The sequence below is a fragment of the Dermacoccus sp. GAS27A genome, assembly GCF_044909235.1.
Classification (GTDB): domain Bacteria; phylum Actinomycetota; class Actinomycetes; order Actinomycetales; family Dermatophilaceae; genus Dermacoccus; species Dermacoccus nishinomiyaensis.
The window spans coordinates 115,344-173,014 of the sequence record NZ_JBIYDW010000001.1; the positions used below are offsets into that span (position 1 = coordinate 115,344).

The following is a 57,671-nucleotide window of genomic DNA, read 5'->3' on the forward strand; positions in this document are numbered from 1 at the left end:
TTCGACGAGGCGCCGGACGCCCTTGTCGACGAGCTCGAGGACGCGCTGAAGGTCGGTCTCGACGACGCCAACCTCATCGTGCTGCACAAGGGCGGCAACCGCGCCAAGCGCGTGCTGGATGCACTCAAGAAGGCGAAGGCGCGCGTCATCGAGGCGCCGGCGATCAAGTCGGATCGCGACAAGTCGGCGTTCGTCATGAACGAGTTTCGTCGCGCACGCCGCCGCATCACACCCGAGGGCGTGCGGGCGCTGCTCGAGGCGGCCGGCAAGGACACCTCGGAGCTCGCCGCGGCGTGCCGTCAGCTCGTCGACGACACGAGCGGCATCGTCGACGAGAACACCGTCGGCACCTACCACGGCGGCAAGGTGGAGGCGACGGGCTTCCGCGTGGCCGACGCGACCGTCGCCGGCAACGCGCCCGAGGCCCTGCGGCTGCTGCGCCACGCGTTCGCCTCCGGGGTCGATCCCGTGCCAATCGTCGCCGTCCTCGCCTCGCAGCTGCGCCAGGTCGCCAAGGTCGCCTCGGCCGGCAGTGGACGCAGTGCGGATCTCGCGAAGCAGCTGGGGATGCCACCCTGGCAGGTCGACAAGGCGCGGACGGCGTCGCGCGGATGGGACGGCGTCCGTCTCGGACGCGCGATCCAGGCCGTCGCCGCGGCCGACTTCGCCGTGAAGGGTGGTGGACGCGATCCGCAGTACGCCGTCGAGCACGTGGTCCTCGAGATCTGTCGTCAGCGCCACGCGCCGAGCGAGCGTCACTGACGGCCTCGGGCCCGCCGCCCCGATTGCGCCGCGCGGTCGCTCGGCTGGTAGATTTGAGCGAGTGCGTGTGGGCTCAGGTCGTGCGCACACGCAACAGCAGTAACCAGCGGTCTCTCATCGCCAGGTGTCCCCACGCCATATCCGAGAGGCCGTCTGTCGCCCTCACGACAGAACACATTCGACCGAAGAAGTGAGATTTTCGTGGCAAACATCAAGTCGCAGATGAAGCGGATCAAGACGAACGAGATTCGTACCGAGCGCAACAAGGCCTACAAGTCCGAACTGCGCACGTGGATCCGCAAGTTCCGCGCCGAGGTCGAGGCCGGCAACAAGGACGCCGCGTCGACGGCCCTCGCTGCTGCCTCGCGCAAGCTGGACAAGGCTGTCTCCAAGGGAGTCATCCACAAGAACCAGGCCGCCAACAAGAAGTCGGCCATGGCGAAGCAGCTCAACCAGATCTGATCGTCGTGGTGCTTCGCGAGAAGCGCTTCGCATGACGTGGGCCGTCACCTTTCGAGGTGGCGGCCTTCGTCATGCCAGGGCCCGGGCGGGCCGAGGGCGAGGCGACGCGCTGCCCGAGCCGGCCAGCGCGGGAAAACGCCGACGACGTGCCCCCGGCCGCCCTGACATAATGAGCCGGAACTTTCGCGGGGCCTGCCCGCACCGACGCGATGTGAGGACGATCCCTTGAGCGAGACCGAACACAGCCAGCGCTACACCGCGGAACTGGCGGGGCAGATCGAGCGCCGCTGGCAGGACGCGTGGGAGGAGGCAGGCACCTTCGAGGCCCCCAACCCGAGCGGACCGTGGGCGGACGAGCAGGGCGTCGCCGGGCGTGAGAAGGTCATGATCCAGGACATGTTCCCCTACCCCTCGGGTGCGGGGCTGCACGTCGGTCACCCGCTCGGCTACATCGCGACGGACGTCTACGCGCGCTATCAGCGCACCCAGGGCAAGAACGTCCTCTACACCCTCGGCTACGACGCGTTCGGGCTGCCGGCCGAGCAGTACGCCGTTCAGACGGGCCAGCACCCGCGCAAGACGACCGAGGACAACATGGTCAACATGCGTCGTCAGCTGCGCCAGCTCGGGCTGTCGCACGACGCGCGCCGCACGTTCGCGACGATCGACCCGTCGTACTACAAGTGGACGCAGTGGATCTTCCTGCAGATCTTCGACGCCTGGTACGACCCGGACGCGAGCAAGGCCCGCCCGATCGACACCCTCGTCGAGGCGTACGAGAGCGGCCGCGTCGCGACGCCGTCGGGCGAGGCGTGGGGCGACCTCGACGCCGCTGGGCGCGCTGAGGCGATCAACGCGCGCCGCCTGGCGTACAAGTCGGACGCCCCCGTCAACTGGTCGCCGGGCCTCGGCACCGTCGTCGCGAACGAGGAGGTGACGGCGGACGGCCGCACCGAGCGCGGCAACTTCCCGGTGTTCAAGCGCAACCTGCCGCAGTGGATGATGCGCATCACCGACTACGCCGACCGTCTCGTCGACGATCTCGAGCGCCTCGACTGGCCCGAGTCGATCAAGCTGCAGCAGCGCAACTGGATCGGGCGCAGCAACGGCGCGTCGGTGCGTTTCGACGTCGCGACCCAGGCCGGTTCGCGCGAGCAGATCGAGGTCTTCACGACGCGTCCCGACACGATCTTCGGCGCGACGTTCATGGTGCTCGCACCGGAGCACCCGCTGCTCGAGACGATCGTCCCGGAAGCCTGGCCGGCAGGGACGAATGAGTCGTGGACGGCGGGTGCCGGGACGCCGCGCGACGCCGTCGCCGCCTACCGCCGTGAGGCCTCGCGCAAGAGCGACGTCGAGCGTCAGGCGGGGGAGAAGGGCAAGTCGGGTGTGTTCACCGGTGCCTTCGCGACGAATCCCGTGACGGGTCGGGCGGTGCCCGTGTTCGTCGCCGACTACGTCCTCATGGGCTACGGCACCGGCGCGATCATGGCCGTGCCCGCGCAGGACGAGCGTGACTGGGAGTTCGCGCAGGCCCACGGCCTCGACATCGTGCGCACCGTCCAGCCGAGCGAGGGCCACCCGGAGGATCAGCCGTACACGGGCCAGGGCGCCGCGATCAACTCGTCGACGGCCGGGCTGTCGCTCGACGGCCTCGACATCGAGACGGCGAAGACGAAGGTCATCGAGTGGCTCGAGGCCAACGAGCGCGGCACGGGCACGACCACGTACCGCCTGCGCGACTGGCTGTTCTCGCGTCAGCGCTACTGGGGTGAGCCGTTCCCGATCGTCTACGACGAAGACGGGACGGCCCACGCGCTGCCGGAGTCGATGCTGCCCGTCGAACTGCCCGAGGTAGCCGACTACTCGCCGAAGACGTACGACCCGGAGGACGCCGAGTCGATGCCCGAGTCGCCGCTGTCGCGCGCCGACGAGTGGGTCAGCGTCGAACTCGACCTCGGCGACGGTGTCAAGAGGTACACGCGTGAGACGAACACGATGCCCAACTGGGCCGGTTCGTGCTGGTACGAGCTGCGCTATGCCGACCCCGCGAACACCGAGCGCTTCGTCGACGCGGGGTGCGAGGAGTACTGGCTCGGCAAGGGCCGCGGCTTCGGCAAGGGTGTCGCGAACGACCCGGGCGGCGTCGACCTGTACGTCGGTGGCGCGGAGCACGCCGTCCTGCACCTGCTGTACGCGCGCTTCTGGCACAAGGTGCTGTTCGACCTCGGCCTCATCTCGAGTGAGGAGCCGTTCCGCAAGCTGTTCAACCAGGGCATGGTCCAGGCGTACGCCTTCCGCGACGGGCGCGGCCAACCCGTGCCGGCCGCGGAGGTGCGCGAGCGCGTCGAGGGCGACGAGACGATCTACGAGTGGCATGGCCAGCGAGTCACCCGCGAGTACGGGAAGATGGGCAAGTCGCTCAAGAACGTCGTGACGCCCGATGAGATGTGCGACACCTACGGTGCCGACACGTTCCGCGTCTACGAGATGTCGATGGGTCCGCTCGACGCCTCGCGACCGTGGGAGACGCGCGCCGTCGTCGGATCACAGCGCTTCCTGCAGCGCCTGTGGCGCAACGTCGTCGACGAGAACACCGGTGAGCTGCGGGTCGACGAGGAGGGGATGGACGAGGCCACGACACGCCTCGTGCACCGCACGATCGACGGCGTCACCGGCGACTACGAGAACCTGCGCTTCAACACGGCCGTCGCGAAGCTGATCGAACTCAACAACGCGCTGACGAAGCTCGACGCCGTGCCGCGCGAGGCCGCGGAGGCCATCGTCCTCATGACGGCGCCGCTCGCCCCGCACCTCGGCGAGGAGCTGTGGCGCCGCCTCGGACACGAGCAGAGCCTCGCGTTCGAGCCGTTCCCGACAGCCGACCCGGCGCACCTCGTGCAGGGCACCGTCGTCGCCGTCGTCCAGGTCGCGGGCAAGGTGCGTGACCGTCTCGACGTCGCCGCCGACATCAGCGAGGCCGACCTCGAGGCCGCGGCGCTCGCCAGCGAGAAGGTGCAGAACTTCCTCGAGGGCAAGCAGGTGCGCAAGGTCATCGTGCGCGCGCCGAAGCTCGTCAACATCGTCGCGGGCTGATGGCTCGAGCCGGTGGCAGGGCCGGTCGGGTCGGTGTCGTCACCGACTCGACCGCCTGCCTCCCCGCCGAGTTGGTCGCAGCCTGCGCGCCTGACGCGGCGAGCCTGCTGAGGGTCGCGCCGCTCAACGTCACGATCGGCGACGTCACGCGCCCCGAGGACGAGTTGGGGGCTGACGCGGTCGCCTCCGCACAGGCCGAGGGGATAGCGGTGACGACGTCGCGCCCGTCACCGGCGGCGTTCGTCGAGGCCTACCGGGCGCTCGCGGACGCCGGATGCACGAGCATCGTGTCGCTGCACGCATCGCAGGCGTTGTCGTCGACGGTGAGCTCGGCGCGGCTGGCGTCGCTCGAGGCGGGGTTGGACGTCGAGGTCGTCGACTCGCGCACGCTGGGCATGGCGCTCGGTTTCGGCGTGCTCGCGGCGCTGCGCTGGTCGCAGGCCGGGTATGACGTCGACGCCGTGGCCGAGGCGGCGCGCGCCACGTGCGCGTCGTCGCGCACGGCGTTCTACGTCGACTCGTTGGAACCGCTGCGCCGCGGCGGGCGGATCGGGCGAGCCGGGGCTCTGTTCGGCTCGGCGTTGTCGATCAAACCGCTGCTGCAGGTCGACGACGGCGTCATCGCGCCGCTCGCGCGCGTGCGATCGCGGGGCAAGGCCGTCGAGCGGCTCGGGACGTGGGCTCTGGCTCAGGCCGAGAACCTCGGCGAGGGCGAACGCGTCTGCGCCGTGCACTCGCTGCAGCACTCCGAGTTGGCGCAGGTGCTCGTCGACCGGTTGGGCGGTGGCGCGTCCCCTGGGGCGGGGCGGGACGGTGAAGCGCGTTCCGCTGAAGCGAGCTCGACCGGTTCGTCTGGGGGTTCCGGTGACGATGCGACGGGGCCGGCCGGGCCGGGCGGCCGGGCTGAGGGTCCGCGAGCGGGCGGTGACGCAGGCGCGGCGGGCCCCGATGCGGCCGACCAGGTTGGCGACGTGGCTGCGCTCGGAGCGCCCTCGCCGGACGGAACACGGGGCGACGGTGCCCGCGCTGCAGCGGAGGCCGACGCCGCGTCGTCGTCAGCCGTGCGGTGGGCGATGGCGCCGGTGCAGGCGCGCCTGGGAGCCGTCGTCACCGCGCACGTGGGCGCCGGAGCACTCGGCGCCGTCGTCGCGGTGATGCCGGAACCGCCGGGCTGACGACGGCTGCTGCGAGCCGCATCGGGCGCGCCTCTTCCACAGCTGTGACGGCCACGGGCCCATCCGGCACGCGCCTGCACTCGTTTCCACACCTTCGGCTCGCGTCAGCGAGCGTGGAGGGATGGGGCTTCTTACCGTCGAGGCATGACCCGCAGAACGCTGCCCGAGACCGACGACCGGCTCGACGAGGTGCTCGCCGAGATCGAACGCGCCCGCCACGAACCGACGTGGGTGCCCGAACCGGAACGCACCGCCCGCCGACTCGTCCGAGCACCGGACGGCCTCGAGGACGCCCGATGGCGTCCCTCGCGTCCGGCTGCCCTGCTCATCGGCGTGTGCGCGGTGCTCGCCGTCGCCGTGCTGGGGCTGCGTCTGCTGCTCAGTTCCGGAGATGACGGTGCGGCACCGAAGGCGCTCATCGCGTCGTCATCGCCGCGTATCGCCGGGAGCGCCAGCGTGGCGACGACGGGGAGTAGGGGTGCTGCGGCGACGCCGTCTCACAGCACTGCCATGGCCTCGGTCGCCGGCGCGACGAGCGGCGCGCCTCTCAGCATTCACGTCGTCGGGGCGGTGCGGCGCCCGGGCGTCGTCCAGGTGCCGGCCGGAAGCCGCGTCGCGGATGCCGTGACGGCGGCCGGCGGGATGTCGGGTGCCGACGCGACGGCGATCAACCTGGCTCGGCCGCTCGTCGATGGGGAGCAGGTCCACGTCCCCCGCCCGGGCGAGAGCGTCCCCCCGCCGGTGCCCGTGGCGCCGGCTGCAGGGGCCACCGCACCGGGCGCTCCGGCGGCCGTGGCGGGCCCGACTGCTCCGGGAGCGCCCGGTGGCGGGGCCGCGGCCGGGGGCGTCGTCAACGTCAACACCGCGGACGCGACATCGCTCGACGCGTTGCCCGGGGTCGGGCCGGTTCTCGCGCAGCGCATCGTCGAGTGGCGTGAGAAGAACGGTCGGTTCTCGAGCGTCGACGAACTCGGTGAGGTCTCCGGTATCGGCGACAAGATGCTCGATCGCCTGCGCAGCAAGGTCACCGTGTGAGTCTCGGCGGCCACGACATGCGGCTGTTGTCGGCCGCGTGCGTCGCCTGGGCGGCCCTCGCCACCCTGCTCTCAGCTCGCCCCGACCCCGCGATCGTGGTCGTCGTCCTCGCCCTCGTGACGATCGTCGCCGGGGCCCTCGCGTTCGGGACGCGCTTGCCTGGTCTACGGGCGGACCAGTCAGCCCGAGCCCGGCACGAGGGCGAGGACGACGAGAATCCGGCGTCATCACACGGGTCGGGGTGGGCGCTCTGGGCGCTGCTGGTCATCGCGCTGACGACGATCGTCCTCGCTGCGGCGCAGGTGACGTTGGCGCACGAGGAAGCCGGGCCGGTGACGACGCTGGCCCGTGACCGCGCCGTCGCGACACTCGAGGCGAGAGTGACGGGCCAGCCGCACCGGGTCGTCGGTGCCCGAGGCGACGAGCGCTTCGTCGTCCCGGCCCAGATCGACCGCATCACGGCGCGCGGACGCACGCAGGAGGTCGCGACGCCCGTCATCCTCGTCGGCGATCGTCGGTGGACGAACCTCACCTGGCAGTCCCACCTGCGGGCGCGCGGGCGTCTGGCCCCATCGCAGCGTCTCGGCGCGGCGCGCGCCGTCGTGCAGGTCAACGGCGCCCCGGACGTCGTCGGCGCTCCGCCCTGGGTGGTGACGACACTCGAACCTGTTCGGGCCGGGCTCGTCGGCGCCTCGTCGCAGTTGCCGGACGACCCCGCCGGCCTGTTGCCCGCGCTCGTCGTGGGCGACACGGCCCATCTACCGGACGACCTGACGGACGCGATGAACGCCACCGGCATGTCGCACCTCAACGCCGTGAGCGGTTCGAACGTGACGGTCGTCCTCGTCGCGACGATGTGGTTGTTGGGGTGGTCGCGCACGTCACGTCGGGTGCGGGTGGCCCTGGCTCTCGTCGCGCTCGCCGCGTACGTCGTCCTGTGCCGACCCGAACCGAGCGTGGTGCGCGCGGCCGCGATGGGTGCCGTGGGAGTGCTCGGCACGTCGTGGGGACGCGAACGCGCCGCCTGCCCGGCGCTCGCGGCAGCCATCGTCGGATTGTTGGTGTGGGATCCGTGGCTGGCCGTCAGCGTCGGCTTCGCCTTGTCGGCGCTGGCGACGCTCGGGCTCGTTCTGTTCGCGCGACGCTGGTCGCAAGCCCTGCTCACGAAGCTCGGTTCGCGGCGCGGCCGGTTCGTCGACGGGATGGTCGAGATCACCTGCGTCCCGCTCGCCGCGCAGGCGCTGTGCCTGCCGGTGCTCGTCGCCCTCAATTCGTCGGTGTCGTGGGTCTCGATCCCCGCGAACGTCGCGGCCGAGCCGTTCGTCGCGCCGGCGACGCTCGGTGGCATGATTGTGTCGACCGTCGCCGTCATCGCTCCGACGCTCGCAGGGTGGCTCGTGTGGTTGCCGGGGCTGCCCACCTGGGTGATCTGCGCAGTGGCCCGCCTCGCTGACGCCGTCCCCGGCGGCTCGGTGCCCTGGCTGCAGGGGCTGGCCGGAGTCGTGCTCGCCATTGTCGTCGTGGTCGTGCTCCTGTGCGCGTGGCGGGCCATCGTCTTCACCGGTCGCTTCGGTCTCGTCGCGCTCGGGGTCGCGGGGGCGCTCCTGGCGGCTGTGCTCGCGCCGTTGCCGGGGGAGTCGGCCGCACCGCCCGCGTGGGTCTATGCGCAGTGCGCGGTGGGTCAGGGGGATGCCGCGCTCGTGCGCACCGGGGCGACGCGCGCCGTCATGATCGACGTGGGGCCTGCCGACGGCCATCCCGCGCAATGCCTCGAGCGTCACGGCATCACGACGCTCGACGCCGTCATCCTCACCCACTTCCACGCCGACCACGTGGGTGGACTGGCTGAGGTCTTGCGTGCTTCCGACGCTCCGGTGGCGGTCCTCGGAACGTGGGTCATGGAGGGCGCTCAGGAGAGCGAGGGACTCAAAGGCCGCGGTGCAGCGGCGTCGTCACGATCGCGCGGCGAGCAGGGCGCGTTGGGTTCGGTGCAAGCAGCGCTCGAACAGCCTCGGGCTTCGCTCGGGGCGCTCGCACCGGGACAACGCCTCGTCATCGGCGAGGTGACGATCGAGGTGCTGTGGCCGCGCCGCGTCATGACGGAGGGGTCGGTGCAGAACAACGCCTCACTCGTGCTCGACGTATCGGCGCCCGCGTATCACGCGCTCATGCTGGGCGATTGCGAACGTGAGGCGCAGGCCGCGGTGATCGAACAGGTGCGTCAGAGCGCCCGGCGACGCGCGTTCGACCTCGTCAAGGTGGCGCACCACGGTAGCTCCAACCAGAACGAGCGCCTCTACGAGGCGGCGGCCGCGCGTCAGGCCGTGATCGGGGTGGGCGCCGGCAACGACTACGGTCACCCGACGAAGAAGACGCTCGAACTGTTGGCCCGGCACGACGCGCGGGTGTGGCGTACCGACACGCAGGGTGACGTGGACGCCCTCGCGACGGGTGGCTCGATCAGCCTGCAGGCTCAGCGATGAGCGTGCTGCGCGCTCGGCACCCGTGCTGCCGCGTCGGCGAGGGCTTCGAGGGTGGCGGTGACGGCGGGGACCCGCTGCAGGTCGGGTGTCGTCACGGCGAACACGCAGCGCCGGCTCGACGGCAGCAGCGGCAACGTCACGACGTCCGGATGCGACGTGGAGCGCAGGATCAGCTCGGGAATGAGCGCGACGCCGAGGCCCTCCGCGACGAGGCCGAGAACGGTGACATAGTCCTCCGTCTCGAACGCGACGTCGGGCGCGTAACCGGCGCCCTGGGCGAGGCTGACGAGGTGGCCACGGCATCGGGGGCACCCCGCGATCCACGAGGCGTCGCTGAGCTCCTCCATGCGGACGCTCTCGGCTGCGGCGAGGGGGTGATCGCGCGGGACGGCGAGACGCACGTCGTCGTGCAGGAGCCCGCGGGTGAGGAACGGGTCCAGGTCCTCGCCTGCGGGGAGCGGGTCCGCGTCGTCGTACGTGAACGCCACGGCGACGTCGCAATCGCCGGCACGCAGGCTCGCCAGGGATTCCGGGGGTTCGGCCTCGGCGAAGCTGACCTTGACGTCTGGGAACCGCTCCTTGACGAGTGCGAGGGCGCGCGGGACGAGCGTTGACGATGCCGACGGGAACGCCATGAGGCGCACCCGCCCGGCGCGCAGCCCCGCGATGGCGGCGACCTCACCCTCGGCGGCCTCGAGGGCACTGAGGACGGGCGTCGCCGTGCGCGCCAGCACCTGCCCGGCCTCCGTCAGCCGCACCGAGCGGCCGAGGCGCTCCACTAGAGCCGTCCCGGTCTTCTCCTCGAGACGGCGCACCATCTGCGACACGGCCGGCTGAGAATAGCCGAGAGCGGCAGCGGCGGCGGTGAAGCTGCCCTCGTCGCTGATCGCCTTCATGACGCGGAGCCCGGCTGCATCGATCATGCACCAAGAATAACGTGCTCTTATCCATTGTTGAGACAATCGAACGCAGACCTATGGGAGGGGCAGGATGATGAGCGGCGTCGCGGAACTGACCGATTTCGTGCGCGCGGGAGGGCTGTTCGTCCTCACCGGCGCCGGCATCTCGACCGAATCCGGCATCCCCGACTACCGGCGCCCCGACGGCACGCGCCGCACGGTTCCCATGACATACCAACAGTTCCTCGCCACCCACGAGGCGCGTCAACGGTACTGGGCGCGCAGTGCCGTCGGCTGGGAGATCTTCGACGCGGCGGAACCGAACGTCGGGCACGTCGCGCTGGCGCGACTGCAGGGTGGCGGCCTCGTCGATCACCTCGTGACGCAGAACGTCGACGGCCTTCATGCGCGTGCCGGTGCCCGCGACGTCACCGAGCTGCATGGGTCGCTCGAGCACGTCGTCTGCGTCGCGTGCGGGACGCGGGAAGGGCGCCGTGGCTTCCAGGTGCGCCTGCGCGAACTCAACCCCCAGCTGCCGACGCAGGCGCGCCTGCTCGCCGACGGCGACGCGGACGTGGCGGTCGAGCTGGAGCGCGGTGTCATCGTGCCGGCGTGCCTGCGCTGCACGGCCACGACGGTGAAGCCGGACGTCGTCATGTTCGGTGAGTCCGTCGCTCCTGAGGTCGTGGAGGCGCAGATGCGGGCAGTGGAACGCTGCCGGGGCGTGCTCGTGCTCGGCAGTTCGCTCAAGGTGATGTCGGGTTACCGGTTCGTGCTCGCCGCCCTCAAGCAGCAGAAGCCGGTCGCCCTCGTCGGGCTCGGCGCGATGCGTGGCGAGGAGCGGGTCGACCTCGTCGTGCGCGAACCCCTCGGCCCGACCCTCACCGCCGTGTGCGACGCGCTGGGGCTCGACCTCGCGACGTCCTGACGTCTCGGCGTCGAACGTCGGGGCGCAGAAGGGGCTGAGAGTCGAGTTGCAACCACACGCTGGACCGATCCGCGCGGCGGGGCCAGCGCCTCAGATGCTGCGCAGGACGGCCGTGACCTTGCCCATGATGCTCGCGTGGTCGCCGTCGATCGGGGAGTAGGCCTCGTTCGCGGGCATGAGCCACGTCTTGCCCTCGCTGCGGCGCAGCGTCTTGACCGTGGCCTCCGAGTCGAGCAGTGCCGCGACGATCTCCCCGTTGGCGGCGTCGGCCTGGCGTCGCACGACGACCCAGTCGCCCTCGCAGATGGCCGCATCGATCATCGAGTCGCCCACGACGCGCAGCAGGAACAGCTCGCCGTCACCGACGATCTGACGCGGTAGCGGGAAGACGTCCTCGACGGCCTGCTCGGCGAGGATCGGGCCACCGGCCGCGATGCGGCCGACGACCGGCACGTATGACGGCGTGGGTCGCTCGTCGCCCGAGCCCGTCTCGTCGTGCTGCGACTCGGATAGCGCAGACACGGCGTTGCCGCGGTAGCCGCGGGTCGCCGCGCCCGAGTCGGGGGAGACGACCTCCATGGCGCGCGGGCGGTTCGGGTCGCGGCGCAGGTATCCCTTGCGCTCGAGTGCGGCGAGCTGATGGGCCACCGAACTCGGGCTCGTCAGACCGACGGCCTCGCCGATCTCACGCAGGCTCGGGGGGTAGCCGCGCTCGTCAACGGAACGTCGGATCACGGTGAGCACCTTGTGCTGGCGTGGCGTCAGCTTGCCCGGCGTGCGCTCCTGCATCGAATGAACGTCACCCATGGTGTGACCCCTCCTGGTCCTCGTCGCACATCGGTGGTCGCGGTGGCGACACGTGCACCCTCCGGCGGGGCGGAAATGCCCGCCATGACGGGGTTGTCGGTGCGCGGTGCTTGTGTATCTGACATCACCCACAGTACGCGGTGTCGCACACAGTTTTCAAAAATGTGTACGAAGAAATCCGTGCGCCCCGTTCGAAAGCACGTTCGGGTGTCGTACAGTTGTTCTATCGCACGCGTGTTCGATCGGTCCCTCCGGGCTGACCGTGTCGCGTGAGGAAGCCGCACCGGTGACGGTGTGGCGGCGCCTCGGGGGTGTCCCGAGAGAAGGAGTGGTTTCGATGGTTGCTTCGAGTACTGCAGTTCGACGTGAGCCCGTGCTGGGTTCGGGTGTCGACGTGCGCCGCGTGGCGCGGGTCGACACCGCGGCATCCCGCTCGCACCTCCACCTCGTGCCCACGGGTGGCGCGGTGCAGGTCGGCACAAACTCTCAGAGCGTTCGTTTCGCCCGTCGTCGCTTCACGGCCGTGTGCGTGGCTCTCGTCGTCGTGGCGGGTGCCATCCTCGCGGGCCGGGCGATGGCGAGCGGTGTCGACGGTACGCAGCGGCACGAGGTCACCGTTCGCGCGGGGGAGACGCTTTCGCAGATCGCGGCGCGTGAGATGCCGGGCGTGCGCAACGACCAGGCGGTCGTCGCGATCGAGCACGAGAGCAACCTCGGCTCGTCGCAGGTGCAGGCCGGCCAGAAGGTGATCATCCCCGCACCGTGAAGTGTGACGATCGCCATCGTCGTGTTCGAGGGTTCGAGGGGGCGTGAGTCGCCTCCCCCCGGCTGGCGCAGGATTCCGCGGCGCACGAGTGGCGGGGGTCGTCGCGAGGTTGCGCAGGGCGAGTAGACGCGGCCTCGGTGCTGTTGCGCGTTGGGTCTCAGGGGCCTAACATCTCTACATGTGGGGCTTTGGCCCCCGCTTCCCCCTAGATGTTGATTCTCCTCCGCTGATGTGCATCTGCGCTCTGAGGCCGGAATCCCGGGGTGGAGCGCCGTCGTCCCGAGTGTTCCCAGCCCCGTCGGAAGGTTTGACGTGCACTGTCCGTTCTGCCGCAACACCGACTCCCGCGTCGTCGATTCGCGCTCGAGCGAGGACGGCACCTGCATCAAGCGGCGCCGTCAGTGCCCGAACTGCGGCAAGCGGTTCTCGACGATGGAGACCGCAAGTCTCACGGTCGTCAAGCGTTCCGGGGTCAGCGAGCCGTTCTCGCGCGACAAGGTGATGTCCGGGGTTCGCAAGGCGTGCCAGGGCCGCCCGGTCACCGACGACCAGTTGGCCGTTCTCACCCAGCAGGTGGAGGAGTCCATCCGCTCGAAGGGCGCCGCCGAGATCGACGCCCATGACGTGGGCATCGAGATCCTCGGGCCCCTGCGCGAACTCGACCACGTCGCGTATCTGCGCTTCGCCTCCGTCTACCAGGCCTTCGAATCGCTCGAGGACTTCGAGACGGCGGTCAGCGAGTTGCGTCAGTACGCCGCCTCGGCGTCCTGACCCCGCGCGCCTGCCGAGGGCGCGCCCCCAGATCCCCCTCACGTACCAGCTCACCCCACCTGCCAGGAGGCTCACGGTCATGACCGAGACGACGAAGGCCCGCGCCAAGACGGGACGCCGCACCGGCGGCGTCACGATCGAACGCATTTTCACCACGCCCGGCGTGCACCCGTACGACGAGGTCACCTGGGAGAAGCGGGACGTCCTCCAGCAGAACTGGAAGACGGGCGAGACGATCTTCGAGCAGTCGGGTGTCGAGTTCCCCGACTTCTGGTCGCTCAACGCCTCCACCATCGTCACGACCAAGTACTTCCGTGGCGCCGTCGGCACCGACGCGCGTGAAAGCTCCCTCAAGCAGCTCATCGACCGCGTCGTGCTGACCTATGCCAAGGCCGGGCGCGACAACGGCTACTTCGCTACCGACGAGGACGCGGAGATCTTCGAGCACGAGCTCACCTACGCCCTGCTGCACCAGGTGTTCTCGTTCAACTCGCCCGTCTGGTTCAACGTCGGTACCGCGAGCCCGCAGCAGGTCAGCGCGTGCTTCATCCTGTCGGTCGAGGACTCGATGGATTCGATCCTCAACTGGTACAAGGAGGAGGGCTTCATCTTCAAGGGTGGCTCGGGCGCCGGTCTCAACCTCTCCCGCATCCGCTCCTCCAAGGAGCTGCTCTCCTCGGGCGGCACCGCATCCGGCCCGGTCTCCTTCATGCGCGGCGCCGACGCCTCGGCCGGCACGATCAAGTCCGGTGGCGCGACGCGTCGCGCGGCCAAGATGGTCGTCCTCGACGTCGACCACCCCGACATCGAGGAGTTCATCGAGACGAAGGCGCGCGAGGAGGACAAGATCCGCGCGCTGCGTGACGCCGGGTTCGACATGGACCTCGGTGGCCGCGACATCGTCTCCGTGCAGTACCAGAACGCCAACAACTCGGTTCGTGTGAACGACGAGTTCATGCAGGCGGTCGTCGACGGCGGCAGCTTCGGTCTGCGCGCCCGCGACACCGGTGAGGTCATCGAGACCGTCGATGCGCGTGAGCTGTTCGACAAGATCAACAAGGCCGCGTGGGAGTGCGCCGACCCGGGCGTGCAGTACGACGACACGATCAACGCGTGGCACACGAACCCCGAGACGGGCCGTATCACGGCGTCGAACCCGTGCTCGGAGTACATGTCGCTCGACAACTCGAGCTGCAACCTCGCCTCGCTCAACCTGCTGAAGTTCCTCAAGGAAGACGACACGTTCGACGCGGCGACGTTCGCCAAGGTCGTCGAACTCGTCATCACGGCGATGGACATCTCGATCTGCTTCGCCGACTTCCCGACCGAGTCGATCGGCAAGACGACCGTCGACTACCGCCAGCTCGGCATCGGGTACGCCAACCTCGGTGCACTGCTCATGGCGACGGGCCACGGTTACGACTCCGACGGTGGCCGCGCCCTGGCGGCCTCGATCACCTCGCTGCTCACGGGTGCCGCCTACAAGCGCTCCGCGGAGATGGCGGCCGTCGTCGGCCCCTACGCCGGCTACGCCCAGAACAGCCAGGCGCACAACCGCGTCATGCGCAAGCACCGCGCGGCCAACGACGAGCTGTCGTCGCACAAGGACATGGGTGCGATGGCGAGCGACATCCACGCCCTCGCCACGAAGGCCTGGGCCGACGTCGTCACGCTCGGCGAGAAGAACGGCTTCCGTAACGCGCAGGCCTCCGTCCTCGCCCCGACCGGCACGATCGGCTTCATGATGGACTGCGACACGACGGGTATCGAGCCCGACTTCTCGCTCGTCAAGTTCAAGAAGCTCGTCGGTGGCGGTTCGATGCAGATCGTCAACCAGACGATCCCGCGTGCGCTGAAGAAGCTGGGTTACCAGGACGAGCAGATCGAGGCGATCGTCGAGCACATCGCCGAGAAGGGCCACGTCATCGACGCGCCCGGTCTCAAGCCCGAGCACTACGAGATCTTCGACTGCGCCATGGGTGCGCGCGCCATCTCGCCGATGGGCCACGTGCGCATGATGGCCGCCTGCCAGCCGTTCCTGTCGGGCGCCATCTCGAAGACGGTCAACCTGCCCGAGACCGCGAGCGTCGACGACATCGCCGAGGTGCACCTCGAGGGCTGGAAGCTCGGCCTCAAGGCCATCGCGGTCTACCGCGACAACTGCAAGGTCGGCCAGCCGCTGTCCGACGGCAAGGCGGAGAAGAAGTCCGAGCCCGCCGCGACCAGCACCGAGACCGCGGCTGCGGAGAAGGTCATCGAGTACCGTCCGGTCCGCAAGCGTCTGCCGAAGCGTCGCTCGTCGCAGACGACGTCGTTCGCCGTTGGCGGCGCGGAGGGCTACCTCACCGCCGGCACGTACGAGAACGGTGACCTCGGCGAGCTGTTCCTCAAGTTCGGCAAGCAGGGTTCGACGCTCGCCGGTGTCATGGACGCGTTCTCGATCGCGGTCTCCATCGGCCTGCAGTACGGCGTGCCACTCGAGACGTTCGTCGAGAAGTTCACGAACCTGCGCTTCGAGCCGGCCGGTATGACGGACGACGCCGACGTGCGCATGGCGCAGTCGATCATGGACTACGTCTTCCGCCGCCTGGCGCTCGACTACCTCGACTTCGACACGCGCTCGTTCATGGGTATCCACACCGCGGCCGAGCGTGCGCGTCAACTCGAGACGGGTTCCTACGCTCCGAGCGAGGGCGACGACGAGAGCTTCGACGCGGAGTCGAACTCGCAGACGGCCGCCCCGGCCCGTCAGGAGCGCGCGGGTACCACTGCGCCGGCAGCTCCGATGACGTCGGAGGAGGAGCATGCCGACGAGGTCATCTCGGGCTCGGGTGCAGCCTCGGCCCGTGAGGTGAGCAACGAGATCCACAGCTCCACCGAGCTGCTCGAGAAGTTCCAGGGTCACGCCGCGGATGCGCCGATGTGCATGACGTGCGGGACGAAGATGCGTCCGGCCGGTAGCTGCTACGTGTGCGAGGGCTGCGGAAGCACCTCCGGCTGCAGCTGATGCTTCGCTGAGGCATGAAGGCAGGCGTCGCCGGTGACGAGAGTCATTGACGGCGCCTGCCGTCTTGCCCGCTGAGATGGATCGTCCTGCGATCGCCTCGATGAAGTCTCATGATGTGAGCGACGCGTCAGGTCGTCGTCACCGCCAGCGAAAGGAACCGGCCGTGAAGGCACTGCTGCTCGAGAACGTGCACCCCCTGGGGGAGGCGCTGCTGCGCGAGGCCGGCTTCGAGGTCGACATGCGCATCGGCGCGATGGACGAGGACGAGCTGATCGAGGCGCTGCAGGGCGTCGACCTGCTCGGCATCCGCTCCAAGACCGAGGTGAGCGCGCGCGTGCTCGACAATGCGCCCGACCTGCAGGCGATCGGGGCCTTCTGCATCGGCACGAACCAGATCGACCTCGCGCACGCCGCGGGGCGGGGCATCGTCGTGTTCAACGCACCGTTCTCCAACACGCGTTCGGTCGTTGAACTTGCCATCGCCGAGATCATCATGATGGCGCGCCGCCTCAGCGAGAAGGACCGCGCGCTGCACGACGGGGTGTGGCACAAGGACGCGAAGGGCAGCCACGAGATCCGCGGCCGCAAGCTCGGCATCGTCGGGTACGGCAACATCGGCTCGCAGCTGTCGGTCGTCGGGGAGATGCTCGGCCTGCAGGTCTACTTCTACGACACCGACGACAAGCTCGCCCTCGGCAACGCGACACGCTGCTCGTCGCTCGAGGAGCTGCTGTCGATCGCCGAGGTCATCACGCTGCACGTCGACGGGCGCTCCGGCAACGCCGGTTTCTTCGGCGCCGAGCAGTTCGCCGCGATGCGCCCGCGCTCGTTGTTCCTCAACCTCTCGCGCGGCTTCGTCGTCGACTACGACGCGCTCAAGACGCATCTCGAATCCGGTCACATCGCCGGTGCGGCGGTCGACGTGTTCCCGACCGAGCCCAAGAAGAAGGGCGATCCGTTCGACTCACCGTTGCAGGGAATCCCCAACGTCGTGCTGACGCCGCACATCGGCGGCTCGACGGAGGAGGCGCAGGAGGACATCGGACGGTTCGTCGCCGCGAAGCTGCGCGACTACGTCCAGCGTGGTTCAACGACGCTCAACGTCAACCTCCCGTCGCTCAACCTGCCCGAGCGCCCGGGTCAGCACCGCATCGTGCATTTCCACAAGAACGTGCCGGGTGCGCTGGCGCGCATGAACGGCATCCTCGCCGAGCACGGCGTCAACATCGAGGGTCAGATGCTCGACACCGCCGCGGACACCGGCTACGTCGTCACCGACGTCGTCTCCCAGCTGCCCGACGCCGTCCTGGACCAGCTGCGCGCGATGCCGGAGACGATCAGGCTGCGCGTCGTGCGCTGAGCCGCACCGACCTGCCGCGACCCGTCCCGCGACGGTGTACGAGTGCAGCGTCAGCGGCCCACGAACCGCCCACGCGAAGCGCGTACCCGCGCCATCGCGTGGGCGCCGGCGCCTTCGGACGTCATCTCGAGCCACCGGACGCACACCGTCCGAAGGGTGAGTCGCAGGCTAGACTGACCGGCAGAACCGACGACGCCGCAGCCGCAGGCTCCGCGTCGCCGAATGCCCCCTTCGACGCAGGTGACGGCGGCCCTCGCTGAGGGTTCGCCGTGCCGGGAGTGACGGTGTGATGCAAGCCCCCATGACGTGGTCCGACGAGGCTGCGGATGGCCAGCGCGAGACCGATCTGGGTCGGTGGCGGAGCACGTACGACCTCATGGCCGAGCACGTCGAGGCCGACCCCGCGTTCGTCGCGTCGTGGCAGCAGCTCGACGCGCTCGCGCACACCCGCGACGTCGAACTGAGGGCTGACGTCGAGGCAATGATCCGTCGCCCCGACATCGAGCGCTTCGCCGAGGCCCTCGCGCAGTGGGGCGCGCGGCCGGGCCCATATGTCGGGGCCGGCGCGCTCGCGCGGCACTGGCTGCCGCGCGTCGTGGCGCACTGCGAGGACCGCCTCGGCGAGCTCGAGGACGTGCTGGCGAAGGTGCTCGTCACCCCGACCTCGCTCGACGAGGCGGGCACGTCGATCGCGCGTCTCGAGGACGTCATCGGATCCGGTGGTCCTGATCTCGCGCGCGTGCCGACGTTCCTGTCGCTCGTGTGGGCCACCTCCGGCCAGGGGGACTGGCCGGTGCTGTGGCCGGGTGGGGCGGACGCGTTCGCGATCCTGGGGTGGATGGGGCGCCACCTCACGCACGCCGAGCGCTACGTCGACTTCGTGACGCTGTGCCGTGCGTTCAGCCCCGCCGGCGCCTACCGGGCGCAGCGCGTCGTCACGGCGCTGGGCGAGAAGCCGTCGTTCGTCGGCTTCGGCGCGGCGCTGCCTGCGCTGGCGACCGAGTCGACGCAACTGCACCGTTCTTTCGAGCAGGGAGTCGGCTATCCGGACGGCGAGTCGGAGGCACGCGCCGCGTCCCTGGCGCTGCAGTTGCGCGGTCATGCTGCGCTCGTCGCGCGCAGCCTGCACGAGCAGCTCGAGCGTGCCACGGGTGTCAAGCTCGCCGAGACAAGCCTGCAGACCCGGACGGAGGCGTCCTCGCGGGCGGCCTACCGCAGCGATTCGCACTCGACGTGGCTGCTGCCCGCGAGCAGCGGGGGAGCGCCCGCCCTGCGCGTGTGGATGACGAGCTCCGGCATCGCCGTCGGGCTGATGTCGGGCTGGGATCCCGCGGCGGGCGCCGAACGTCACGAGGAGCTCGGCTCGCGGCTCGAGCAGAACCTGCCTGCCGCTCTGGAGTTCATCCATCTCGGCCCGGCCGGCGCGCCGGACCGCCTGACGCCGACGGGGGCGTCGTACGAGGGTGGCGAGGTGTTCGTCGGCCGCTGGTTCCCGCACCCCGACGGGGTGGGGCGGCGCAGCTTCGCCGCGGACGTCGAGGACACCGTGCGCCGCGTGCTGCCGCTGGTCGACACGATGCGCGGCTCCGATGCGCCCGTCGAGGGCATCGACGAGGAGCTCGCCATCGCGCTGCGCGCCTTCCTGGCCGACCGTCCGTACCCGGCGGAGCGCGATCAGTGGCACGTCGAGCAGCGCCGCACCTTCGCGGCCTCGCTCGAAGCGGAGGCGCTCGCCGCGTTCGACCTCGCGACGTTCAAGCGCATCATCGCCGGTGGCGCCTACGGGTCGACGGGCACGCACAGTGTCCTCGACGCGCGCCTCGCCGCGCTCGATGCGCGTGGCCTCGAGAACCTCGCGCGCTCCGTCACGCACCTGCTGTGGGGTGAGGGCGATGACGCCGACCGCATCGACGCGGTCATCGACCCCGAGGGCGCCGATGAGGTCTCGCTCGACGAGGCGGTCGCGATGAAGCTCCTGGCGATCGCGCACCCGCACCGCTACCTGCCCGTGTACGCGATGACGGGGCGTGACGGCAAGGTCGCTCTCGCGCAGGCGCTCGGTGTCGTCCTGCCGCGTCGGCGCGAGTTGTCGCGTGGTCGGCTGCAGGTCATCGCCGCGGACCGGTTGCGCGGCAAGCTCGAACCGTTGCTGCCGAACGACCCGTGGGGGCAGGTGCAGTTCGCGCTGTGGCTGCTGCGCAAGGGCGAGACGAGCGTCGACCCCGAACGAGATCTGGTCGCCGAGGCGGCGGCGGATCTGCTCGTGGACGAGGAGTTCCTGCGCGAGATCGACGAGTTGCTGCAGGACAAGAAGCAGCTCATCTTCTACGGTCCGCCCGGGACGGGCAAGACGTTCATGGCGCAGCGATTCGCGGCGGCCCTGCAGCCCGACCCGACGAAGCGCGCCGTCGTGCAGTTCCACCCGTCCACGTCGTACGAGGACTTCTTCGAGGGCTTCCGCCCGCGTCTCGACGCCGCTGGCGCAATGGTCTACGAACTGCGCAAGGGGCCGCTGGCGCTCATGGCCGAGGCCGCCGAGGCCGACCCGACGACGCCGCACATCATGGTCATCGACGAGATCAACCGCGCGAACCTGCCGCGCGTCTTCGGTGAGCTGCTGTTCCTGCTCGAGTACCGCTCGCAGTCGGTCATGACGAGCTACCGGCCCGACGAGGGCTTCCAGCTGCCCTCGAACCTGTACTTCATCGGCACGATGAACACGGCCGACCGATCGATCGCCCTCGTCGACGCTGCGCTGCGACGCCGCTTCCACTTCCTGCCGTTCATGCCGCACGAAGGCCCGATGGAGGGGCTGCTGGCGCGCTGGCTGGAGCGCGAGAACGGCCCCGTGTGGGTGGCGGGCGTCGTCGATCGGGTCAACGAGGAGCTGCGTCAGATCCTGCGCGGCCCGCACCTGCAGATCGGCCACAGCCACTTCATGGTGCGCGACCTCGACGACGCCGCGCTCGCCCGCATCTGGAAGTACGGCGTCTACCCGTTCATCGAGGATCAGCTCTACGGGCGCGAGGACGTGCTCGCGACGTTCACCTGGGAGGCCGTGCTCGAACGGCACGCCCAGGCTGCGCATGCTGACGACGACGCGGCGCGCGCCACGAACGACGCGACGCCCGAGGGGCCATGACGGCGCTCGCGGCCGGTGCCCTCGCGCCGGACGAGCGCGTTCGCCTCACCCTGGCGGAGCACTCGCGTTCGGAGCCGGTCCGCGTGCCGAGCAGTGCGCGTCGCGCCCTGTTCTCGGTCGGCTCGGATCGGGTGAGGTTGCTCGCCACGGCCGATCCGGAGGCCGTCGTCGTCGAGACGACGTCGTGGGTCGGCACGGTCAGCGTTCCCGGTTTCGAGGTGCGCATCGTGCCACGCGTGCGGATGGCATCGATCTTCGCGATGCTCGGCGGACAGGACGCGTCGATCGCGTGGGGGAGTGAGACGAGCGATTTCGCGGGTGACGGCGAACTGCTCGACGGCTCGGCGCTCGTCGTCCTGTGCGCTGTCGAGGCGGCGACCCGCCGCGGGCTGCTGCACGGGTATCGCACGCGCGAGGAGGAGAGTTCGACGCTGCGGGGCCGCTTGCTCGTCGCCCAGCTCGCCCGCAGACCGTGGACAGTCGGCGCCCCGGTGTGCCGGTTCGAGGAGTTCACGTCAGACGTCGTCGAGAACCACCTGCTGCGCGCGGCCGTCGTCCGCGTGCTCGGCGCCCCCGGCCTCAGCCCGCAGACGCGGCGTCTCGCCGTCGAGCTGCTCGCGCGGTTCGACGGGGTCGCCGACGCCGATCCGAGGGAGCTGGCGCTCGAGATCCCGTTGACGCGGCTCAATGCGCACTACGAGCACGCGATGGGTCTGGCGCGTCTCGCGATCGACGGTTTCTCGATCCGTCATGACGCGGGTGAGCGCGGTGCGAACGCGTTCCTCGTCGACGTCGACCTCGTCTTCCTGCGCTTCGTCGCCACCGAGCTGCGGGCGCGGTTGTGGCCCGCGCATCGCGTCGAGCAGGCCGAGGAGCTCGCGCTCGACGACGCCGCGTCGCTGCGCGCTACCGCCGACATCCTCGTGCGTGACGCGAGCGGCCCCCGCCTCGTCATCGGCACCCGCTACCACCTCGGTGACGACGACGTGCCCCGCCGCACGGGTGACCCGCTGCACCTCATGACGGGCGGAGGTCGCGACACCGCGCGGACTCCTCGCGACCCGGCCGCCGCCGTCGCGAACGACGCGGCCGCCTTCTTCCCGGTCATGGTGCAGGCCGCCTCGCTCGACCTCGACGCAGCACTCGTCGTCTATGCCCACGCGCGGCGCCGCCCGGCGAGCCGCATCCGGATGCCGGCGACGCGGGCGAGCGTCCACTCGTGGCACGTCGACCTCGACGCGTCGTGGCGTGAGCTGAGCGATGGCCTCGACGATCTCGCGGCGCACGTGCGGCGTCTGTGCGGGTGACGGGCGCCGAGCTCCTGCGCACGCCCCCTGCGTCTCCTGACACCCGAGACGCCGCGCACGTCACCCCGCGGCCGCCACGCACCGGCGTCCGCAGTGCGCCCTGAGCGAAACCCGGTGCCGTCGAGGCGGTGCGCGAGCGAGAGCCCGACTATCGTGGCGGCGTGTCCACGACGATGAACCTGGCCCCCGCCGATCTCGAGCGCCGTGCTGCGCTGCGTCGCATGCGCCTCGTGGCGACGGGGCTGCTCGTCCTCGCGGCCGTCATCTACATCCTCACGCACGGCCATGGCGGGGCGTGGGGGTACGTCAACGCGGCGGCCGAGGCTGCGATGGTCGGTGCCGTTGCCGACTGGTTCGCGGTGACCGCGCTGTTCCGTCACCCCCTCGGTCTCAAGGTGCCGCACACGGCCATCATCCCGACGCGCAAGGATCAGCTGGGCAAGAGCCTCGAGGAGTTCGTCGCCTCCAACTTCCTCACCCCCGATCTCGTGCGCGAGCGCATCCGCGGCGTCGACGTCCCGCGACGCGTCGCGGCCTGGGTCGAGCGCCCCGGTCAGGCCGAGCGGCTCGTCGCCCAGATCACCCCGCAGCTCAACAAGGCGCTCGAGAGCCTCGACGAGGACGAGGTGCGCCACTTCCTCGACGCCGTCCTCATCCCGCGTCTGCAGCGCGAGCCCATCGGCGAACTCGGCGGGCACCTGCTCGAAGGGGTCGTCGCGGACGGCACGCACCACGGGTTCGTCGACGTCTGCGTCACCGAGATGCACGTCTGGGTGAGCGAGAACAAGGATGCGGTGACGCGCATCGTCGGGGCGAAGGCGCCGTGGTGGTCACCGCAGTGGCTCGACGACGCCGTCGTCGACCGCATCCACCTCGAGATCGTCAAGTGGCTCGCGGAGGTGCGCGACACACCCGATCACGCGATGCGTCGCGCGATCGACGCGTTCCTCGCTCGCGCCGCGCACGACCTGCAGCACGACGAGAAGACCCAGCAGCAGGCGGAGAACCTCAAGCAGCGCTTCCTCACCCACCCCAGCGTCGCCGACGCGGCCCTGAACGTGTGGTCGTCGGTGCGTCGGATGCTCGGTGACGCTCTCATGGATCCTGACGGCGAGCTGCGGGCGCGGATGGTCCACCACCTGCGGGCGCTCGCGCAGCGCATCCGCACCGATGACGCGCTCCACGCGAGCCTCGAACGTCGCCTCGAGGACGTCGCAGCCGCCGGCGTCGAGGGATACGGCCACGAGATCACGGCCCTCATCTCCTCGACGGTCGAGCGCTGGGACGCGCAGGACGCCTCCGAACGCATCGAGTCGTTCGTCGGGCGCGACCTGCAGTTCATCCGCATCAACGGCACCGTCGTCGGCGGCCTCGTCGGCCTCCTCATCTACACGCTCAGCCAGCTCCTGCCCTGACGGCGGGGGCGCTGGGCCCTGCCCGAACGCGCGCGGCCATCACCGGCGCGCGTGAGAAAATGAGCGAATCGTGACTACTCCAAGACCTTCGCAACCTTCCTCGAACGGCGATCCGGCGATGCCCGGGCCGCCGCTCGCCTCATCGTCCCGCCGGCGCAGGCCGAGCCGGAGCAGAGCGAACGCGTCACCCCGAGGGGACGAACCGGCCCTGGCCGCCGAGGCCATCCCCGACCCCACATCGGAAGCAGCGTCGTATGTCCTGCGCTACCCGGGCCACCTGCCCGTCGTCGAGGCGAAAGACGAGATCCTCGAGGCGATCCGCGACCACCAGGTCGTCATCGTCGCGGGCGAAACGGGTTCGGGCAAGACGACGCAGCTGCCGAAGTTCTGCCTCGAACTGGGGCGCGGGCGCGCCGGCGCCATCGGCCACACCCAACCGCGACGCATCGCGGCGCGTTCGGTCGCCGAGCGGCTCGCCGAAGAACTCGAGTCGCCGCTCGGTGAGACGGTCGGCTATCAGGTGCGCTTCGTCGACGAGTCGTCGAAGAAGACCCGCGTGCGCGTCATGACCGACGGCATCCTGTTGTCGCAGATGCAACGCGATCGGGATCTGCGTCAGTACGACACGCTCATCATCGACGAGGCGCACGAACGCAGCCTCAACATCGACTTCATCCTCGGCTACCTCAAGCAGTTGCTGCCGCGGCGCCCCGATCTCAAGGTGATCATCACGTCCGCGACGATCGACCCGGAGCGCTTCGCCGAGCACTTCGCCGGCCCGGACGGGCCCGCGCCGATCATCGAGGTCTCGGGGCGCACCTACCCCGTCGAGACGCGGTATCGGCCCCTCGTGCGCGAGCTCGCGCCGAGCAAGCCGGGGGAGGACCCCAAGCTCGAGGACGTCGATCAGGTGACGGGCATCGTCGAGGCCGCACAGGAGCTGTGGCGCTCAGGCAGCGGTGACGGTTCGGCGCAGGACATCCTCGTCTTCTGCTCCGGTGAGCGCGAGATCCGCGACGCCGCGGACGCGCTCAAAGGCGCTGACTGGGGGCGCGCGCGTCACGACGTCGAGATCGTGCCGCTCTATGCGCGCCTGTCCGCCGCCGAGCAGCATCGCGTCTTCGCCCCGCACCACGGGCGACGCATCGTCCTGGCGACGAACGTCGCCGAGACGTCGCTGACGGTGCCGGGCATCCGCTACGTCATCGACACCGGCACCGCGCGCATCTCGCGCTACAGCCAGCGCACGAAGGTGCAGCGTCTGCCGATCGAGCTGATCTCGCAGGCCTCCGCCCGTCAGCGCGCCGGCCGGTGCGGCCGCGTCGCCGACGGCATCTGCATCCGGTTGTACTCGGAGGAGGATTTCGCGTCCCGCCCGGAGTTCACCGACCCCGAGATCCTGCGGACGAACCTCGCGAGCGTCATCCTGCAGATGACGTCCTTGGGCCTCGGCGACATCGCGCGCTTCCCGTTCGTCGACGCGCCCGACGCCCGCCAGATCAAGGACGGCGTGGCGCTGCTCGAGGAGTTGCACGCCCTCGACACCACCGCTCAGGGGCCGCGCAAGAAGCTGACGCCGACCGGCCGCACTCTCGCGCGCCTGCCCGTCGACCCGCGGCTCGGACGCATGCTCGTCGCCGCCGCCGAGAACGGCTCGCTGCGGGAGGTACTCGTCATCGTCGCGGCGATGTCGATCCAGGATCCGCGTGAGCGCCCCGCGGACGCGCAGGCCCAGGCGGATCAGCAGCACGCCCGGTTCAAGCACGAGAAGAGCGACTTCCTCAGCTACCTCAACCTGTGGAACTACGTGCGCGAGCAGCAGCGCGAACTGTCCAGCAGTGCCTTCCGGCGCCTGTGCAAGCGCGAGTACCTCCACTACCTGCGGCTGCGCGAATGGCAGGATCTGCACGGCCAGCTCAAGGCGGCGTGCAAGCAGGCCAAGCTGTTCATGAGCGACAACGCCGCGAGCGTGGATGCCGTCCACCAGGCGCTGCTCACGGGTCTGCTCAGCCACGTCGGGCTGCGGGATCGTGAGAAGCGTGAGTACCTCGGCGCCCGTCAGGCGCGTTTCGCGATCCAGCCCGGCTCGACGCTGTTCCGACGCCAACCCGACTGGGTCATGGCGGGCGAGCTGGTCGAGACGACCCGCATGTGGGCGCGCACCAACGCGGTCGTCGACCCCGCCTGGATCGAACGGGCGGGCGCCCACCTCGTCAAGCGCTCGTATGCCGAACCGCACTGGGAGCGCTCGCGCGCGGGGGCCGTCGCGTCCGAGCGGGTCACGCTGTACGGCATCCCGATCGTCGCGGGCCGCAAGGCCGCCTACGGCGCGATCGATCCGGAGGTCTCTCGCGACCTGTTCATCCGTCACGCTCTCGTCGAGGGTGACTGGGATGCGCAGCACCAGTTCCTCAAGGACAACGCGGCGCTGCGCGCGCGCTTCGCCGACCTCGAGGCGCGCGCCCGACGGCGTGACCTCGTCGTCGACGACGACGTCCTGTTCGACTTCTACGACGAGCGCATCCCGGCGGACATCGTCTCCGGGGCGCACTTCGACCGGTGGTGGAAGAACGAGCGTCGTAAGAACCCGAGCCTGCTCACCTTCACCGAGGATTTGCTCGTCGCCGACGACGCGGACGCCGTCGACGAGTCGGCCTACCCGAAGTCGTGGCGGCAGGGCAGTCTCAGGCTCAAGTTGACGTATCAGTTCGAGCCGGGTGCAGACGCCGACGGCATCACCGTGCACGTGCCGCTGCCGGTGCTCAACCAGGTCGAGGATCACGGGTTCGACTGGCTCGTGCCCGGTATGCGTGAGGAACTCGCGACGGCCCTCGTGAAGTCGCTGCCGAAGAACATCCGACGCAGCTTCGTCCCGGCTCCCGACCATGCGCGGCGGGCGCTGGCGCTCATGGATGCCCAGGGTCGCCCGGGTGAGGTCCCGTTCGCCGACGAGCTGGGCGAGGCGCTGTTTCGTCTCACCTCGGTACGTGTGCCCGCGGGGAGTTGGGGCCCGGGGAAGCTGCCCGACCACCTGAAGGTCACGTTCAGGGTCGAGGATGAGCGGGGCCGCAAGATCCGTGAGAGCAAGGATCTCGCGGCGCTGCAGGACGAACTCGCCGGGCGTCTGCGTCAGTCGATCGCGAAGGCGGCCGGAGACCTCGAGCAGCAGGGGCTGACGCAGTGGACGTTCGGTGAGCTGCCCCGCCAGTTCACGAAGTCGGCCGGCCGCCAGCGGATGACGGGCTTCCCGGCTGTCGTCGACCACGGCCGTGACGTCGCTGTCGAGGTGCTCGGCACCGAGTCCGAGGCGCGCCAGGCCACTCGGCTCGGCACCCGCCGTCTGCTGCTGCTCAACACGCAGGTGCCGTGGAAGCGAATCCTCGGCCTCATGAGCAACCGGCAGAAGCTCGCGCTCGGCAACAACCCGCACGGTTCGATGGACGCCCTCATGGACGACGTCCTCGCGGCCGCCGTCGACTCCGTCATCGAAGGCATTCCCGGGCGCGAAGTGCGCGACGCAGAGCAGTTCGACTTGGCGCTCACGGCGATCCGTCAGCAGGTGGCACCGCTCGTGCTCGAGGCGGCCGAGAAGCTCGCGCCCGTGCTCGAGCACGCCGCCGAGGTGCAGCTCGGGCTGTCACGATTGACGGCGCCCGCGGCGAAGGCGTTGCACGACGACGTCGCCGCTCACCTCGTCGCGCTCATCCATCCCGGTTTCGTCGCCGAGACCGGGTTGGCGCGCCTCGGTCACCTCGATCGCTACGTGCGGGGCATGCTCGAGCGGCTCGACAAGGGCGTCACCGATCTCGTGCGTGACGCCGACCGCGCCGACCTCGTCGCGACCGTCCGACGTGAGTACGACGACATGGTCGCCGGGCTGCGCCCCGAGCGCCGTGGGGACGCCGACGTGCTCGACATCCGCTGGATGATCGAGGAGCTTGCCGTCAGCCAGTTCGCGCAGCGTCTGGGCACCGCTCACCCGGTGTCCGAGAAGCGGATCTACAAGGCCATGGACGCTGCGGAGGCCCGCTGATCGGGCGTAGGTTGGAGGCCATGGCGAGCATCTTCAGCAAGATCATCGACGGCGACATCCCGGCGCACTTCGTCTGGCAGGACGAGGTGTGCGTGGCGTTCCTCGTCATCGACCCCATCACCGACGGGCACACGGTCGTCGTGCCGCGCGGGGAGATCGTCGAATGGACGCAGGCGCCGCCAAGCATCTTCGCGCATCTCACGGGTGTCGCGCAGATCATCGGTCAGGCGCAGCAGCGCGCGTGGCAGGCGCAGCGCGTCGGCCTGCTCGTCGAGGGGTACGAGGTGCCGCACCTGCACCTGCACGTGTGGCCGACGCAGAGCCCGGCCGAGTTCGACCCGCACGCCGTCACGCGAGGCCAGGACCAGCAGATCCTCGCCGAGAATGCCGAGGCGCTGCGGGCGCAGTTGCGCACCGACGGTCATGCCGAGACCGTTCCGGACGCCGCGTCGCCGCAGACCTGAGTGGCCGCGGCGTGGGGGAATCATCCCCGCGCGCGGGGCGTTGAACGGTGAGCACCTGACGAAGGAGTACGACGTGCTTGATCCCACGCAACTGTTCCGCATCGAGACCGACACCCCGCTCGCCGAGCAGAGCGCCTCGACCCTCGTGGTCTCGCTGGGCGGTTTCATCGACGCGGGCAACACACAGAAGTTGATGACGGCGCACATGCTGGGCACGCTTGAGCACACGGTCGTCGCGTCGTTCGACGTCGACCAGTTGCTCGACTACCGCGGTCGCCGCCCGATGATGACGTTCGATCGCGACCGCTACAGCGAGTACGACGACCCGGCTCTTGTGCTGTACCGCCTCGTCGACGCCGAAGGCACGCCGTTCCTGCTGCTCGCCGGCCCCGAGCCCGACTACCAGTGGGAGCGCGTCAGCGAGGCCGTCCGCATCCTCGCGGCGAACCTCGGCGTCTCGCTCATGGTGAGCGCGCACGGCATCCCGATGGCCGTGCCGCACACGCGCCCGGTCGGTTTCACGCGTTTCGCCTCCGATCAGCGTCTGCTGACGGAGAACGAGCCGCTCTTCGGCAACGTCCAGGTGCCCTCGAGTGCCGAAGGGCTCATGCACATTCGGCTCGCCGAGGCGGGCATGGACACCGCAGGTTTCGCGATCCACGTGCCGCACTACCTCACGCAGGTCGAGTTCGCGGACGCCGCGCTCGCCGCGCTCGAGGCCGTCTGCGGGCTGACGGGGCTGGCGATCCCCGCTCAGGAGCTCGCCGCGATCGCCGGGCTGCATCGCGCCGACATCGCCAAGCAGATCAGCGAGAACGACGAGGTCACCGAGGTCGTCGAGGGCCTCGAGCGGCAGTACGACGCCTTCACCGAGGGTCGTCGTCGACGCTCGCTCCTCGCCGCCGAGATGAACGACCTGCCGAGCGCAGACGAGATCGGCGCCGAGCTGGAGCAGTTCCTGCGCGCCGAGGGAGAGGATCCGGGCACCAAGGGCTCGTTGTGAGCCCGCGAGCGCTTCTCGCCGGCCGTCGGTCTGAGCCGACGGCCACGCGGGCTTCGCAACGCTCGCCTGGCTGCGGCCACCCCTGCGGTGGCTTGCCGGGCCCCCGCCAACTTGGGAGGATCACCTCATGTTCGGATTCGGTCAAGACAAGAAGGCTCCTGCAGCCCCCGAGAAATCGTCGGGCATGCTCGACTCGACGGCCAACACCCTGGCGCAGCACCTCATCTCGGTGGGCATCGGGGGCGTGGCGACGTTCAAGTCGGCCCGCGCCGTCGCCGACGAGGCGATGAAGAAGGCGGGCTCCAAGGAAGCGGCGATGGACGACGTCGTCGCATCACACACGAAGCTCGCGGGCGCGAACGGCTTCCTCACCAACCTCGGCGGTTTCGTCACGCTCCCCGTGGCACTGCCCGCGAACGTCATCGGTTTCTACACCGTCGCGACGCGCATGGTCGCGGCAATCGCCGCCATCAACGGTCACGACGTCGACGACCCAGCCGTGCGCTCGGCGATCCTGCTCGACCTCATCGGTGCGGACGCGACGCAGGTCCTCAAGGGCCTCGGCCCGATGACGGGTGGCGTCGCGACGAACGTCGCCACGCGCAAGCTGCCGCCGGCGGCGCTCGCCGTCGTGAACAAGTCAGTTGCGTTCCGTCTCGGCTCGCAGGTGGGGCGTCGCTTCCTCACGCGCATTCCGCGCCTCATCCCCGTGGCGGGCGGCTTCATCGGTGGCGGCCTCGATGTCGTCCTCATCCGCAAGATCGCCCAGTCGGCGCGTCGCGACTTCGTCGCGCAGATCCCGCCGTCAGCCTGACGTCGCCCTGATTCCACCCCGAACGCCACTCGTCTTCGACGGGTGGCGTTCGGCGTGAACGGGCCGGTTCGGCGATGTGTCGTCTGTGCGCATCAACGGGCTTCCGGGCGACGATCTGACGGGCCGCGAACCCCCGCCTGGCCTTGCTCGAACGGCCCACTCACCCACAGGTGTGACGGCTACGGCCCGTTTCGCGGTCCGCAGGATGCCTCGTCCACAGGTTTGTGGCTCGTGGTCAGCGCGCGGGTGGCGTCATGGGTTTCGCTGGGGGGCATGAAGACAACAACACGACTCAAGGGCCTCAGCGCCCTGGTGGCAGCCCTTCCCGATCTCGTCGGCTCCGAGGGGGCGGGCGCCGTCATCGTCCTGTTCGAACGTGACGGTGCGCTCGCGGGGGTGCTCGGCTGGGCGGACGATGCGTGCGACGGGGAGACGGCGCACATGCTCGACGTCGTCGCTGAGCGGCGCGCGACGATGGGTGCGCAGGCCGCCATCGCCATCGCCTATCGCTGCGAGCCGGGCCGCGTCGACATCGCGGCCCTCGCGAAACGCATCGAGCGCCGCGTGCCGCTGCACCACGTCCTCGGTGCCAGCGACGAGCACTGGTGGGCCATCGAATGCGAGCTCGGCTGCTGTGACGGCGCGATCCACGAGATCCCGTCCCTGTCAGAGCAGACCCGCGAGCAGCTTCGCGACGTCCGCCGCGGCGGCGAGGCCATGGCCGCCACCGCGCGCCCCGTTCCCAGCGTCGTCGACGTCCGAGCCGCCTGGGCACGGTTGTGCGACGTCCCCGACACCGCGTCGGGCACCCGGCGACGCTCCCGCAGCGCCGACCTGCAGGTGCTCGCCGACGCTGTCGTCGATGGCCCGACGCGCGATGAGATCCTCCTGTGCGTCGCACCCGAACTCTTCCGTCTGCTGAGCCCGGGCACGCCGCTCGGCGAGCCCGGCCCGCCGATGACGAGCGCGTGCCTGCGAACTTGGCTGCCGCTCGTGCCGCGCCACGGCCGCGCCGCGTGGAAGGCCCTCGAGGCCGCCGCGACCTGGCGCGAAGGCGACCTGCGGGGAGCCGGTGCGTGCGCCGCGGCGTCGCTGCTCATCGGGCGGACGTCATTGGGGCAGCTGCTGCGCGACATCACAGGCACGGGGTTGTCGTACGAGCAGGCCGTCGGTGCGCTCCACACGAAGGCTCGGCAGAGTTCCGTCGCCTGACGAGCGTGCCGGTTGTGGGAGCGCGCCACATCGTGGACGTCGCCGCGCGGGCGATGGAAGCCGCGGGCAGGGCCGCCTACTGTGTCGCAGGTCAAGAGTTTCAGTGACACAAGCCCCGGCTTGCTGAGCGGCAACCCTCCCTCGCGGCGGGGTGCCCCGGGTGACGACAGGGCCGCCCGTGGGCGGCAAGCGCGAGAGGTGGGTTGCGACCCACCTCGGAATCGAGGACGTCATGGTTTCGCACCGTCGCCTCGCCGTGGCCGACCCCGCGGCGCCCCTCACCGACGGCGGGTTCAACCCGCACGCACGTGCCGTCCACATCGGCACCCTGACGCTGGAGAACGGCGCCGCCCTGCCCGACGTCGTCATGACGTACGAGTGCTGGGGCGAGCTGAACGACGACGCGAGCAACGCCGTCCTCGTCGAGCACGCCCTGACCGGAGACTCGCACGTCGTCGGGCCGGTCGGCCCCGGGCAGCCGACGGCGGGGTGGTGGCCTGGTCTCATCGGCCCCGGCGCGCCCCTCGACACCGACGAGCTGTTCGTCGTGGCGATCAACGTGCTCGGCGGCTGTCGCGGCAGCACGGGCCCCATGTCGCTCGCACCAGACGGCCGGGTGTGGGGCGGGCGCTTCCCACACGTCAGCGTCAGGGATCAGGCGCGCGCCGAGGCGCGGGTCGCCGACGCTCTCGGCATCGCGCACTTCCACACCGTCATCGGCGGCTCCTTCGGCGGGATGCGCGCCGCGGAGTGGGTGGCGACCTTCCCGCATCGGGTGCAGCGCGCCCTCGTCGTCGCGAGCTGCGCGGCGGCGGGCGCCGACCAGATCGCGTGGGGGCACACGCAGGTGCGGGCAATCGAAGCTGACCCGGATTTCCGGGGTGGCGGCTACCTCGAGCAGGGCGTCTTCCCGACGTCGGGGCTCGGGCTCGCCCGCCAGATCGCGCACACCTCCTACCGCAGCGCGCACGAGTTGCAGGAGCGGTTCGGGCGCGAGTCGCAGGGAGCGGACCGCACGCTCGACGGCGGCCTGTTCGCCGTCGAGAGCTATCTCGAGCACCACGCCGCGAAACTCGTCGCGCGGTTCGACGCCATGAGTTATGTGCGGCTCACGCAGGCGATGGCGACGCACGACGTCGGCCGCGGCCGCGGCGGCATCGAGCCTGCGCTCCGGGTGTTCGGGGGTGAGCTCGTCGTCGCCGCGGTCGACTCCGATCGGCTGTTCCCGGTCAGTGCCTCCGCCGACATCGTCCGGGCTCACGGGCGCGGACGGCTGCGTCTCATCCACTCGCCGCACGGTCACGACGGTTTCCTCATCGAGGCCGACCAGATCGCGGCGCTCGTGCGCGAGGTCATCGCTCGGCCGCTCACGGCCGAGGCGGGCCGCGTCCGTCCCGTGGCGTGACGGCGGGCGCTCGCGGCACCTCGGGTAGCGTGTGAGCCGATCGCCACAGTCGCAGAACAGGGGTTGCGCATGTCCGTCGTCGTCAGTTTCGCTCCGGGCCCGGAGGGTGAGGCCGCGGTGGCCGAGGCCGTGCGTCAGTCGAGTGTGCTGGGGCGCCCGCTCGTACTCGTCTCGACCGTCCCGAGCGACGACGCGCGCGCTGCCGCGCTGGAGAGTGCGGACGCGGTCGGCGGCCGCGTCGTGCAGGTGGAGGAGGGCCAGGACGCGGTCGAGGTGATCCTCGACGAGGTGGCCGAACTCGACCCGGCGCTGCTCGTCATCGGGCTGCGTCGCCGCACGCCCGTCGGCAAGCTGATCCTCGGTTCGAGCGCTCAGCGGCTGCTGCTCGACGCGCCGTGCCCCGTCCTCGCGGTCAAGCCCACAGCGCACTGATCTCGCGCTGCTCCCAACCCCGGCCTGACGCGCTTGCGTCAGGTCGGGAACACCCGCGCACGCAGGGGCGTTGAACCCCGTGATTCTGCGGTTCTCGACCCAGAGTTCTATAATGGTGAAAGAAGCGACGCGGGGGATCGAATCAGGCACCACGGTGCCAGGCGAGCTCAGGTGAGTCTCGGGCAACCGGCTCTCGTCGGATCCCGCCCCCGTGGTTCGTCTCTTCCCTCGTACGAAGCGCTCGGCGCGCGATTGCGCCTGCCCGATGCGTTGTGCACTCTCGGAAGGTAGTTGGTGACCTCAGTGTCCGAAACGGCTCAGACCCCCGCGCTTCCCGCGGACATCGACCATCCCGCGGTCATTGCTCTGTTCGAGCAGGGGCGCGCGAGCGGCACGGTCGACAGCGTGGTGCTGAAGACCGCCCTCGAAGAAGCGAAGATCTCCATGGCCAAGCAGAAGGCGGTGCTGAAGGCGTTGGGGGCCGAGGGCATCGAGATCGTGCTCGACGAGGTTCACGCGGCCCAGGCCGTCGCCACGACGACCGGGCGCAAGAGCGCGGCGAAGAAGTCGACTGCCAAGAAGACGGCGACGAAGACCGCTGCCGCGAAGAAGACCACCGCGGCCAAGACGACGACCGCGAAGAAGGCTGCCGTCAAGAAGACGGCGGCGAAGAAGGCCGTAGAGGCGGAGACCGACGTCGAGCTCGACGAGATCGTCACCGCCGACGGGGCGAGTGAGGCCCCCGCGAAGAAGGCGGCCGCCAAGAAGACCACCGCCAAGAAGGCGACGGCGAAGAAGGCCACCGCGGCCAAGTCGACGATCGCGAAGAAGACCACCGCCAAGAAAGCATCCGCTGGCGAGCCGGACGAGGTCGTCGCCGAGGACGTCGAGATCGACGACGTCGTCGTGACGGACGTCGAGGCAGGCGCCGAGGAGGTCGACGAGGCGAAGAAGCCCGCCGGCGAGGCCGAAGACGAGAAGGGCGGCTTCGTCCTGCGTCCGGGTGACGAGGATGACGCGCCGGCCCAGCAGGTCGTGACGGCGGGTGCGACGGCCGACCCGGTCAAGGACTACCTCAAGCAGATCGGCAAGGTCGCCCTGCTCAACGCCGAGCAGGAGGTCGAGCTCGCGAAGCGCATCGAGGCCGGCCTGTTCGCCGAGCAGAAGCTCGAGTCGGGCGTCAAGATGGACATGAAGCTCAAGCGCGAGCTGTGGTGGATCGCCTCGGACGGCAAGAACGCGAAGAACCACCTCCTCGAGGCCAACCTGCGTCTCGTCGTGTCGCTGGCCAAGCGTTACACGGGTCGCGGCATGCTCTTCCTCGACCTCATCCAGGAGGGCAACCTCGGCCTCATCCGCGCGGTCGAGAAGTTCGACTACACCAAGGGCTACAAGTTCTCGACGTACGCGACGTGGTGGATCCGTCAGGCCATCACGCGTGCCATGGCCGACCAGGCGCGCACCATCCGCATCCCGGTGCACATGGTCGAGGTCATCAACAAGCTGGCTCGCGTGCAGCGTCAGATGCTTCAGGACCTGGGCCGCGAGCCCACGCCGGAGGAGCTGGCCAAGGAGCTCGACATGACCCCCGAGAAGGTCATCGAGGTCCAGAAGTACGGCCGTGAGCCCATCTCGCTGCACACGCCCCTCGGTGAGGACGGCGACAGCGAGTTCGGTGACCTCATCGAGGATTCCGAGGCCGTCGTCCCGGCGGACGCCGTCAGCTTCACGCTGCTGCAGGAGCAGCTGCACTCGGTGCTCGACACGCTGTCCGAGCGCGAGGCGGGCGTCGTCTCGATGCGCTTCGGCCTCACCGACGGCCAGCCGAAGACGCTCGACGAGATCGGCAAGGTCTACGGCGTGACGCGTGAGCGCATCCGTCAGATCGAGAGCAAGACGATGAGCAAGCTGCGACACCCGTCGCGCTCGCAGGTGCTGCGCGACTACCTCGACTGAGAATCCTCGACTGAGAGTCGTGGACGAGGCGCGAGGCGTTCGCAGCCTCGCGTACGACGCCACTGGCTCACATCCACTCGAGTGGATGTGGGCCAGTGGCGTGTATGCCGTGTTAGAGGGCCCTCGTTCGAGAAGTCTGGGCGTAGGGAAAACGCAGATATCCGCGACCTTGACGGGTCGAACGCCCGACCATCCGGCACACCGGACGAGCCAGAACGTCTGACGCTCCGCGGAACCCACGCTCGAAGGGCCCCGCGGCGACGTCAGCTCCGTGTCCCGAACGCCGAGCGGGGCAGCAGCCACGCCCGCAGGCGAGCGCCGACGGAGGCGTCGGAGCGTGCTGCGCGCGTCACGCGTTCGGTCGTGGCAGCCATGCCCCGCGCAGGCGTCGGAGCGTAGCGCGAGTTCTCGATCGAGCGTGCCGCGCGTTCGACGGCTTCGACGAGGTGCGTCGACGCGCGCGGGTTGTCGTCGGCGAACCGGCCGGCCGCTTCCTGTGGGGATCGCTCGGTCGTGATGACGTACCCGAGGTCGCGCAGGTTCCACACCATGCGGTGCCACAGCGCCTCGTCACGCTCGCGGGGCTCACGTGCCTGACGCACCAGGCGGTTGCGTCGCCACCAACCGAGCAGCGGCAGCGCGCCGAGCAGGGCGATGACCGCCAGTGGGCCGAGCAGCGTCAGCAGGACGCGACCAAGAACGCCGTCGTCGTGGGGCGTCACCGGCGCGCCGTGCGAGGTCGACCTCGACGTCTGCGTCGTCGACGGGGCAACCGAACGAGTGGACGGCACGGGCGCGCTCGAGCTCGTCGTCGGGGCGCTCGACGACGACTTCGTCGCCGACGGGCTCGTCCGTGCGTAGGCCGGGGCCGCGCCCGAGCGCGAACCGGGCGTCGGCTCGAACCGCGTCCACCCCATGCCGGGGAAGTACAGCTCCGGCCAGGCGTGCGCGTCCGCGGCGCGGACCTCGTACTCGTTGCCCCGCTTCGTGCCGGGAAGGAATCCGATCGCGACGCGCGCCGGGATGCCGAGCGAGCGCGCGCTCATCACCATCGCGGTGGCGTACTGGGTGCAGTAACCCTGCTTCGTCTCGAGGAAGTTGGACAGGGGGTCGAGCTTCGCGCCGTCGACGGTGCGGATCGGGGCGAGCGTCAGCGAGTACGTGTAGGACGGGTCGGTGCGCAGGTGGTTCTGGATGGCGACGGCCTTGTCGAAACGCGAGGTCGCATCCCCGGCGCCGGAGGCGGTGAGCAGCGCGTCGATCCGCGTGCGGGCCGCCTGCGGCAGCGAGGCGACGTCGAGGTCATCCTTCGTCACCCCACCGGTTCCGGCGCTGACGGCCGAGTCGTCGACGGGGCGCGCTGCCGCCGTGAACGTCCGGAAGATGACGGCGTACGCGGGCACCTGAGCGTCGAGGTGCGGCACGCCGGTCGTCGTTCCGACGTCGAAGGTGTCGTGGCGCTGGCCGAAGGCGGCGGCGCGCAGCGTCGTCGGCGCGGCGATGAACGGCGGCTTCATCGCGTTGAGCGTGACGGTGGCCTGCGAGCTCGTCGTCGGCACGGCCGGGTCGTAGCCGAGCGCCGGGAACTCGCTGTTGGCCTTCACCTTCGTCGTCGGCTCGTTCGTGCGGGCGCGCCACTGGCCGTCCGCGTACGTCGAGCTCGTCGTCACCCGGAGCGGGCCGGGCTGTGAGTCCTCGGTCGTGTAGGTGAGGACAGGCGCCGCGTTGCGCGAGGACAGATCCTTGCTCAGATCGAGCGATGTCGAGAAGTCCACGCTCGTGTCGACGCCCCGGGCCCCACCCTCGGCGAGAGCCGGAGTCGCGCGGGTCGGCACGTGCCCCGACAGGGCGGCGGCGCCGGCCACGGCCAGCACCGTCACGGCGGCGAAGACGGGCGCACCCGTCAACGTGCGGGAACGACTCGTGCTCAGCCACATCAGGAGCGCCCACGCGGCTGCGGCAGCAGCGAAGTAGGGCAGCGGCAACGTCTGACCGAGCGCGGTCGTCGCGAGCACGAACGGCGCCGCGACGGGCAGCACGGTGGCGGCCGGCAGCTTCGAGGTGCCCCCGACGTAGTCGACGACGAGGGCGACGAGCGCGGCGCCGAGCGTCAGCGCGGCGATGACGCCGGCGATGGCCGGCAGGGGAGCGACGGAGGAGTTCGCGACCTTCTGCGCCTCGTGGCCGGCGGCCCGCAGAGCGGACGGGGTCGGGGAGACCCCGTGCGCGGCGAGCGCCGCGAGTGGCGAGACCACGACGGCCGCCGCCTGCGCGAGCACGATGAGCCAGGAGCGTGCACCCACGCGTCGCAGCCCGGCGCCGATCGCCCACACGACGAGCGCGGCCACGACGATCGGCACGCCGACGCTGCCGGCCTTCGACAACTCGACGAGCGGCCAGCAGGCGCTCAGGCACAGCAGCCCCAGGGCGACCTCGGCGAGGATGCGGCGGGTGGTCATCGAGCTCCTTCGGCGGGGGCGGTGGTGACGGGGCGCGCCTCGGGCACCGTATGTGTGCTCCACCCGTCGGCGTCGAGGCGGGCGCGCATCGACGTCACGGCATCGGGTGATCCGGCGACGAACGCCTCACCCCCGGACGGCGCCGGCCCCAGTGAGCCCGCGGTGTTGGCGTGGACGAAGACGACGTGCGCGGACGCGGCGTCGTCGACGAGGGGGCAATCACCCGCGACGGCGAGGGCGTCCATCGCGTCGTGGAGATCGCGGTAGGTCTCGGCGCCGACCCGCAGCGCGAAGGGCTGGTGCGCGCGGGCGCGTGCACTCAGCCACGAGGCGCAGGCTTCGACGAGGCCTTCCCATCCGGCGTCGACACCCGGGGTCTCGACGTGCCCGACGAGCCGGGCACGGGCGGTCTCGTCGGTCGGTGGGTCGAGCTGGCGGACGATGAGTTCACCGCGGCGAGCGGTGGCGGGCCAGTGCACGAGGCGCATGTCGTCACCGCGCACGTACTGGCGCACGCTCGCCCCGACCTCGCCGCCGAAGGCGAGGTGCGATTCGATGCTCGAGTCGCCGACGAGGCTGCGCCCGCGCTGCGGCGTGAGCGCGACGTCTTGGCGGGGCCACACGCGGATCTCACGGCGCGCGGTGACGTCCCGCGTCAGGTGCGCGAGGCCGAACGGGTCACGCACGACCAGGCGCGTCGGACCGGTGACGAAGCGGCCGCGGTGAGGTGCGCTCACCGCGTATTCGCCGTCGAAGTGGCGCCCCTCGACCGGCCACGACGGCGTCGGGCCGCCGAACGTGTGCGGTTCCTGGAGGGTGGCACCCGAGAATCGCGCCGACGGCGACAGCTCGGCGTGGACTGCGACACGCTCGCGGTCACCGGGTTCGAGCGGCAACCGCGGGCCGGCGTGACGCACCTGCGCCGACGCGCGTGTCGCGACGAGCAGCGTCAGCACGCTGAGGACGAGGAGCAGCAACGCGAAGATTCCGGCTCGCACGAGGTCGGTGAAACCCGAGAACGCGCCGATGAGCACGAGGGAGACGCCCGCTCCCGCGAGCAGCAGGCCACGACGGGTGAGGCGCGGCAGCGCGCTCATCGCGACGCCGACGGCACAGCCACGGTCTCGACGAGGTGGCGCACGACGTCACCGGGCGTCTCGTCGCGCTGGGCGCGGTTCATGAGGACACGGTGCGACAGGACGGCGGGCGCCATGGCGGCGACGTCCTCCGGTAGCGCGTGGTCGCGCCCCGCGATGGCGGCGTGGGCGCGCGCCGCGCGCAGCAGCTGCAGCGAGGAGCGCGGGCTCGCGCCGAGACGCAGGCTGGGGTGGCTGCGCGTCGCGGCGACGAGGTCGACGACGTACTGACGCAGCGCGTCACTCGTGTGCAGCGACGCGATGGCATCGATCGCGTGCTCGACGTCGTCGGCGCTGGCGACGGGACGCAGCGTGTCGAGCGGGTCCTTCTCACCGTGATGCAGAAGCATGTCGAGCTCGGCGCGCGCAGAGGGGTAACCCATGCTGATCTGCGCCATGAAACGGTCGCGCTGCGCCTCGGGCAGGGGGAAGGTGCCGTCCATCTCGACAGGGTTCTGTGTCGCGACGACCATGAAGGGGCGCGGCAGCGGCATGGTGCGCCCGTCCATGCTCACCTGGTGCTCCTCCATCGCTTCGAGCAGCGCCGACTGCGTCTTCGGCGAGGCGCGGTTGATCTCGTCACCGATGACGATGTTCGCGAACACCGCGCCCGGACGGAACGTGAAGTCACCCTTGCCCTGGTCGTAGACGTTGACACCGGTGATGTCGCTCGGGAGCAGGTCGGGCGTGAACTGGATGCGTCGCATCGTCGCGTCGACCGAACGGGCCAGGGCCTTGGCGAGCACGGTCTTGCCGACGCCCGGCACGTCCTCGACGAGCAGGTGACCGCCCGCGAACAGCACGGTGACGGCCGTGAGCACGACGTCGTCCTTGCCCTCGACGACGAGGGCGACGTTGCGGCGCACGGCGTCGGCGAGGCCGAGGACGTCGGTGGTCGCGGGGTAAGGCTCGGGGCTGCGGCGTTCCATGACTCACGATCTTGCCAAACTTCCCTCCCCGGCCACAGTTCGCCCCGCGGGCTCGGATGCGTCGTCACCCGCCTGGCCGACGAGCGCATCGCCCTCCACCGCGCTCCACGCACGCCCTCCACTGCGCTCCACCGGGTTCCTCCACATCGCTCCACCTGCGCTCTCGACGAGATGCCGTGGCCGTGAAGCCGTCGACCGAGCCGGACCCCGCGCCCCCACGCTCGGGGAACGGCGGTTTTTTCCCTCCACCGCGCCCCACCCGCCGTCAGCCCTGCAATGACGCGGAAATCGCTCTGCCCAGATCACGAGATCAGACATGATGGGGCGACATGGTGGGGTGAAGTGGAGTAGAGTGGGGGTCATCGGAGCGAGATCGGTGACGGGAGGTGCCCAGCCGTGTTTCTGGGTACCCACACGCCGCGTCTCGACGACAAGGGCCGCATGATCCTTCCCGCGAAGTTCCGCGAGAAGTTCGCTGCGGGCCTCGTCATGACGCGTGGGCAGGAACGCTGCCTGTACGTCTTTCCGATGAACGAGTTCGAGCGCATCGCTGCCGCGATGAACACGACACCCGTCACCTCGCGTGCGGTGCGTGATTATCAGCGCGTCCTGCTCTCGGGGGCCTCCGACGAGATCCCCGACAAGCAGGGCCGTGTGACGATCCCGCCGCTGCTGCGCGAGTACGCGGGTCTTTCGAAGGAATGCACGGTGATCGGTGCGGGTAACCGCGTCGAGATCTGGGACACGCAGGCGTGGAACGACTACCTCGCCGGCGCGGAACAGCCGTTCTCCGAGCAGGCCGAAGAAGTCGTTCCCGGTTTGCTGTAGCCCTGCTGTCGCGAGGTCTCCGGCCGCTGAGAATCCGACACACCTTCCCCGGTGCCGGAAGCCCAGCGGCGGGGGCCCTGGCGACAGCAGCGCCGCCGGCCGAATGCCGCCCACCCCGATTCGAGCGACGGAGCACCGATGGAGATGTCACGCGGCCTCGCAGCCGATCGTCACGTGCCCGTCATGCTCACCGAGATCCTCGACGCTCTCGCCCCCTCGCTCGCGCGCTCCGGCGCTCTCTACGTCGACGCCACCCTCGGCATGGGTGGCCACACCGAGGCCGTGCTCGAGCGCTTCGGCAAGGCCCGCGCCATCGGGATCGACCGTGACACCGAGGCCCTGCGTCTGGCCGGTGAACGCCTCGCCCACTTCGGTGACCGCTTCGAAGGCGTGCACGCCGTCAACACCGAGGTCGCCGACGTCCTGCCCCGCCCCGCGGACGCGATGCTGTTCGACCTCGGCGTCTCCAGCCTGCAGCTCGATGAGCTCGACCGCGGCTTCAGTTACCGCGCCGACGCGCCACTCGACATGCGGATGGACCAGACGAGCGACGGGCCCACGGCCGCCGACGTCCTCAACACCGCCAGCCAGGACGAGTTGGAGCGCATCCTCAAGACGTACGGCGAGGAGCGCTTCGCCCGCAAGATCGCGCACGCCGTCGTCAAGGAGCGAGAGAAGCAGCCGTGGACGACGTCGGGTCGGCTCGTCGAGATGTTGCGCTCGGTCATCCCGCTCGCTTCGCAGCGTCAGAGCGGCCACCCGGCCAAGCGCACCTTCCAGGCCCTGCGCATCGAGGTCAACGACGAACTGCGCGGCTGGGAGCAGGCTGTGACGTCGGCGCTCGACTCGCTGGCCGTCGGCGGACGCCTCGCCGTGCTGTCGTTCCACTCGCTGGAGGACCGCATCACGAAGCGCGCTTTCGCAACCGCGTCCGCCTCGACCGCGCCGCCCGGTCTACCGGTGGAACTACCCGAGCACCGTCCCGAGTTCGCGCTCGTCACCCGGGGCGCCGCCGTCCCGAGCGAGGACGAACTCGAGCGCAACCCCCGCAGTGCCTCCGTCAGATTACGAGTCATCGAACGCACCCGAGCGAAAGGAAGCCAGTCATGACCCAGCTGGCCGCCCCCACCCGCGCCCCTCGTCGAGTGACGACGAGTCGCCCCCGCGTCACCTCGGCCCGTTCCGGTGCGCGTCCGGCTCGGCCAGCGACTCAGGTCGCCACCGCCGAGCGCGCCGGGCACACTCGCTTCATGGCGCTCGCCGTCCTCGTCGCGATGGCCTCGGCGCTTGCGCTGTTGTTTCTCAACACGATGCGCGCCGAGCAGTCGTTCACCCTCTCGACGCTGCGCAGTGACGTCTCGACGCTCAACGAGCGAGAGCAGGCGCTCGACAGCGAGATCTCGGCCGTGTCCGCGCCCGAGGAGCTCACGCTGAAGGCCGAGAGCTACGGCATGGTCAAGCCGGCGTCGATGACCTATGTGAGTCGGGACACGGGCAAGAAGCTCGGCGTGGCACACCCGAGCCAGGCGGGCACGGCGCTTAGTGTGAACACGCTCCCGAGCACCCCCGCCAGCAAGGCGGCCGGCGAGGTGATCGCCAGCGGCACCGTCGGTCTGCACATCACCGACCCGGTGGCGCAGGCGCAGGCTCGAGCCAAGGAGAAGGCAGCGGCCGACGCTGCTGCGGCCAAGGCCGAGGCGGCCAAGAAGGCCGAGGCGGTCAAGAAGGCCGAGGCGGCGAAGAAGACGAGCAAGTAAGACGTAGAGCGAGCACGACGTGGACGAGCGGGACGAGGAGAGCTGACGTGGATCGACCCCGGCGCTCTCAGCCCGGCCAGCCTCGCCGCCCCCGTCCCGACGACTCCCAACGTCCTGGATCTCGCGGTCGGGTTCCGGCGCAGAACCGGCGACAGGGACGACCCCAGGGTCAGGATCGGCCTCGCGAACGGCCGGCTGCGGGTGGTGGTGCGCGAGGCGTTCGTCAGAACAGCGACGGCCAGGGCCGCCCGGTGCGCTGGAACGAACCCGCCCGGGCACGTCTCGCGGCCGTCGGGCACCCGCGCCGACGTTCGCGACTCATGCTCATGGCATTCACGCTCGTGTTCGCGATCTTCGCCTATGAACTGTTCAGCGTGCAGTGGTGGAACGCGGACGAGCTGTCCCAGCAGGCGCTGACGCAGCGGCTCACGCGCACCAACGTGCCGGCCGCGCGCGGCACCATCACCGATGAGAACGGTGCGGTCCTCGCCCGCAGCGTCGAACGCCGCGACATCGCGGGAGACCCTGTTGCGGCCTCGCAGTACCGCAAGAACTCGAAGAAGTCGCCCAAGGGCATTGACGGCGTGAGCGCACAACTCGCCCAGGTGCTCGGCGGCGACGCGAGCGACTACGCGAGCAAGCTCGACGAGGCGAGCAAGCGAAAGAGCCGCTTCGTGTACCTTGCGAAGGACATCACGCCGGCGCAGTGGAGCCAGCTCAAGGCGCTGGAGCTGCCCGGCATCTCCTCGGAACTGCGTCAGAAGCGTGAATACCCGCAGCACACCTCCGTCGCCCCGCTCGTCGGCTGGGTGAACTCGGCCGGCGTGCCCGGCGGCGGGGTGGAGCAGATGCTCGACGCGCAGCTGCGCGGCAAGGACGGCATCCACCAGATCGAGCGTGCTCGCAACGGCGAGCCGATCGCGACGGGGGACAACCTCGACCAGCAGCCCGTCAGCGGCCGGGCCGTGCAACTCACCGTCGACAACGACATCCAGTGGTACGCGCAGAACGAACTCGTCGCGGCCGTCAAGAAGACGAAGTCGCAGTCGGGCGAGATCGTCGTCGCCGACAAGGCGGGGCACCTTCTCGCGACCGCGAGCTACCCGAGCTTCGACAACAACGACATGAGTTCGGCCGCGTCCGACGCCTTGCAGAACCGTGCGTTCACCGACACCTTCGAACCCGGTTCGACACAGAAGATGGTGACGGCGGGCGCGCTCCTCGAGGAGGGCCTCGCGACGCCCACGACGCATGTCGAGGTGCCCGCCAAGTTGGAGCGCGCCGGGCGCCCGTTCCAGGATTCGCACCCCCACGGCGTCGAGTACCTGACCCTCGCCGGTGTCATCGCACAATCGTCGAACATGGGCACGATCCTCGCGGGCGAGAAGATGCCCAAGGAGACGTTGTACTCGTACATGATGAAGTTCGGGCTCGGCAAGACGACCGGAATCGGCTTTCCCGGCGAGTCCGCGGGCATCGTCCCGCCCGTCAAGAACTGGGTGGGGGACACGTGGTACACCGTGATGTTCGGTCAGGGCCTCGCGAGTTCTGCGGTGCAGCAGACGGCGCTGTTCCAGACCATCGCCAACGGTGGGGTGCGCTCGCCGCTCAGCCTCGTGTCGAAGGTGCAGGACGCCGACGGGACGATGAAGGCGCCGCAGGACGATCGCACGCCGACGCGCGTGTTCAGTGAGAAGACCTCGCGCGAGCTCATCGGCATGATGCAGGGCGTCGTGTCGAAGGAGGGCTCGGCGCCGCTCGCGGCCGTCGACGGGTACGACGTCGCCGGCAAGACCTCGACGGCCCAGCGCTACGACGCGCAGAAGAAGACGTACGACGGCGTGACGGCGGGTTTCATCGGCATGGCGCCCGCGAAGGATCCGCAGCTCATCGTGTCGGTGACGCTGCAGAAGCCGCAGGCGGGCACCTTCGGTGGCGACCTCGCCGCGCCCGTGTTCTCCAAGGTCATGGGGTACGCCCTGCATAACCGTAAGATTCCCCCGAACAAGAGCGACAAGTTGCCCTATCCGATCGAATACCGTTCGAAGGAGTCGTCGTCCCAGTGATCGAACTATCACTCGAGGAGATCGCGACCGTCACCGGGGGACGCCTGGTCGGCCCCGACGCTCGCATCACCGGTCCCGTCGTCACCGACTCGCGCGAGTGCGCCGCCGGCTCGCTCTACGTCGCGCGCGTCGGTGAGCACGCGGACGGGCACGACTTCGTCCCGGCCGCGCTGGCGGTCGGCGCTGCCGGAGTTCTCGGCGAGCGAGCGGTCGACGGTGCTTCGTGCGTCGTCGTCGACGACGTCGAACTGGCCTTCGCCGAGGTGGCGCGCGCCGTCGTCGACCGTGCACCCAACCTGCAGATCGTGGGCATCACCGGCTCGTCGGGCAAGACGTCGACGAAGGATCTGCTCGGTGCGGTGCTCGCGCGGTTCGCGCCGACGATCGCCCCCTACGGCTCGCTCAACAGCGAGGTCGGGGTCCCGCTGACGGTCTGCCGCATCGACGAGGCGACGCGCTACCTCGTCGCCGAGATGGGCGCCTCGGGGGTGGGGCACATCGCGTACCTGACGAAGATCGCGCCGCCGAGCATCGGCATCGTGCTCAACGTCGGGCAGGCGCACATGGGCGAGTTCGGCTCCGTCGAGGCAATCGCCCGGACTAAGGGTGAGCTCGTGGAGGCGCTGCCGCAGGACGGCGTCGCGATCCTCAACGTCGACGACTCGCGGGTGCGCGCGATGGCGAGCCGCACGCAGGCGAAGGTCATCCTCGTGGGGCTCGGCGAGGACGCCGACTACCGTGCCACCGACGTGAGCATCGACGAGGCCGGTCGCCCGAGCTATCACCTCACCTGCCCCCTCGGGGAGGCAGACGTGCGTCTCGCCCTCGTCGGCGAGCACCAGGTCGGCAACTCGCTCAGCGTCATCGCCGCCGCGACCAGCCTCGGACTCGCGCTCGGCGACGTCGTCGAGGCCGTCGCCGGAGCCGGGGCCGCGTCGCGCTGGCGCATGGAGGTCAGCGAGGTCGGCGGCGGCGTGACGCTCGTCAACGACGCGTACAACGCCAACCCCGACTCGATGCGTGCCGCGCTGCGAGCCCTCGCCCACATGGGTACCTCACGCCGCAGCATCGCCGCGCTCGGTGAGATGCGTGAACTGGGCGAGGCCTCGCATGACGAGCACACCGCCGTCGGGCAGCTCGCCGCCGAACTCGGCATCGACCGCCTCGTCGTCGTCGGCGCGGGCGCGCAGGCCATCGCGCAGGGGGCGCGCACGGCGGGCATGACGGCGGACGCCGTGACCACCGTCGACGACATCGACGCGGCACACGACGTGCTCGTCGAGCAGATCGAACCGGGGGATGTCGTGCTGTTCAAGTCGAGTCGTGACTCGGGTCTTCGCATGCTGGGGGATAGGTTGGTCGAAGAATCCGGTACACCCGCATTTCCTGTCACGGAGGTGACCTCATGAAGGGCGTGCTCATCGCGGCCATCGTGTCGCTGATCGCCGCTCTGTTCGGCACCCCCATGTTCATCAAGTTCCTGGTGCGCAAGGGATACGGGCAGTTCATCCGCGACGACGGCCCCACGACGCACCACACCAAGCGCGGCACGCCGACGATGGGTGGCGCCGTCATCATCGCGGCGAGCCTGCTCGCGTACGGCTGCGCCCACCTGTTCACGATGACGCCGATGAGCGCGAGCGGCCTACTCGTCATGTTCCTCATGGCGGGGCTGGGGCTCGTCGGGTTCGCCGACGACGCCATCAAGATCACGAAGCAGCGATCGCTCGGGCTGACGTCACTGCAGAAGCTCGGGGGGCAGACGCTCGTCGCCGTCATCTTCGCAGTGCTCGCACTGCAGTTCGAGAACTCCAACGGCCTCACACCCGCGAGCTACGCCATCTCGTTCGTGCGTGACTCGAGCCTGTCGCTCGCGGTCGGCGGCACCGTCGTGAGCCTGCTGCTGTTCGTCATCTGGGCGAACCTGCTCATCGCGGGTACCTCGAACGGCGTCAACCTCACCGACGGTCTCGACGGGCTCGCCACCGGCGCGTGCGTCATGGTGTTCGGCGCGTACGTGCTCATCTCGATCTGGCAGTTCAACCAGAACTGCCAGTACTCGGAGATGATGACGCACGCCGCCAAGTGCTATGACGTACGCGACCCTCACGACCTCGCCGTCGTCGCCGCGGCGCTCATGGGTGCCTGCTTCGGCTTCCTGTGGTGGAACGCGACGCCGGCCAAGATCTTCATGGGTGACACCGGTTCGCTCGCCCTCGGCGGCGCGCTCGCGGGCCTCGCCATCACGACGCGCACCGAGTTCCTCGTCGTCATCCTCGCCGGGCTGTTCGTCATCGAGACGCTCTCGGTCATCCTCCAGGTCGGCTCGTTCAAGGCCCGACGCAAGCGCATCTTCCGGATGGCGCCGCTGCACCACCACTTCGAGATGGTGGGTTGGAACGAGATCACCGTCGTCATCAGGTTCTGGATCATCGCGGGGCTGTGCGTCGCGTTCGGTCTGGGCATCTTCTACGCGGAATGGAACGTCAGCCAGTGAGCCAGCACGACCTGTGGGCCCTCGACCCCTCGTACGAACCGTTCGCGGGGGAGCGTGACCTCACGCACCGCGACGCCGACTGGTCCGGGTTGTCGGTGCTCGTCATCGGGCTCGGCGTGTCCGGGTTCGCGGCCGCCGACGCGCTCCTCGAGCGCGGCGCCCGCGTGCGCGTCGTCTCGCGCGACCACAGCGACGTCATGGCCGAACGCGCGCAGATCCTCGACGTCCTCGGCGCCGACGTCGCGTTCGGCGCCGAGCACATGGACGCGGCGCCGGAGGGTACGCATCTCATCGTCACCTCGCCGGGCGTGGCGCCGAGCGCGCCGATCATGCAGGACGCCATGTCGCGCGGCATCCCCGTCTGGGGTGAGGTCGAGCTCGCGTGGCGCATGCGCCCGCGCGAGGGCGGTGCGCCGTGGCTGACGATCACCGGGACCAACGGCAAGACGACGGCCGTCACGATGCTCGAGTCGATGCTCAAGGCGCAGGGGCTGCGCGCGGTGGCCGCCGGCAATGTCGGCATGCCGCTGCTCGAGGCAGTACTGCACCCGCAGCCGTACGACGTCATCGCGGTCGAGCTGTCGTCGTTCCAGCTGCACTGGTCGCGCACGGTGTCGCCGTACGCGTCCTGCTGCCTCAACGTCGCCCCCGACCACATCGACTGGCATGGCTCCTACGAGGAATACAAGCGTCAGAAGGGGCGGGTGTACGAGCGCACCCAGGTCGCGTGCGTCTACAACGTGGACGATCCCGCGACCGAGGCGATGGTCGAGGACGCCGAGGTCGTCGACGGCTGTCGCGCGATCGGGTTCACGCTCGGCACGCCGGGGCCGTCGATGGTCGGCATCGTCGACGACGTCCTCGCCGACCGTGCCTTCATCGCCGAACGACGCACCAGCGCAGCCGAACTCGCCATCCTGAGTGACCTCGGCCCGAACGCTTCCGCACCGCACTACGTCGCCGACGCGCTCGCCGCGGCCGCGCTCGCCCGCAGCTACGGCGTGACGCTCGCCGCCGTCCGTCAGGGCCTGGTCGACTACACGCCCCAGCCGCACCGGATGGCGAGCGTCGCCGAGGTCGGCGGCGTGCGCTGGGTCGACGACTCGAAGGCGACGAACCCGCCCGCGGCCCAGGCGTCGCTGCAGGCGTTCGACCCCGTCGTCTGGATCGCCGGCGGATTGCTCAAGGGCGCCGAGGTCGATGATCTCGTGCGCGCGAACGCCTCGCGGCTGCGCGCCGCGGTGCTGCTCGGTCGTGACCGGGGCATCATCGCCGACGCTCTCGCGGCCCACGCGCCGCAGGTGCCCGTCACCGTCATAGACACGAGCGATGCCGACGAGGCGATGCGTGAGGCCGTCGCGGCGGCGAACGCAGCCGCCCAGCGCGGCGACACCGTGCTGCTCGCACCGGCAGCGGCGAGTCTCGACATGTACGCCTCCTACGGCGCGCGCGGTGACGCGTTCGCCGACGCGGTCGCGGCACTCAGCGGATCCGGGGCATGACGGCGACGCGCCTGTCATGGCGGGATTCGCCTGCGGTGCAGGGGGCCTCGCGTCAGCTCAGAGGGCGCCTGAAGTGGCTCGAGTCGCCGCTGGCCACGTATTACCTGATCCTCGGCTCGGCGGGCATGCTCGTCGGACTCGGACTCGTCATGGTGTTGTCCGCCTCGAGCGTGACGTCGTACATGGATACGCAGTCGCCGTATTCGGACTTCACGAAGCAGGCGGTATTCGCCGTGGTCGGTGTCATCGTGGCTACCGTGACGAGTCGTCTGCCGATCCGGGTGTTCAAGGTGATGGCCTTTCCTCTCATGCTCGCCGCACTCTTCCTGCAGGTGCTCGTCATGGTGCCCGGGATCGGTGTGGAGGTACTCGGCAACCGCAACTGGATCCGAGTGGGCGGGCTGCAGATCCAGCCGTCCGAGATCGGCAAGGTGGCGCTGATCCTCATGGTGGCGCTCGTCCTGTCCAACCGACAGGCCTACCTGCACGACCCCCGTCGCTCGATCCTGCCCACCGTGCCCTATGTCGTCCTGCTCATCGGGCTGATCATGCTCGGAAAGGATCTCGGGACGACGATGGTCGTCACGGTCATCTACCTCGGCATGTTGTGGTGTGCCGGCGCGCGCAAGGCGTTGTTCGGTTGGCTGGCGGCCCTCGCCCTCGTCACGTTGCCCATCGCGATCTGGACGAGTGGTAACCGGACCTCGCGCATCCAGGCCTGGCTCGGTGGGTGCGACAACGTCGACCTCGACGGGTGCTACCAGAAGGTGCACGGCATGTACGCTCTCGCCGGGGGCGGAGTGTGGGGCCTCGGGCCGGGCGCCTCGCGTGAGAAGTGGCAGTGGTTGCCGGAGGCTCACAACGACTTCATCTTTGCCATCATCGGCGAAGAGCTCGGTCTGCCGGGTGCCCTCACGGTGCTCGCGTTGTACGTCGTGCTCGCCTACGCGTGCTACCGGCTCATCGCGCAGACGCGTGACATGTTCGTCCGCGTCGCGAGTGCCGGCATCATGGTGTGGATCTGTTTCCAGGCAGTGGTGAACATCGGCTCGGTCCTGGGCATCTTCCCGATCGTCGGTGTGCCGCTCCCGCTGGTCTCCTATGGCGGGTCGGCGCTCGTCATGACACTGTTCGGCATCGGCATCCTGTTGGCCTTCGCCAGGCAGGAACCAGGTGCCGCCGAAGCTCTCACCCTCAAACCGCGCCGCGTGGCGCGCACACTCGCCGTGCTCCCTCGACGGAAAGGCTGACTGACATGACGCTCGAGCGCGTTCTGCTCGCCGGAGGAGGAACGGCCGGCCACGTCCTGCCGTTGCTCGCGACGGCGCAGGAGATCAACGACCGCCACACCGAAGCCGTCATCACGGTCGTCGGTTCCCCTGACGGCATCGAGGAGCGACTGGTGCCCGAGCGCGGTTTCACGCTGTCGTACGTGCCGAAGGTCGCCTTCCCGCGTCGGCCGAACGTCGCCGCGCTGAGGTTTCCCGCCGCGTTCCGGGGGGCCCTGCGCCAGGCGGAGGCGCTCGTTGCCGAACGCCGCCCGCAGGTCGTCGTCGGCTTCGGCGGGTATGTCTCGACGCCCATCTACCTCGCGGCGCGCAAGGCCGGGATCCCCATCGTCATCCACGAGCAGAACGCCCGGCCGGGGCTGGCGAACAAGCTCGGCGTGCGATGGGCCGCGCACACGGCGACGACGTTCCCCGGCACCCCGCTGGCGGGCGCCGAGGTCGTCGGGATGCCGCTGCGACGCGAGATCCGAGAGCTTCGCCCCGCGATGCTGCGCGCCGAGGCGATGACGTACTTCGGTCTCGAACCCGGACGCCCGACGCTCGTCATCACCGGTGGCTCGCTCGGTGCAGCGCGTCTCAACGAGGCCTTCGCCGCGGCCGCGCCGGCGCTGCGTGAGGCCGGGGTGCAGGTCCTGCACATCACCGGGCGGGGCAAGGGGTTCGAGGCCCCGGCCACCGCCTCGGGGCCGCGCTACGTCGTCGAGGAGTACTGCGACCGTATGGACCTCGCCTACGCGGTGGCCGACCTCGTCGTCACGCGAAGCGGCGCCGGCATGGTGAGCGAACTGTCCACGCTCGCGATCCCCGCGATCTACGTGCCGCTGCCCATCGGCAACGGCGAGCAGCGACTCAACGCGAAGGACGTCGTCGAGGCCGGGGGAGCATTGCTCGTCGACAACGGCGACGTCGACGCGACGTGGGTGGAGCGCGTCGTCATCCCGCTCGTGACGGACGCCGACGAGCTGGCCCGCATGCGTGCGGCAGCCGGCAGCCGCGGGCACGCGGATGGCGCCGCACGCCTCGTCGACCTCGTCGAGGACGCTGCAGCGACCGGGGGCCGGGCATGAGCAACGGTGTGAACGAGCGGTTCGACTTCGCCGCGCCGCTGCCCGCTCTCGCGGACGTGCCACACGTGCACATGATCGCGGTCGGCGGCTCAGGCATGTCGGGCGTCGCGCGGTTGTTCCTCGCCGCGGGCGTCACCCTGAGCGGCTCCGACAACGTCGACCTGCCGGTACTCGACGACCTTCGTGCCCAGGGAGCACGCATCGAGCTCGGGTACGACGCCGCGAACGTTGCCGACGTGCCGGACGGCGCCGTCGTCGTCATCTCCAGCGCCATCAACGAGGCCAACCCCGAACTCGTCGAGGTCAGACGGCGCGGTCTGCCGGTGCTGCACCGCAGCCAGGGCCTCGCGATGCTCATGCGCGCGGGTCGCGGGCTCGCCGTCGCGGGCGCCAACGGCAAGACGACGACGAGCGGAATGGCGACGGCCGCCCTCGTCGCGACGGGGGAGAAGCCGTCGTTCGCGATCGGCGCCAACGTCGCGGGGCTCGGTGTCAACGCGGCACCGGGCGAGGGCGAGATCTTCGTCGTCGAGGCCGACGAGAGCGACGGCTCGTTCGTCGTCTACCACCCGCAGGTCGCGATCGTCACGAACATCAAGGACGATCACCTCGACTTCTACGGCACGTCGGCCAACCTTGCTCATGCCTACGAGACCTTCGCGGCGACGATCGCGCCGCAGGGTCTGCTCGTCGCCTGCGCTGACGACGAGGGCTCGCTGGCCCTGGCCCAGCGCCGTCGCGCCGCGGGCGCGCGCGTCTTGACGTACGGGCGCGACACCGACGCAGACGTGCGTATCGTCGCGGAGAGCGGGGAAGGCTTCGACTGGCGCATGAGCCTTCGCGACGGGGACGCCGTCCACGACGTCGCGCTGCACGTGCCGGGTGCCCACAACCTGCTCAACGCGGCGGGCGTCTACACCGCCCTCGTCCACGGTTTCGGTCTCGCGCCGGCCGATGTCGCGCGCGGGCTCGGGGCCTTCCGCGGCACCTCGCGTCGGTTCGAGCCGCGTGGTGAGGCGGGCGGCGTCCGCGTCGTCGACGACTACGCCCACAACCCCGGCAAGCTCGACGCCCTCGTGCGTACGGCGGCCGGGCTCAAGGACGACGGCGAACTCATCGTCATCTTCCAGCCCCACCTGTACTCGCGTACGCAGCACGCGGCGACCGGTCTCGCCGCGGCGCTCGATGGCGCCGACCACGCCTTCGTCCTCGACGTGTACGGCGCGCGCGAGCAGCCCGTCGCCGGGGTGAGCGGCGCGCTGATCACCGATCGCATGACGTCCGGACGCGGCGAGTTCACCCCCACGGCCGACGACGCGCTCGCTCGCGTGCTCGACGTGGCTCGCCCGGGCGACCTCGTCGTGACCGTCGGCGCGGGCGATGTCACGCACCTCGGCCCGCGCATCCTCACTGGTCTCAAGACGCGTGAAGGTGAGGTCGAAGGTTAATCTTTTCGGCGGCCAAGACCCCCCGGGATTCTGCGGAATGCTGGGGGTCTTTCGTTGCCTCAGGGGTCCCGGGTCGCCGAGGGGGTGCGGTGGTGCTCGGGTCGGCGGGCCACGTGCCTGACGGGGTCACGTTCGAGTTGACGTCGAAATGTTCGCGTCCGGGCATCCGGTCGCGTAGCATCGGCTTTGCATACTCGCACCCGCTTTCGAAAGGCCTCTTCTCGTGGCAACTCCCCAGAACTACCTGGCCGTCATCAAGGTCGTCGGTATCGGCGGCGGTGGCGTCAACGCCATCAACCGGATGATCGAGGTCGGCCTCAAGGGTGTGGAGTTCATCGCGATCAACACCGACGCCCAGGCCCTGCTCATGAGTGACGCCGACGTCAAGCTCGACGTGGGCCGTGAGCTGACGCGCGGTCTCGGTGCCGGCGCCGACCCCGAGGTCGGTCGTCAGGCGGCGGAGGATCACGCCGAGGAGATCGAAGAGGTCCTCAAGGGCGCCGACATGGTGTTCGTCACCGCCGGTGAGGGTGGTGGCACGGGCACCGGTGGTGCGCCCGTCGTCGCGAAGATCGCCCGCGGCCTCGGTGCTCTGACGATCGGTGTCGTGACCCGTCCGTTCACCTTCGAGGGCCGTCGTCGCGCGAACCAGGCCGAGCTCGGCATCTCCGCGCTGCGCGAAGAGGTCGACACGCTCATCGTCATCCCGAACGACCGGCTGCTGTCGATCAGCGACCGCGCCGTCTCGATGCTCGACGCCTTCCGCTCGGCCGACCAGGTGCTCCTGTCCGGTGTCCAGGGCATCACCGACCTCATCACGACCCCGGGTCTGATCAACCTCGACTTCGCCGACGTCAAGTCCGTCATGCAGGGTGCCGGCTCGGCGCTCATGGGCATCGGTTCGGCCCGTGGCGAGGACCGCGCGGTGCAGGCCGCCGAACTCGCTATCTCGAGCCCGCTGCTCGAGGCGAGCATCGACGGCGCCCACGGCGTCCTGCTGTCGGTCCAGGGCGGTTCCGACCTCGGTCTGTTCGAGATCAACGAGGCCGCTCGCCTCGTGCAGGAGGCGGCGCACCCCGAGGCCAACATCATCTTTGGTGCCGTCATCGACGACGCCCTGGGCGACGAGGTGCGCGTCACCGTCATCGCCGCCGGTTTCGACGGTGGTGCGCCGCAGAAGCGCAACGACGAGCGTCCTGCTCAGCAGGGTGGCGCTCAGCAGCGTCCCGCGCAGCAGCAGACGTCCGCGCAGATGCCGTCCCAGCAGGCGCAGCAGTCCTACCAGCCGCAGGCTGCCGCCCCGGCGACGATCAAGCCCGTCACCGTTCCCGGGACGACCGCCGGCCCGACGCGCGTCTCCGCGCCGCCGGCCCGCGTCCAGCCGGGTCAGGGTGAACAGCAGCACGCCCAGGACGCTCAGCAGGGCCAGGCGCAGCAGGGGCAGTCGCAGCAGGGAGGTCAGCAGGCCCCCGAGGTCGTGCGCCCGCCCAAGGAGGTCACGTTCGAGGATCGTGACGACCTGGACGTCCCCGACTTCCTCAAGTGATCTGGAGCCCGGTCGATGTTCTTCTGGCACGACCGGCGTGAGTCGCCGAGCGGCTCGCTCGAACGGTGCTTCACCGACTCCCTGGACGGGGTCAGTGAGGCGCCGTTCTCGGCGTTGAACCTCGGGCTGCACGTCGGTGACGACGAGCGTGCGGTGCGCGCGAACAGGGAGCGGGTCTCCGCGCAGCTGGGTGGCGTCCCCATCGCCTGGATGGATCAGGTCCACGGCGCGAGCGTCGCGGAGGTCACCCTCGCCGACGTCGCCTCCGGTCAGGCCGGACCGAGCGCTGACGCGATGGTCAGCCGTGACAGCGGCCTCGCGCTCGGCGTCATGGTGGCCGACTGCACGCCGGTTCTCCTGAGTGATGACGCGGCCGGCGTCATCGGCGTCGCGCACGCCGGGCGCCCCGGCATGCTCGCCGGCGTCGTGCCGGCGGCGCTCGAGGCGATGCGCCACCTCGGAGCGCGCGACATCAGCGCAGTGCTGGGCCCGTCGATCTGCGGGCGCTGCTACGAGGTGCCGCGCGAGATGCATGACGCCGCGCGTCAGGCCCACCCGGCCAGCGCCGCCATCTCGTGGAGGGGCACGCCGGCGATCGACGTCGCGGCGAGCGTCGCGTCGCAGCTCGCGGACGCCGGTGTCCCGCTCGAATGGGTGCCGGGATGCACGCGTGAGGAGCCTCGCCTGTACTCGTATCGTCGTGACGGCGCGACAGGCCGCTTCGCCGGGCTCATCGTCCGCAAGGCGGCGGTGTCGTGATGCAGCCTCCGACGCCGTCACGCACCGCCGATTCCGACCCCAGTCGCCGTGGTCTCGGCGCCTCGCCCGCGCGTCGCGCCGAGTTGCAGGCCAACCTGGAGCGCATGCGCGACCGCATCGCCGCCGCCACGAGCGCGGCCGGGCGTGACGACGCCCCGACGCTCGTCGTCGTCACGAAGTTCTTCCCCGTCACCGACCTCGTCGCGCTCGCCGACCTCGGGGTGGGCGACGTGGGGGAGAACCGCGAGCAGGAGCTCGTCGAGAAGGTCGATGCGCTGCGCGCCGAGCGTCCGGATCTCATCGCCTCACCGCGTCGGCACTTCATCGGCCAGATCCAGAGCAAGAAGGCGCGCCGCATCGCGCGGCACGCGGACGTCGTGCAGTCGCTCGACCGGCTCAAGCTCGTCCCGCTGCTCGACGCCGGCGCCGCGGATCGCGAGAACCCCCTCGACATCTTCGTGCAGGTCGCTCTCGAGCGTGACGGTTCGGGGCGCGGTGGCGCGCAGGAGACCGAGCTGCACGAGGTGGCCGCGGCGGTCGAGCAGGCGCCGCACCTACGGTTGTGCGGGCTCATGGCGGTCGCGCCGCTCGGAGAGGAGCCGGCCGCCGCGTTCTCGCGGCTCGCGCACGTTCGTCAAGATTTCCTCGCAAACTTCCCGCAGGCCACGTCGTTGTCGGCGGGGATGTCGGGCGATCTCGAGGACGCGGTGAAGATCGGCGCGACACACCTGCGTGTCGGAAGCGCAATACTCGGTTCGCGTCCGCTCGCCGGGTAACTTCGAGCCTGACACCGACGAGCTATGTGGTGCCCTTTCCGCGAGGGGCCAGGCGGACACAGGAGCAGGAAGAATGAGCGCACTGCGCAAGACGATGGAATACCTCGGACTGTCCGACGTGGACACGCACGCGCCGCGCGCGAGCGAGCAGTACGTCGAGGAGTACGAGGTCGCCTACGACGACGAGCGTCACGACGACTATGACGCGTACGAACGTCGCGCCCCTGCCGAGGTCACGCCGCTGCGCCCCGAGGTGACCCACCACGACTTTTCCGACACGGAGGCCTCGACCATGAGTCGCATCACGACCATCCACCCTCGGACGTACAACGAGGCCAAGGAGATCGGTGAGGCCTTCCGCGACAACGTCCCCGTCATCATGAACCTGTCCGACATGGACGACACGGACGCCAAGCGTCTCGTCGACTTCGCCGCCGGTCTCGTCTTCGGTCTGCACGGCTCCATCGAGCGCGTGACGAGCAAGGTCTTCCTCCTCTCGCCCGAGAACGTCGAGGTCTCCACGAGCGGGCCCGAGGTCGCCAAGGCGACGCGCGGGCTGTTCAACCAGAGCTGAATCGTCGCCTCGCGCTCGGGCCGCGGCCGCCGTTGTCCCCTGGATGACGGCGGCCGCGCCCATGCGTGGGAGGATGGCGTCATGGTGATGAAGGAGAATCGATGAACGGCGTCAGAACGGCGCTTGCGACCGTGCTCGACGTGTTCTTCGTCTTGCTCATCGCGCGCCTGGTCTTCGACTGGATCCAGGTGTTCGCGCGGCAGTGGACGCCGCGTGGCGTCGTGCTCGTCGTCGCGGAGGCGGTCTACACCGTCACCGACCCGCCGATCAAGGCGGTGCGCCGCGTCGTTCCGCCCCTGCGCCTCGGCGGCGTCGGCATCGACCTGGCGTTCCTGATCGTGGCGCTGGCTGTGCAACTCGCGGCTAATCTCCTAAGGTGAAGTCGGGAAATTTTTGAGCGTGCCCGCATCGGCGTGCACGAAACGGATTTGCCGAGGCCCCGCCTCGGCTTCGAGCGTTACTGAGGTGAATACATGGCGCTGACGCCGGAAGACGTCGTCAAGAAGGAGTTCTCGAAGCCGAAGGGGTTCGGGCGCAACGGATATGACGAGATCCAGGTCGACGACTTCCTCGACGAGATCGTCGTCGAGCTGCGCCGACTGAACGCCGAGAACGACTCGCTGAGCGACAAGCTCGACGACTGCCGCCGCAGCCACGGCGGAGACGGAGACGCGACGGTGGCGGGCCAGTCGAAGACGACGGCCGTCCCGGCCCTCACGCCGGTGAACAACGCTGCGGCTCCAGCCGCGGGTGGCTCGAGCGACGAGGACAAGGCGGAGATCGCGCGCCTCAAGAAGGAACTGGAAACGTCGCGCACCGAACTCGACAAGGCGCGTGCCCCCAAGGCGAACGAGGCTGCCGACGCAGGTCAGGACGCGGCGAGCGCCGACCCCACGAGCGCCCGTCGCGACCTCCAGAGCGCCCGCGAGGAGGCCAAGAACGCGCAGGCGAAGCTGGCCGAGGCCGACGCGCGCATCACGCAGCTGGAGAACGAGCTGAAGCAGGCCCGCGAGGCCGCCTCGGCGACGTCGACGCAGCCGGCCACGAACGAGACCAACGCCGGCACCGACGCGGCGGGCGTCATCGCCCTCGCACAGCGTCTGCACGACCAGCACGTGCGTGACGGCGAGACCGAGCGTGATCGTCTCATCGGCGAAGCCACCGCGCACCGCGACAAGGTGGTCACGGAGGCGAACGCGAAGAGCGAGAAGTTGCTGTCGAGCGCCAAGCAGCGCCACGACGAACTGCTGACGACAGGCCAGTCGACCTACGACGACCTCGTCAAGCGCGGCCAGAGCGAGCACGACGATCTCGTCAAGAAGGCTCAGGCCAAGCACGACGAACTCGTCTCGAGCGGGCAGAGCCAGCACGACAAGCTCGTGCGCACGGGTACCGAGAAGTCGGCCGCGCTCGTGACCGAGGCCGAGCAGCGTCGCACGAGCATCCTGTCCGACCTCGAGACGCGACGCACGGCGCTGCAAGCCGAGATCGAGCGGCTCAAGGGCTTCGAGACCGACTACCGCTCGAACCTCAAGGGTTACCTGAGCGAGCAGCTGCGCAAGCTCGACGAGAAGCAGCAGACGCCCGACACCAAAGCGTGGTGACCGCGGGCTGATGGCCGTCACCAAGCGGGCTCGTGCACGATCTGTCGTCCACGAGCCCGCTTCGTGCGTCCCTTTGCTGGTCCTACTAGCGGGTACGTAAAACTTCATCTGTTGTTCGCCTCGACCCGCCTGATGTGGCCTATCCTCTGCGTAATATCCGCATCATCGTGCGCGCCGAGGGGGCGCCGCTGGGAGACTGGAGTGACCACCATGGCGACACAGAAGACCGCCGCGAGCGACCTGGCCGTCGGCGGCGCCGAGGAGCCGTGGGGCGACGCCGAACTCGCCGAGGTGCGGGCCGAGCTCGAGGCCGACGTGGCCCGCGTGCGCGCCGAGCTCGACGAACTCGCCACGGACTTCGAGGGGCTGCTGCGCAACCCGGGCGATGGGGCGGGCGACGACCAGGCCGACGTCGGCAACGCGAACTTCGAGCGCGAGCACGAGATCTCGTTGGCCCGCAAGTCCGCGGAGGTGCTGCGTCAGAGCGAACGCGCCCTCGAGCGGATGGACGACGGCACGTACGGCGTATGCGAATCGTGCGGCGGCCCGATCGGCAAACTTCGACTCCAGGCCTTCCCTCGTGCGACCCTATGCATGACATGCAAGAAGAAGCAGGAGCGCCGCTGAACTCGGGCGCCACACCCACCGTCCCCCCGTCCCGCGTCTCGGCGCGCCCTCTCGCGCTCGTCGCCGTGGCGGC

At 69.9% G+C, this 57,671-nt stretch carries 45 protein-coding genes and 1 riboswitch (2 of these 46 cut by a window edge); of the genes, 40 read left to right on the forward strand and 5 right to left on the reverse strand.

The features are described 5' to 3' along the window. From holA to ABH936_RS00545, 6 genes are all read left to right on the forward strand, one after another. Window positions 1–762: the 3' portion of a DNA polymerase III subunit delta gene (holA, locus tag ABH936_RS00520; protein WP_281712071.1), read on the forward strand. It extends 210 nt beyond the left edge of the window; 762 of the gene's 972 nt are visible here — the last part of the coding sequence; its start codon lies off the left edge, out of view; it ends in the stop codon at window positions 760–762. Between the two features lie 201 nt (window positions 763–963). After that, window positions 964–1,224, forward strand: a complete 261-nt coding sequence (rpsT, locus tag ABH936_RS00525; protein ID WP_006944584.1) for a 30S ribosomal protein S20 — start codon at window positions 964–966, stop codon at window positions 1,222–1,224. Window positions 1,225–1,449: 225 nt separating this feature from the next. Further along, window positions 1,450–4,320, forward strand: a complete 2,871-nt coding sequence (gene leuS / locus ABH936_RS00530) for a leucine--tRNA ligase (protein WP_404602057.1) — start codon at window positions 1,450–1,452, stop codon at window positions 4,318–4,320. Next, window positions 4,320–5,495 carry a DegV family protein gene (locus ABH936_RS00535; protein ID WP_404602059.1) on the forward strand — a complete coding sequence of 392 codons (1,176 nt, stop codon included), beginning with the start codon at window positions 4,320–4,322 and terminating at the stop codon, window positions 5,493–5,495. Before leuS ends, ABH936_RS00535 begins: the two co-directional genes overlap by 1 nt. A 144-nt stretch (window positions 5,496–5,639) precedes the next feature. Beyond that, window positions 5,640–6,530, forward strand: coding sequence for a helix-hairpin-helix domain-containing protein (locus tag ABH936_RS00540; RefSeq protein WP_404602061.1), 891 nt, complete (start codon window positions 5,640–5,642; stop codon window positions 6,528–6,530). Continuing rightward, window positions 6,527–9,013, forward strand: a complete 2,487-nt coding sequence (locus tag ABH936_RS00545) for a ComEC/Rec2 family competence protein (protein ID WP_404602063.1) — start codon at window positions 6,527–6,529, stop codon at window positions 9,011–9,013. The genes ABH936_RS00540 and ABH936_RS00545 overlap by 4 nt, the downstream gene beginning before the upstream one ends. Here the strand turns inward: ABH936_RS00545 and ABH936_RS00550 are convergent. Continuing rightward, window positions 9,004–9,936 carry a LysR family transcriptional regulator gene (locus tag ABH936_RS00550; RefSeq protein ID WP_006946558.1) on the reverse strand — a complete coding sequence of 311 codons (933 nt, stop codon included), beginning with the start codon at window positions 9,934–9,936 and terminating at the stop codon, window positions 9,004–9,006. The genes ABH936_RS00545 and ABH936_RS00550 overlap by 10 nt on opposite strands. 70 nt (window positions 9,937–10,006) lie before the next feature. On the opposite strand from ABH936_RS00550, the gene ABH936_RS00555 reads away from it, so the two are divergent. Then, on the forward strand, window positions 10,007–10,840 hold the full coding sequence (locus tag ABH936_RS00555; protein WP_197418913.1) for a Sir2 family NAD-dependent protein deacetylase: 834 nt from the start codon (window positions 10,007–10,009) through the stop codon (window positions 10,838–10,840). Window positions 10,841–10,930: 90 nt separating this feature from the next. Here the strand turns inward: ABH936_RS00555 and lexA are convergent, their stop codons facing one another. After that, complete coding sequence (lexA, locus tag ABH936_RS00560) at window positions 10,931–11,647, reverse strand: transcriptional repressor LexA (RefSeq protein ID WP_006946650.1); 717 nt, start codon at window positions 11,645–11,647, stop codon at window positions 10,931–10,933. A gap of 337 nt (window positions 11,648–11,984) precedes the next feature. Here lexA and ABH936_RS00565 point away from each other — a divergent pair, with 337 nt between their 5' ends. The 15 genes from ABH936_RS00565 to ABH936_RS00635 all read left to right on the forward strand — a co-directional run bounded on the left by ABH936_RS00565 (window position 11,985) and on the right by ABH936_RS00635 (window position 34,734). Continuing rightward, window positions 11,985–12,413, forward strand: coding sequence for a LysM peptidoglycan-binding domain-containing protein (locus tag ABH936_RS00565; RefSeq protein WP_404602067.1), 429 nt, complete (start codon window positions 11,985–11,987; stop codon window positions 12,411–12,413). 312 nt (window positions 12,414–12,725) lie between these two features. Then, complete coding sequence (nrdR, locus tag ABH936_RS00570) at window positions 12,726–13,184, forward strand: transcriptional regulator NrdR (RefSeq protein WP_404602069.1); 459 nt, start codon at window positions 12,726–12,728, stop codon at window positions 13,182–13,184. Between the two features lie 79 nt (window positions 13,185–13,263). Beyond that, window positions 13,264–16,191, forward strand: a complete 2,928-nt coding sequence (locus ABH936_RS00575; protein ID WP_404602071.1) for a vitamin B12-dependent ribonucleotide reductase — start codon at window positions 13,264–13,266, stop codon at window positions 16,189–16,191. Window positions 16,192–16,354: 163 nt separating this feature from the next. Then, the gene (gene serA, locus ABH936_RS00580; protein ID WP_040014956.1) at window positions 16,355–17,551 is read left to right on the forward strand and encodes a phosphoglycerate dehydrogenase; all 1,197 of its coding nucleotides are present in this window, start codon (window positions 16,355–16,357) and stop codon (window positions 17,549–17,551) included. A gap of 301 nt (window positions 17,552–17,852) precedes the next feature. Beyond that, a complete protein-coding gene (locus ABH936_RS00585; RefSeq protein ID WP_404602074.1) occupies window positions 17,853–20,693 on the forward strand; it encodes an AAA family ATPase in 2,841 nt (946 codons plus the stop codon). Beyond that, a complete protein-coding gene (locus ABH936_RS00590; protein WP_051805783.1) occupies window positions 20,690–22,000 on the forward strand; it encodes an McrC family protein in 1,311 nt (436 codons plus the stop codon). The genes ABH936_RS00585 and ABH936_RS00590 overlap by 4 nt, the downstream gene beginning before the upstream one ends. Before the next feature lie 161 nt (window positions 22,001–22,161). After that, window positions 22,162–23,415: a DUF445 domain-containing protein gene (locus ABH936_RS00595; protein WP_038570673.1), complete on the forward strand. Its 1,254-nt coding sequence runs from the start codon at window positions 22,162–22,164 to the stop codon at window positions 23,413–23,415. A gap of 118 nt (window positions 23,416–23,533) precedes the next feature. Beyond that, complete coding sequence (gene hrpA / locus ABH936_RS00600; protein ID WP_404602077.1) at window positions 23,534–27,448, forward strand: ATP-dependent RNA helicase HrpA; 3,915 nt, start codon at window positions 23,534–23,536, stop codon at window positions 27,446–27,448. Between the two features lie 20 nt (window positions 27,449–27,468). Continuing rightward, window positions 27,469–27,912, forward strand: coding sequence for an HIT family protein (locus ABH936_RS00605; protein ID WP_006946632.1), 444 nt, complete (start codon window positions 27,469–27,471; stop codon window positions 27,910–27,912). Window positions 27,913–27,985: 73 nt separating this feature from the next. After that, a complete protein-coding gene (locus ABH936_RS00610) occupies window positions 27,986–28,915 on the forward strand; it encodes a PAC2 family protein (protein ID WP_040014953.1) in 930 nt (309 codons plus the stop codon). A gap of 127 nt (window positions 28,916–29,042) precedes the next feature. Further along, the gene (locus tag ABH936_RS00615; RefSeq protein WP_006946552.1) at window positions 29,043–29,729 is read left to right on the forward strand and encodes an EcsC family protein; all 687 of its coding nucleotides are present in this window, start codon (window positions 29,043–29,045) and stop codon (window positions 29,727–29,729) included. Between the two features lie 273 nt (window positions 29,730–30,002). Next, window positions 30,003–30,941 (forward strand): hypothetical protein, encoded by a 939-nt coding sequence (locus ABH936_RS00620; RefSeq protein WP_288756437.1) that lies wholly within the window; start codon window positions 30,003–30,005, stop codon window positions 30,939–30,941. A gap of 89 nt (window positions 30,942–31,030) precedes the next feature. Continuing rightward, a riboswitch (SAM riboswitch) is annotated at window positions 31,031–31,139 on the forward strand. Between the two features lie 34 nt (window positions 31,140–31,173). Further along, window positions 31,174–32,346 (forward strand): homoserine O-acetyltransferase, encoded by a 1,173-nt coding sequence (locus ABH936_RS00625; protein ID WP_288756436.1) that lies wholly within the window; start codon window positions 31,174–31,176, stop codon window positions 32,344–32,346. Between the two features lie 69 nt (window positions 32,347–32,415). Next, window positions 32,416–32,778: a universal stress protein gene (locus ABH936_RS00630; RefSeq protein ID WP_404602081.1), complete on the forward strand. Its 363-nt coding sequence runs from the start codon at window positions 32,416–32,418 to the stop codon at window positions 32,776–32,778. A gap of 294 nt (window positions 32,779–33,072) precedes the next feature. Next, entirely contained in the window at window positions 33,073–34,734 is a 1,662-nt protein-coding gene (locus ABH936_RS00635) for an RNA polymerase sigma factor (RefSeq protein ID WP_404602082.1), read from the forward strand. 263 nt (window positions 34,735–34,997) lie between these two features. Here the strand turns inward: ABH936_RS00635 and ABH936_RS00640 are convergent, their stop codons facing one another. The 3 genes from ABH936_RS00640 to ABH936_RS00650 are packed head-to-tail and all read right to left on the reverse strand — an operon-like array spanning window position 34,998 to window position 39,258. Then, on the reverse strand, window positions 34,998–37,193 hold the full coding sequence (locus ABH936_RS00640; protein ID WP_404602084.1) for a transglutaminaseTgpA domain-containing protein: 2,196 nt from the start codon (window positions 37,191–37,193) through the stop codon (window positions 34,998–35,000). Beyond that, window positions 37,190–38,290, reverse strand: coding sequence for a DUF58 domain-containing protein (locus tag ABH936_RS00645; protein WP_404602086.1), 1,101 nt, complete (start codon window positions 38,288–38,290; stop codon window positions 37,190–37,192). The genes ABH936_RS00640 and ABH936_RS00645 overlap by 4 nt, the downstream gene beginning before the upstream one ends. Further along, window positions 38,287–39,258, reverse strand: a complete 972-nt coding sequence (locus ABH936_RS00650; RefSeq protein WP_115296345.1) for a MoxR family ATPase — start codon at window positions 39,256–39,258, stop codon at window positions 38,287–38,289. Before ABH936_RS00650 ends, ABH936_RS00645 begins: the two co-directional genes overlap by 4 nt. Before the next feature lie 396 nt (window positions 39,259–39,654). Between ABH936_RS00650 and mraZ the strand changes: the two genes are divergently transcribed. From mraZ to lspA, 18 genes are all read left to right on the forward strand, one after another. Further along, the gene (gene mraZ / locus ABH936_RS00655) at window positions 39,655–40,086 is read left to right on the forward strand and encodes a division/cell wall cluster transcriptional repressor MraZ (protein ID WP_006946550.1); all 432 of its coding nucleotides are present in this window, start codon (window positions 39,655–39,657) and stop codon (window positions 40,084–40,086) included. Between the two features lie 138 nt (window positions 40,087–40,224). Continuing rightward, the gene (gene rsmH, locus ABH936_RS00660; protein ID WP_404602089.1) at window positions 40,225–41,196 is read left to right on the forward strand and encodes a 16S rRNA (cytosine(1402)-N(4))-methyltransferase RsmH; all 972 of its coding nucleotides are present in this window, start codon (window positions 40,225–40,227) and stop codon (window positions 41,194–41,196) included. Next, window positions 41,193–41,843 carry a hypothetical protein gene (locus tag ABH936_RS00665; RefSeq protein ID WP_404602091.1) on the forward strand — a complete coding sequence of 217 codons (651 nt, stop codon included), beginning with the start codon at window positions 41,193–41,195 and terminating at the stop codon, window positions 41,841–41,843. Before rsmH ends, ABH936_RS00665 begins: the two co-directional genes overlap by 4 nt. A gap of 320 nt (window positions 41,844–42,163) precedes the next feature. After that, entirely contained in the window at window positions 42,164–43,909 is a 1,746-nt protein-coding gene (locus ABH936_RS00670; RefSeq protein WP_404602093.1) for a peptidoglycan D,D-transpeptidase FtsI family protein, read from the forward strand. Continuing rightward, window positions 43,906–45,318, forward strand: coding sequence for a UDP-N-acetylmuramoyl-tripeptide--D-alanyl-D-alanine ligase (murF, locus tag ABH936_RS00675; protein ID WP_404602095.1), 1,413 nt, complete (start codon window positions 43,906–43,908; stop codon window positions 45,316–45,318). The genes ABH936_RS00670 and murF overlap by 4 nt, the downstream gene beginning before the upstream one ends. Further along, the gene (gene mraY, locus ABH936_RS00680) at window positions 45,315–46,406 is read left to right on the forward strand and encodes a phospho-N-acetylmuramoyl-pentapeptide-transferase (protein WP_006946613.1); all 1,092 of its coding nucleotides are present in this window, start codon (window positions 45,315–45,317) and stop codon (window positions 46,404–46,406) included. Before murF ends, mraY begins: the two co-directional genes overlap by 4 nt. After that, on the forward strand, window positions 46,388–47,908 hold the full coding sequence (murD, locus tag ABH936_RS00685; RefSeq protein WP_404602098.1) for a UDP-N-acetylmuramoyl-L-alanine--D-glutamate ligase: 1,521 nt from the start codon (window positions 46,388–46,390) through the stop codon (window positions 47,906–47,908). Before mraY ends, murD begins: the two co-directional genes overlap by 19 nt. Then, window positions 47,905–49,158 (forward strand): putative lipid II flippase FtsW, encoded by a 1,254-nt coding sequence (gene ftsW / locus ABH936_RS00690; protein ID WP_239304149.1) that lies wholly within the window; start codon window positions 47,905–47,907, stop codon window positions 49,156–49,158. The genes murD and ftsW overlap by 4 nt, the downstream gene beginning before the upstream one ends. A 5-nt stretch (window positions 49,159–49,163) precedes the next feature. Further along, window positions 49,164–50,264 (forward strand): undecaprenyldiphospho-muramoylpentapeptide beta-N-acetylglucosaminyltransferase, encoded by a 1,101-nt coding sequence (murG, locus tag ABH936_RS00695; RefSeq protein WP_404602101.1) that lies wholly within the window; start codon window positions 49,164–49,166, stop codon window positions 50,262–50,264. Further along, a complete protein-coding gene (gene murC / locus ABH936_RS00700) occupies window positions 50,261–51,712 on the forward strand; it encodes a UDP-N-acetylmuramate--L-alanine ligase (RefSeq protein ID WP_338813055.1) in 1,452 nt (483 codons plus the stop codon). The genes murG and murC overlap by 4 nt, the downstream gene beginning before the upstream one ends. Before the next feature lie 223 nt (window positions 51,713–51,935). Next, a complete protein-coding gene (gene ftsZ, locus ABH936_RS00705) occupies window positions 51,936–53,258 on the forward strand; it encodes a cell division protein FtsZ (RefSeq protein WP_074045459.1) in 1,323 nt (440 codons plus the stop codon). Between the two features lie 15 nt (window positions 53,259–53,273). After that, entirely contained in the window at window positions 53,274–54,017 is a 744-nt protein-coding gene (pgeF, locus tag ABH936_RS00710) for a peptidoglycan editing factor PgeF (protein ID WP_404602104.1), read from the forward strand. After that, window positions 54,014–54,793, forward strand: a complete 780-nt coding sequence (locus ABH936_RS00715; RefSeq protein WP_404602106.1) for a YggS family pyridoxal phosphate-dependent enzyme — start codon at window positions 54,014–54,016, stop codon at window positions 54,791–54,793. Before pgeF ends, ABH936_RS00715 begins: the two co-directional genes overlap by 4 nt. 73 nt (window positions 54,794–54,866) lie before the next feature. Then, the gene (locus ABH936_RS00720; RefSeq protein ID WP_006946575.1) at window positions 54,867–55,367 is read left to right on the forward strand and encodes a cell division protein SepF; all 501 of its coding nucleotides are present in this window, start codon (window positions 54,867–54,869) and stop codon (window positions 55,365–55,367) included. Between the two features lie 101 nt (window positions 55,368–55,468). Next, on the forward strand, window positions 55,469–55,747 hold the full coding sequence (locus ABH936_RS00725; RefSeq protein WP_404602109.1) for a YggT family protein: 279 nt from the start codon (window positions 55,469–55,471) through the stop codon (window positions 55,745–55,747). Between the two features lie 93 nt (window positions 55,748–55,840). Then, window positions 55,841–56,971 (forward strand): DivIVA domain-containing protein, encoded by a 1,131-nt coding sequence (locus ABH936_RS00730; RefSeq protein ID WP_404602111.1) that lies wholly within the window; start codon window positions 55,841–55,843, stop codon window positions 56,969–56,971. Between the two features lie 210 nt (window positions 56,972–57,181). Then, window positions 57,182–57,598, forward strand: coding sequence for a TraR/DksA family transcriptional regulator (locus ABH936_RS00735; protein WP_038567752.1), 417 nt, complete (start codon window positions 57,182–57,184; stop codon window positions 57,596–57,598). Continuing rightward, window positions 57,571–57,671, forward strand: partial view of a signal peptidase II gene (gene lspA / locus ABH936_RS00740; RefSeq protein ID WP_404602114.1) — the start only. Its footprint extends 502 nt past the window's final position; only the first 101 of its 603 coding nucleotides appear in the window; it begins with the start codon at window positions 57,571–57,573; its stop codon lies off the right edge, out of view. Before ABH936_RS00735 ends, lspA begins: the two co-directional genes overlap by 28 nt.

Excerpts from the sequence above, each read along its gene's own strand:
- ABH936_RS00665 (WP_404602091.1), top strand. The coding sequence starts at position 41,193 with ATGACCCAGCTGGCCGCCCCCACCCGCGCCCCTCGTCGAGTGACGACG.
- ABH936_RS00725 (WP_404602109.1), top strand. The coding sequence starts at position 55,469 with ATGAACGGCGTCAGAACGGCGCTTGCGACCGTGCTCGACGTGTTCTTC.
- ABH936_RS00585 (WP_404602074.1), top strand. The coding sequence starts at position 17,853 with ATGACGTGGTCCGACGAGGCTGCGGATGGCCAGCGCGAGACCGATCTG.
- pgeF (WP_404602104.1), top strand. The coding sequence starts at position 53,274 with ATGTTCTTCTGGCACGACCGGCGTGAGTCGCCGAGCGGCTCGCTCGAA.
- ftsW (WP_239304149.1), top strand. The coding sequence starts at position 47,905 with ATGACGGCGACGCGCCTGTCATGGCGGGATTCGCCTGCGGTGCAGGGG.
- ABH936_RS00645 (WP_404602086.1), bottom strand. The coding sequence starts at position 38,290 with ATGAGCGCGCTGCCGCGCCTCACCCGTCGTGGCCTGCTGCTCGCGGGA.
- ABH936_RS00555 (WP_197418913.1), top strand. The coding sequence starts at position 10,007 with ATGAGCGGCGTCGCGGAACTGACCGATTTCGTGCGCGCGGGAGGGCTG.
- ABH936_RS00540 (WP_404602061.1), top strand. The coding sequence starts at position 5,640 with ATGACCCGCAGAACGCTGCCCGAGACCGACGACCGGCTCGACGAGGTG.
- lexA (WP_006946650.1), bottom strand. The coding sequence starts at position 11,647 with ATGGGTGACGTTCATTCGATGCAGGAGCGCACGCCGGGCAAGCTGACG.
- murC (WP_338813055.1), top strand. The coding sequence starts at position 50,261 with ATGAGCAACGGTGTGAACGAGCGGTTCGACTTCGCCGCGCCGCTGCCC.
- ABH936_RS00640 (WP_404602084.1), bottom strand. The coding sequence starts at position 37,193 with ATGACCACCCGCCGCATCCTCGCCGAGGTCGCCCTGGGGCTGCTGTGC.
- ABH936_RS00590 (WP_051805783.1), top strand. The coding sequence starts at position 20,690 with ATGACGGCGCTCGCGGCCGGTGCCCTCGCGCCGGACGAGCGCGTTCGC.
- ABH936_RS00630 (WP_404602081.1), top strand. The coding sequence starts at position 32,416 with ATGTCCGTCGTCGTCAGTTTCGCTCCGGGCCCGGAGGGTGAGGCCGCG.
- ABH936_RS00620 (WP_288756437.1), top strand. The coding sequence starts at position 30,003 with ATGAAGACAACAACACGACTCAAGGGCCTCAGCGCCCTGGTGGCAGCC.
- ABH936_RS00650 (WP_115296345.1), bottom strand. The coding sequence starts at position 39,258 with ATGGAACGCCGCAGCCCCGAGCCTTACCCCGCGACCACCGACGTCCTC.
- ABH936_RS00615 (WP_006946552.1), top strand. The coding sequence starts at position 29,043 with ATGTTCGGATTCGGTCAAGACAAGAAGGCTCCTGCAGCCCCCGAGAAA.
- ABH936_RS00605 (WP_006946632.1), top strand. The coding sequence starts at position 27,469 with ATGGCGAGCATCTTCAGCAAGATCATCGACGGCGACATCCCGGCGCAC.
- mraY (WP_006946613.1), top strand. The coding sequence starts at position 45,315 with ATGAAGGGCGTGCTCATCGCGGCCATCGTGTCGCTGATCGCCGCTCTG.
- ABH936_RS00720 (WP_006946575.1), top strand. The coding sequence starts at position 54,867 with ATGAGCGCACTGCGCAAGACGATGGAATACCTCGGACTGTCCGACGTG.
- ABH936_RS00575 (WP_404602071.1), top strand. The coding sequence starts at position 13,264 with ATGACCGAGACGACGAAGGCCCGCGCCAAGACGGGACGCCGCACCGGC.
- ABH936_RS00535 (WP_404602059.1), top strand. The coding sequence starts at position 4,320 with ATGGCTCGAGCCGGTGGCAGGGCCGGTCGGGTCGGTGTCGTCACCGAC.
- ABH936_RS00670 (WP_404602093.1), top strand. The coding sequence starts at position 42,164 with ATGCTCATGGCATTCACGCTCGTGTTCGCGATCTTCGCCTATGAACTG.
- ABH936_RS00565 (WP_404602067.1), top strand. The coding sequence starts at position 11,985 with ATGGTTGCTTCGAGTACTGCAGTTCGACGTGAGCCCGTGCTGGGTTCG.
- ABH936_RS00625 (WP_288756436.1), top strand. The coding sequence starts at position 31,174 with ATGGTTTCGCACCGTCGCCTCGCCGTGGCCGACCCCGCGGCGCCCCTC.
- ABH936_RS00730 (WP_404602111.1), top strand. The coding sequence starts at position 55,841 with ATGGCGCTGACGCCGGAAGACGTCGTCAAGAAGGAGTTCTCGAAGCCG.
- murG (WP_404602101.1), top strand. The coding sequence starts at position 49,164 with ATGACGCTCGAGCGCGTTCTGCTCGCCGGAGGAGGAACGGCCGGCCAC.
- ABH936_RS00550 (WP_006946558.1), bottom strand. The coding sequence starts at position 9,936 with ATGATCGATGCAGCCGGGCTCCGCGTCATGAAGGCGATCAGCGACGAG.
- murD (WP_404602098.1), top strand. The coding sequence starts at position 46,388 with ATGGAACGTCAGCCAGTGAGCCAGCACGACCTGTGGGCCCTCGACCCC.
- rsmH (WP_404602089.1), top strand. The coding sequence starts at position 40,225 with ATGGAGATGTCACGCGGCCTCGCAGCCGATCGTCACGTGCCCGTCATG.
- hrpA (WP_404602077.1), top strand. The coding sequence starts at position 23,534 with ATGCCCGGGCCGCCGCTCGCCTCATCGTCCCGCCGGCGCAGGCCGAGC.
- ABH936_RS00735 (WP_038567752.1), top strand. The coding sequence starts at position 57,182 with ATGGCGACACAGAAGACCGCCGCGAGCGACCTGGCCGTCGGCGGCGCC.